Source organism: Actinomadura xylanilytica (genome assembly GCF_030283145.1).
Taxonomy (GTDB): domain Bacteria; phylum Actinomycetota; class Actinomycetes; order Streptosporangiales; family Streptosporangiaceae; genus Spirillospora; species Spirillospora xylanilytica.
Genome location: NZ_JASNWE010000001.1, coordinates 1899178 through 1956001 on the forward strand (window position 1 = coordinate 1899178; position 56824 = coordinate 1956001).

The 56824-nt window shown below is 72.7% G+C and carries 51 protein-coding genes and 1 tRNA gene (2 of these 52 running past the window's edge); 24 read left to right on the plus strand and 28 right to left on the minus strand.

The genetic code is table 11. The features are described from left to right. The 3 genes in view from QP090_RS08840 to QP090_RS08850 are tightly spaced (at most 36 nt apart) and all read right to left on the minus strand, a layout consistent with a single transcriptional unit that may run on beyond the window. Window positions 1-1271 carry the 5' portion of a thioredoxin domain-containing protein gene (locus QP090_RS08840; RefSeq protein WP_285938055.1) on the minus strand. Its footprint begins 715 nt before the window's first position, so only the first 1271 of its 1986 coding nucleotides appear in the window; the start codon lies at window positions 1269-1271; the stop codon falls past the left edge of the window. A gap of 31 nt (window positions 1272-1302) precedes the next feature. Further along, entirely contained in the window at window positions 1303-2667 is a 1365-nt protein-coding gene (locus QP090_RS08845) for a dihydrolipoyl dehydrogenase family protein (protein ID WP_285938056.1), read from the minus strand. A gap of 36 nt (window positions 2668-2703) precedes the next feature. Then, window positions 2704-3636, minus strand: a complete 933-nt coding sequence (locus QP090_RS08850; RefSeq protein ID WP_285938057.1) for a ribonuclease Z — start codon at window positions 3634-3636, stop codon at window positions 2704-2706. Between the two features lie 94 nt (window positions 3637-3730). Between QP090_RS08850 and QP090_RS08855 the strand changes: the two genes are divergently transcribed. Then, window positions 3731-4204 carry a pyridoxamine 5'-phosphate oxidase family protein gene (locus tag QP090_RS08855; protein ID WP_285938058.1) on the plus strand — a complete coding sequence of 158 codons (474 nt, stop codon included), beginning with the start codon at window positions 3731-3733 and terminating at the stop codon, window positions 4202-4204. 139 nt (window positions 4205-4343) lie between these two features. Here the strand turns inward: QP090_RS08855 and QP090_RS08860 are convergent, their stop codons facing one another. Continuing rightward, window positions 4344-5588, minus strand: a complete 1245-nt coding sequence (locus QP090_RS08860) for a tetratricopeptide repeat protein (protein WP_285938059.1) — start codon at window positions 5586-5588, stop codon at window positions 4344-4346. Here QP090_RS08860 and QP090_RS37510 point away from each other — a divergent pair. Continuing rightward, window positions 5511-6056: a DUF397 domain-containing protein gene (locus QP090_RS37510; RefSeq protein WP_329519570.1), complete on the plus strand. Its 546-nt coding sequence runs from the start codon at window positions 5511-5513 to the stop codon at window positions 6054-6056. The two genes, QP090_RS08860 and QP090_RS37510, sit on opposite strands and share 78 nt — an antisense overlap. Before the next feature lie 41 nt (window positions 6057-6097). On the opposite strand, the gene QP090_RS08870 is transcribed toward QP090_RS37510, so the two are convergent. Both QP090_RS08870 and mca read right to left on the minus strand, forming a co-directional pair. After that, a complete protein-coding gene (locus QP090_RS08870) occupies window positions 6098-6373 on the minus strand; it encodes a hypothetical protein (RefSeq protein ID WP_285938061.1) in 276 nt (91 codons plus the stop codon). Further along, entirely contained in the window at window positions 6374-7231 is an 858-nt protein-coding gene (mca, locus tag QP090_RS08875; RefSeq protein WP_285938616.1) for a mycothiol conjugate amidase Mca, read from the minus strand. A gap of 188 nt (window positions 7232-7419) precedes the next feature. On the opposite strand from mca, the gene QP090_RS08880 reads away from it, so the two are divergent. Together QP090_RS08880 and greA are read left to right on the plus strand one after the other, a co-directional pair. Continuing rightward, window positions 7420-7806 carry a DUF4307 domain-containing protein gene (locus QP090_RS08880; RefSeq protein WP_285938062.1) on the plus strand — a complete coding sequence of 129 codons (387 nt, stop codon included), beginning with the start codon at window positions 7420-7422 and terminating at the stop codon, window positions 7804-7806. Window positions 7807-7990: 184 nt separating this feature from the next. Then, window positions 7991-8491, plus strand: a complete 501-nt coding sequence (gene greA, locus QP090_RS08885; RefSeq protein WP_285938063.1) for a transcription elongation factor GreA — start codon at window positions 7991-7993, stop codon at window positions 8489-8491. Window positions 8492-8597: 106 nt separating this feature from the next. Here the strand turns inward: greA and QP090_RS08890 are convergent, their stop codons facing one another. Further along, window positions 8598-9119 (minus strand): Lrp/AsnC family transcriptional regulator, encoded by a 522-nt coding sequence (locus QP090_RS08890; RefSeq protein WP_285938064.1) that lies wholly within the window; start codon window positions 9117-9119, stop codon window positions 8598-8600. A gap of 123 nt (window positions 9120-9242) precedes the next feature. On the opposite strand from QP090_RS08890, the gene hppD reads away from it, so the two are divergent. The 6 genes from hppD (at window position 9243) to QP090_RS08920 (ending at window position 17094) form a co-directional block, all read left to right on the plus strand. After that, the gene (hppD, locus tag QP090_RS08895) at window positions 9243-10334 is read left to right on the plus strand and encodes a 4-hydroxyphenylpyruvate dioxygenase (protein WP_285938065.1); all 1092 of its coding nucleotides are present in this window, start codon (window positions 9243-9245) and stop codon (window positions 10332-10334) included. Window positions 10335-10442: 108 nt separating this feature from the next. Continuing rightward, window positions 10443-11222 (plus strand): RDD family protein, encoded by a 780-nt coding sequence (locus QP090_RS08900; protein ID WP_285938066.1) that lies wholly within the window; start codon window positions 10443-10445, stop codon window positions 11220-11222. A 111-nt stretch (window positions 11223-11333) separates the two neighbouring features. Further along, window positions 11334-12188: an RDD family protein gene (locus tag QP090_RS08905; protein WP_285938067.1), complete on the plus strand. Its 855-nt coding sequence runs from the start codon at window positions 11334-11336 to the stop codon at window positions 12186-12188. Window positions 12189-12250: 62 nt separating this feature from the next. Beyond that, the gene (locus tag QP090_RS08910; protein ID WP_285938068.1) at window positions 12251-13942 is read left to right on the plus strand and encodes a M1 family metallopeptidase; all 1692 of its coding nucleotides are present in this window, start codon (window positions 12251-12253) and stop codon (window positions 13940-13942) included. Window positions 13943-14031: 89 nt separating this feature from the next. Continuing rightward, a complete protein-coding gene (locus QP090_RS08915; protein ID WP_285938069.1) occupies window positions 14032-15519 on the plus strand; it encodes a M1 family metallopeptidase in 1488 nt (495 codons plus the stop codon). A gap of 150 nt (window positions 15520-15669) precedes the next feature. Beyond that, window positions 15670-17094 carry a M1 family metallopeptidase gene (locus tag QP090_RS08920; protein ID WP_285938070.1) on the plus strand — a complete coding sequence of 475 codons (1425 nt, stop codon included), beginning with the start codon at window positions 15670-15672 and terminating at the stop codon, window positions 17092-17094. Between the two features lie 67 nt (window positions 17095-17161). Here the strand turns inward: QP090_RS08920 and ilvA are convergent, their stop codons facing one another. The 3 genes from ilvA to QP090_RS08935 all read right to left on the minus strand — a co-directional run bounded on the left by ilvA (window position 17162) and on the right by QP090_RS08935 (window position 20650). Further along, complete coding sequence (ilvA, locus tag QP090_RS08925) at window positions 17162-18385, minus strand: threonine ammonia-lyase (RefSeq protein WP_285938071.1); 1224 nt, start codon at window positions 18383-18385, stop codon at window positions 17162-17164. A gap of 115 nt (window positions 18386-18500) precedes the next feature. Continuing rightward, on the minus strand, window positions 18501-19481 hold the full coding sequence (locus QP090_RS08930; RefSeq protein WP_285938072.1) for an ROK family protein: 981 nt from the start codon (window positions 19479-19481) through the stop codon (window positions 18501-18503). Then, window positions 19478-20650 (minus strand): FIST signal transduction protein, encoded by a 1173-nt coding sequence (locus tag QP090_RS08935; RefSeq protein WP_285938073.1) that lies wholly within the window; start codon window positions 20648-20650, stop codon window positions 19478-19480. Before QP090_RS08935 ends, QP090_RS08930 begins: the two co-directional genes overlap by 4 nt. A gap of 149 nt (window positions 20651-20799) precedes the next feature. Here QP090_RS08935 and QP090_RS08940 point away from each other — a divergent pair, with 149 nt between their 5' ends. The 3 genes from QP090_RS08940 to QP090_RS08950 all read left to right on the plus strand — a co-directional run bounded on the left by QP090_RS08940 (window position 20800) and on the right by QP090_RS08950 (window position 24977). Next, window positions 20800-22221, plus strand: a complete 1422-nt coding sequence (locus QP090_RS08940) for a sigma 54-interacting transcriptional regulator (protein ID WP_285938074.1) — start codon at window positions 20800-20802, stop codon at window positions 22219-22221. A gap of 123 nt (window positions 22222-22344) precedes the next feature. Further along, window positions 22345-24417, plus strand: coding sequence for a vWA domain-containing protein (locus QP090_RS08945; protein WP_285938075.1), 2073 nt, complete (start codon window positions 22345-22347; stop codon window positions 24415-24417). 38 nt (window positions 24418-24455) lie between these two features. Next, window positions 24456-24977: a hypothetical protein gene (locus QP090_RS08950; protein WP_285938076.1), complete on the plus strand. Its 522-nt coding sequence runs from the start codon at window positions 24456-24458 to the stop codon at window positions 24975-24977. A 34-nt stretch (window positions 24978-25011) separates the two neighbouring features. On the opposite strand, the gene QP090_RS08955 is transcribed toward QP090_RS08950, so the two are convergent. Next, entirely contained in the window at window positions 25012-26121 is a 1110-nt protein-coding gene (locus QP090_RS08955) for an alpha/beta hydrolase (RefSeq protein WP_285938077.1), read from the minus strand. Between the two features lie 179 nt (window positions 26122-26300). Then, window positions 26301-27449 (minus strand): cystathionine gamma-synthase, encoded by a 1149-nt coding sequence (locus QP090_RS08960; protein WP_285938078.1) that lies wholly within the window; start codon window positions 27447-27449, stop codon window positions 26301-26303. A gap of 159 nt (window positions 27450-27608) precedes the next feature. Between QP090_RS08960 and QP090_RS08965 the strand changes: the two genes are divergently transcribed. Next, on the plus strand, window positions 27609-29774 hold the full coding sequence (locus QP090_RS08965; RefSeq protein WP_285938080.1) for an MMPL family transporter: 2166 nt from the start codon (window positions 27609-27611) through the stop codon (window positions 29772-29774). A gap of 196 nt (window positions 29775-29970) precedes the next feature. Here QP090_RS08965 and QP090_RS08970 read toward each other — a convergent pair whose 3' ends face one another. Continuing rightward, window positions 29971-31368, minus strand: coding sequence for a cystathionine beta-synthase (locus tag QP090_RS08970; RefSeq protein WP_285938081.1), 1398 nt, complete (start codon window positions 31366-31368; stop codon window positions 29971-29973). A 176-nt stretch (window positions 31369-31544) separates the two neighbouring features. Between QP090_RS08970 and QP090_RS08975 the strand changes: the two genes are divergently transcribed. The 3 genes from QP090_RS08975 to QP090_RS08985 all read left to right on the plus strand — a co-directional run bounded on the left by QP090_RS08975 (window position 31545) and on the right by QP090_RS08985 (window position 34434). Then, on the plus strand, window positions 31545-32561 hold the full coding sequence (locus tag QP090_RS08975) for an SGNH/GDSL hydrolase family protein (RefSeq protein ID WP_285938082.1): 1017 nt from the start codon (window positions 31545-31547) through the stop codon (window positions 32559-32561). Window positions 32562-32766: 205 nt separating this feature from the next. Next, entirely contained in the window at window positions 32767-33987 is a 1221-nt protein-coding gene (locus tag QP090_RS08980) for an acetyl-CoA C-acetyltransferase (protein ID WP_285938083.1), read from the plus strand. A gap of 219 nt (window positions 33988-34206) precedes the next feature. Then, a complete protein-coding gene (locus QP090_RS08985) occupies window positions 34207-34434 on the plus strand; it encodes a DUF4287 domain-containing protein (RefSeq protein ID WP_285938084.1) in 228 nt (75 codons plus the stop codon). A gap of 190 nt (window positions 34435-34624) precedes the next feature. Here QP090_RS08985 and QP090_RS08990 read toward each other — a convergent pair whose 3' ends face one another. The 4 genes from QP090_RS08990 to QP090_RS09010 form a co-directional block, all read right to left on the minus strand. Further along, the gene (locus tag QP090_RS08990; protein WP_285938086.1) at window positions 34625-35434 is read right to left on the minus strand and encodes a Bax inhibitor-1/YccA family protein; all 810 of its coding nucleotides are present in this window, start codon (window positions 35432-35434) and stop codon (window positions 34625-34627) included. Between the two features lie 97 nt (window positions 35435-35531). Continuing rightward, a tRNA-Leu gene (locus QP090_RS08995) sits at window positions 35532-35607 on the minus strand. A gap of 37 nt (window positions 35608-35644) precedes the next feature. Continuing rightward, window positions 35645-36913, minus strand: a complete 1269-nt coding sequence (locus QP090_RS09000; RefSeq protein ID WP_285938087.1) for a class I SAM-dependent methyltransferase — start codon at window positions 36911-36913, stop codon at window positions 35645-35647. Window positions 36914-37437: 524 nt separating this feature from the next. Continuing rightward, the gene (locus QP090_RS09010) at window positions 37438-38307 is read right to left on the minus strand and encodes a uracil-DNA glycosylase (RefSeq protein ID WP_285938088.1); all 870 of its coding nucleotides are present in this window, start codon (window positions 38305-38307) and stop codon (window positions 37438-37440) included. Window positions 38308-38423: 116 nt separating this feature from the next. Here QP090_RS09010 and QP090_RS09015 point away from each other — a divergent pair, with 116 nt between their 5' ends. Beyond that, window positions 38424-39122, plus strand: coding sequence for a DUF2510 domain-containing protein (locus QP090_RS09015; RefSeq protein WP_285938089.1), 699 nt, complete (start codon window positions 38424-38426; stop codon window positions 39120-39122). A 71-nt stretch (window positions 39123-39193) separates the two neighbouring features. Here QP090_RS09015 and QP090_RS09020 read toward each other — a convergent pair whose 3' ends face one another. The 4 genes from QP090_RS09020 to eno are packed head-to-tail and all read right to left on the minus strand — an operon-like array spanning window position 39194 to window position 42500. Next, window positions 39194-40132 carry a Ppx/GppA phosphatase family protein gene (locus QP090_RS09020; RefSeq protein ID WP_285938090.1) on the minus strand — a complete coding sequence of 313 codons (939 nt, stop codon included), beginning with the start codon at window positions 40130-40132 and terminating at the stop codon, window positions 39194-39196. Next, a complete protein-coding gene (locus QP090_RS09025; protein WP_285938091.1) occupies window positions 40129-40695 on the minus strand; it encodes a DUF501 domain-containing protein in 567 nt (188 codons plus the stop codon). Before QP090_RS09025 ends, QP090_RS09020 begins: the two co-directional genes overlap by 4 nt. Before the next feature lie 51 nt (window positions 40696-40746). After that, complete coding sequence (locus QP090_RS09030) at window positions 40747-41196, minus strand: FtsB family cell division protein (protein ID WP_285938092.1); 450 nt, start codon at window positions 41194-41196, stop codon at window positions 40747-40749. Window positions 41197-41216: 20 nt separating this feature from the next. Continuing rightward, entirely contained in the window at window positions 41217-42500 is a 1284-nt protein-coding gene (gene eno / locus QP090_RS09035; protein WP_285938094.1) for a phosphopyruvate hydratase, read from the minus strand. A 201-nt stretch (window positions 42501-42701) separates the two neighbouring features. Here eno and QP090_RS09040 point away from each other — a divergent pair, with 201 nt between their 5' ends. From QP090_RS09040 to QP090_RS09065, 6 genes are all read left to right on the plus strand, one after another. Continuing rightward, window positions 42702-43748, plus strand: a complete 1047-nt coding sequence (locus QP090_RS09040; RefSeq protein WP_285938095.1) for an ABC transporter substrate-binding protein — start codon at window positions 42702-42704, stop codon at window positions 43746-43748. After that, window positions 43745-44545 carry an ABC transporter ATP-binding protein gene (locus tag QP090_RS09045; RefSeq protein ID WP_285938096.1) on the plus strand — a complete coding sequence of 267 codons (801 nt, stop codon included), beginning with the start codon at window positions 43745-43747 and terminating at the stop codon, window positions 44543-44545. Before QP090_RS09040 ends, QP090_RS09045 begins: the two co-directional genes overlap by 4 nt. Next, window positions 44535-45443: an ABC transporter permease gene (locus QP090_RS09050; RefSeq protein ID WP_285938097.1), complete on the plus strand. Its 909-nt coding sequence runs from the start codon at window positions 44535-44537 to the stop codon at window positions 45441-45443. The genes QP090_RS09045 and QP090_RS09050 overlap by 11 nt, the downstream gene beginning before the upstream one ends. Before the next feature lie 99 nt (window positions 45444-45542). Beyond that, the gene (locus QP090_RS09055; RefSeq protein ID WP_285938098.1) at window positions 45543-46901 is read left to right on the plus strand and encodes a sensor histidine kinase; all 1359 of its coding nucleotides are present in this window, start codon (window positions 45543-45545) and stop codon (window positions 46899-46901) included. A 188-nt stretch (window positions 46902-47089) separates the two neighbouring features. Further along, complete coding sequence (locus tag QP090_RS09060) at window positions 47090-48319, plus strand: saccharopine dehydrogenase family protein (protein ID WP_285938099.1); 1230 nt, start codon at window positions 47090-47092, stop codon at window positions 48317-48319. A 142-nt stretch (window positions 48320-48461) separates the two neighbouring features. After that, window positions 48462-49334, plus strand: coding sequence for a PaaX family transcriptional regulator C-terminal domain-containing protein (locus QP090_RS09065; RefSeq protein ID WP_285938101.1), 873 nt, complete (start codon window positions 48462-48464; stop codon window positions 49332-49334). Window positions 49335-49392: 58 nt separating this feature from the next. Here QP090_RS09065 and QP090_RS09070 read toward each other — a convergent pair whose 3' ends face one another. The 7 genes from QP090_RS09070 to QP090_RS09100 all read right to left on the minus strand — a co-directional run. Continuing rightward, window positions 49393-49716, minus strand: coding sequence for a tetratricopeptide repeat protein (locus tag QP090_RS09070; RefSeq protein WP_285938617.1), 324 nt, complete (start codon window positions 49714-49716; stop codon window positions 49393-49395). A gap of 78 nt (window positions 49717-49794) precedes the next feature. Then, window positions 49795-50010, minus strand: coding sequence for a hypothetical protein (locus QP090_RS09075; protein WP_285938102.1), 216 nt, complete (start codon window positions 50008-50010; stop codon window positions 49795-49797). Beyond that, entirely contained in the window at window positions 50007-51884 is a 1878-nt protein-coding gene (gene nhaA, locus QP090_RS09080; RefSeq protein WP_285938103.1) for a Na+/H+ antiporter NhaA, read from the minus strand. Before nhaA ends, QP090_RS09075 begins: the two co-directional genes overlap by 4 nt. A gap of 15 nt (window positions 51885-51899) precedes the next feature. Then, window positions 51900-52844, minus strand: a complete 945-nt coding sequence (locus tag QP090_RS09085; RefSeq protein ID WP_285938104.1) for an NADP-dependent oxidoreductase — start codon at window positions 52842-52844, stop codon at window positions 51900-51902. 82 nt (window positions 52845-52926) lie between these two features. Next, window positions 52927-55323, minus strand: a complete 2397-nt coding sequence (locus QP090_RS09090) for a transglycosylase domain-containing protein (protein WP_285938105.1) — start codon at window positions 55321-55323, stop codon at window positions 52927-52929. Window positions 55324-55393: 70 nt separating this feature from the next. Beyond that, on the minus strand, window positions 55394-56377 hold the full coding sequence (locus QP090_RS09095) for a nucleoside triphosphate pyrophosphohydrolase (protein WP_285938106.1): 984 nt from the start codon (window positions 56375-56377) through the stop codon (window positions 55394-55396). A gap of 2 nt (window positions 56378-56379) precedes the next feature. Beyond that, on the minus strand, window positions 56380-56824 hold the 3' portion of the coding sequence (locus QP090_RS09100; RefSeq protein ID WP_285938107.1) for a hypothetical protein. It continues 206 nt past the right edge of the window; the window shows 445 of its 651 coding nt (coding positions 207-651); its start codon lies beyond the right edge, outside the window — the gene reads right to left on this strand; its stop codon occupies window positions 56380-56382.

The window sequence follows — 56824 nt, forward strand, 5'->3', positions numbered from 1 at the left end:
TCCGCTGCGGCGACGAGGTCCGGACGGTCGAAAAGGGCTCCGCACTCTGCGAGCGCCGCAACCGCCAACCCGTTCCAGGCGGCCACCACCTTGTCGTCTCGCGCGGGCGGCACCCGCTCAGCACGGGACGCGAGGAGCGCCCCACGGACGCGCTCATAGCGTTCGAGGTCTTCAGGGTCGCGCAGGAGTTGCAGGACGGAACTGCCGTGTTCGAACGTCCCCGCATCGGTCACCTCGAAGAGACTGGCCGCATAGGCGCCGTCCTCCTCGCCGAGTACGTTCCGCAGCTCCTCGGGCGTCCAGACGTAGTACCTGCCCTCCACGCCCTCGCTGTCGGCGTCGAGGGCCGACGCCAGCCCGCCCTGCGGCGTGCGGAGGTCGCGCAGCATCCAGTCGCACGTCTCCAGCGCGATCCGGCGCGCGAACGGGTCGCCGGTCAGCCGCCACCAGTGCGCGTACACCCTGGCCAGCAGCGCGTTGTCGTACAGCATCTTCTCGAAGTGCGGGACGACCCACGACGCGTCCACCGAGTACCGGGCGAAGCCGCCGCCGAGCTGGTCGTACATGCCGCCGCGCGCCATCGCCCCGAGGGTGTGGCCCGCCATCGTGAGCGCCTCGGGATCCTGCGTGCGCGCGTGGTGCCGCAGGAGGAACTCCAGCGCCATCGACGGCGGGAACTTGGGCGCGCCCCCGAACCCGCCGCGCGCGGCGTCGTACGAGCCCGCCAGCGCCTTCACGGCACCGGCCAGGAGGTCCACCCCCGGCGGTTCCGACCCGCCGCTCAACGCGGGCGCGCGTGAGGTGAGCGCCGCGACGATCTGCTGCCCCTGGCCGTCCACCTCGTCGCGCTGGTCGGTCCACGCCTTCCCTACGGCGCGCAGCAGCGTCTGGAACTGCGGCCTGGGGAAATAGGTACCGCAGTAGAACGGGTGGCCGTCCGGCGTCATGAACACCGTCATCGGCCAGCCGCCCTGGCCCGTCATGGCCTGCGTGGCCTCCATGTAGACGGCGTCGATGTCGGGCCGTTCCTCGCGGTCGACCTTGACGCTGACGAACAGCTCGTTCATCAGCCGCGCAGTCTCGTCGTCCTCGAACGACTCGTGCGCCATCACGTGGCACCAGTGGCAGGCCGCGTATCCGACCGACAGCAGGACGGGCACGTCCCTGCGTCTCGCCTCGGCGAAGGCCGCGTCGCTCCACTCCCACCAGTCCACCGGGTTGCCGGCGTGCTGGAGCAGGTACGGGCTCGTCGCGTCCTTGAGGCGGTTCATGCCCCCGATCCTGCCCGATCGGGGGCACCGCTCACCCCTTCGCGGCCAGGTCGGCGAGAGCGGACTCGATGGCGCGGTGGAACGTCGGGTATGCGTAGATCATCTCGCGCAGCCCGGCGATGGGCGCCTCGGCGTGCACGGCGACGGCGAGGGCGCCGAGGACCTCGCCGCCCGCCGGTCCCATCGCGGTGGCGCCGACCAGCACGCCCCACTCGACGTCCTCGACGAGCTTGACGAACCCGTCGTTGCCGGCCTTGTGGATCCAGCCGCGGGCCGTCTCGGGGATCCGCGCGAACCCGGTCCGGACGGGCAGGTTCTGGTCGCGGGCCTGCGCCTCGGTGAGGCCGACCACGCCGACCTCCGGGTCGGTGAACGTCACGCGCGGCACGGCCCGGTAGGCGGCGCGCGGCCCCTCCTCGCCCAGGATGTCGCGGACGGCGACGCGGCTCTGGTACATCGAGACGTGCGTGAACGCGCCCATGCCGGTGATGTCGCCGATCGCCCAGAGGCCCTCGGCCGCACGCAGCCGCCCGTCCACCTCGATCGTCCGCGCGGTGTCGTCCAGCCCGGCGGCGGCCAGGCCCAGGGCCTTGAAGTCGGTGCGGCGGCCCGTCGCGACCAGCAGGCGGTCGCCGGTCAGCTTCTCGTCGCCCACGCGCAGGGCGAACACGCCGTCCTCATGGGCGGCCCCGGTCACCTTCGCGCCCGTCCGGACCGTGATCCCCTCGCGTTCGAAGACCTCCGCGAGGAGCGCGCCCACCTCCGGCTCCTCCCGGGCGAGCAGCCGGTCGCCGGCCTCCACGATCGTGACGCGGCTGCCGAACCGGGCGAAGACCTGCGCCATCTCCACGCCGACCGCGCCGCCGCCGAGCACCAGCAGCGACCCGGGCACCTCGGTCGCCCGGACCGCCTCCCGGTTCGTCCAGTACGGGGTGCCGGCGAGCCCGTCGATCGGGGGCGCGGCGGGGTCGGTCCCGGTGTCGAGCAGCACGCCGCGGGACGCCCGGAACACCCGCTCGCCCACGGTGACCTCGCGGGGCGCGGTGATCCGCCCGCGGCCCCGCACGAGGGTGACGCCGCGGCCGGTGAGCCGGTCGGCGGCGACGGTGTCGTCCCAGTCGCCGGTCGCCTCCTCCCGGATCCGCGCGGCGACCGGCCCCCAGTCGGGTCGCACGTCGGCCCCGCCCGCCATCCCCGGGACGCGGCGGCCATCGGCCAGCAGTCCGGCGGCGCGGACCATCATCTTGGTCGGCACGCACGCGTAGTAGGGGCATTCACCGCCGACCAGGCGCGACTCCACGCCGACGACCGACAGCCCCGCCTCGGCCAGCCGCCCGGCGGCCTCCTCGCCCCCGGGGCCGAGCCCGATCACCACGACATCGACGTCTTCAGCCATGACCTCAGCCTGCCCCGCCTGATCACCCGCGTACCCTCAGCGGCGCCGCCGGGGCAGCGGGACGACGTCCAGGTCGTGCGCGAGGACGGTGTCGCCGTCGAACGCGGCGGCGGCCTGCTCCAGGAAGCGCGGCTCGTCGCCCGCCCGGTACCGCTCGGAGAAGTGGGTCAGGACGAGACGCCGCACGCCGCTCTCCGCCGCGATCCCCGCCGCCTGCCGCACGGTGAGGTGGCCGTACTCCTCGGCCATGCCCGCCTCCTCGTCCAGGAAGGTGGACTCGATGACCAGCAGGTCGACGCCCTCGGCCAGTTCACGGGCACCGTCGCACAGCCGCGTGTCCATGATGAACGCGACCTTCTGGCCCGGCCGGTGGATGCCGCACTCCTCCAGGGTGACCGTCCGCCCGTCCGGGGTGGTCACGCGCCCGTCCTCCAGGAGCCGCCGTACGAGCGGCCCTCTGACACCACGGGCCTCCAGCTCGGCGGGCACCATCGTCACGCCGTCGGGCTCCTCCAACCGGTAGCCGTACGCCTCTACCGGGTGCGACAGCCGCTGAGCGGTCAGGCTGAACGGGGCGCCTCCTGTGGGGAGGACCATCCGTTCGCCCGAGAGGGGCTGATCCCGGATCACATCGGTGCCGCGGGACGCGGTGGCGTGCCGGAGCCGTTCCCAGTAGGCCGCGCCGCTAGCGGGGAACGCGGCGTTCACCTCGTGCTGTACGCCGTCCCGCGCGATCCGCTGCACCACCCCCGGGACGCCTAGGCAGTGGTCCCCATGGAAGTGCGTCACACAGACCCAGTTCACGTCATTCGCAGAGACTCCGGCGTGGGCCATCTGCCGCTGCGTCCCCTCGCCGGGGTCGAACAGCAGGCCGTACCCGTCCCAGCGCAGCAGGTATCCGTTCTGGTTGCGGGCCTTGGTGGGCACCGCGCTGGCGGTGCCGAGGACGACGAGTTCGCGAACCGACATCCCCCCATGGTGCCGTCCCGCCGGTGGGAGCGGCCCTCCCCGCGGACCGAACCGAACGCTATTCTGGCGCGGGCGCGCCGATCAGAGGAGAGCCATGGGCAGCAAGCGGGACAAGATCAAGATGAGCCCGGCGGAGGTCGGCGCGTTCCTCGCCGACAGCTTCAAGGTCCAGGTCGCGACCGTCGGCAAGGAGGGCGAGCCGCACCTGGTCACGATGTTCTACACGCTGCTGGACGGCCGGATCGCCTTCTCCACCTACAAGGCGTCCCAGAAGGTGCTGAACCTGCGCCGCGACCCCACCATGACCTGCCTGGTCGAGGACGGCTCGGAGTACGGCGAGTTGCGCGGCGTCGCGCTGTACGGCAAGGGCCGCGTCATCGAGGACCCGGACGTCCGGCTCAAGGTCGGCGCCGTGGTCGGCTCCCGCCTCGCCGGGCTGCCGGTCCCCGAGCTCGGCGCCCCGCTCGACCCCGCGTTCGCCGCGGGCATCGAGCAGGCGATGGCCAAGCGGGTCCTGATCGTGATGGAGCCCGACCGCACCGTGAGCTGGGACCACCGCAAGGCCTGACCACCGCAAGGTGTCTCGCCCGGGTCGCGGCCGTCCTGCACCCCGGCAGCCGGCACCTGCACGGCCGCCCCTCGGCCGTCCACGACCACCCGCCCCGGGACCTCCCGGCCAAGCTGCTGATCCGGCTGGCCGCCCGGACCTACACCGTCTCCATCCGGGCGGCCACGCCCGCCGCCCTGGGGCTGCCGAGCGACTCGTAGAGCGGGCGGGCCTCGGCCAGCGCGGCCCGCTCGGCGTCCGGGTCGCGGCGGAGCCGGGCCGCGTCGGCGAGGTGGCACCACAGGTCGGCCTGCTGCTCGGCCGCCCGCTCGGCCCGCATGATCTCCAGCGCCTGGCCGAAGAAGTTGACCGCCGCGTCCGGCCGGTCCCGCCGCAGGTACTCCTGCCCGAGGCTGGTCAGGGCCCGGCCCCGGTTGTAGCGATCGGGTTCGGCGAGCGCGACGAACGCGTCGGGCAGTGGCTCCAGCAGCTCCAGCGCCCGGTCCCGGTCGCCCACGCCGCTGAGGGCGCGGCCGAGATGGTGCCGGGCGAGCAGGATCGCGTGCGGGTCGCCGGTCTCCCCCGCCAGCCGCACATTCGTCTCCAGGGCTTCGGCGGCCTCGTCCCAACGCTCCTGTCCCAGCAGCTCCAGCCCGAGCGACTCCACCGCCGTGGCCTCGCCCTGCCGGTGCCCGGCGGCGCGTGCCGCGTCACGCGCGGCGGTGTACTCGCGGACGGCCTCGTCCACCCGGTGCCGGCCGGCCAGCGCGGACCCGAGCTGCGTCCGCATCCGCGCCTCGGCGGCCCCGTCCCCGCAGCGGACGGCCGACTCGACGCCGAGCTCGTGCGTGTCGATCCAGTCGCGGTAGTGCTTGCGCAGGAAGTAGAAGTACCAGAGGGCCTCGCACAGCCACCAGACGTGCTCGTCCCACCCGCGCGCGTGCGCGGCCTCGACGGCGGCACGCAGGTTCTCACGCTCCGCGTCCAGCCACTCCCACGCGTCGGCCTTCCCCGCGAGCGGGCGGACGCCGTCGTACGCGGGCCCGAGCCGCCACCGTCCGGGACCGAGCGTGCGGTCGGCCGCCGCCGCCCCGGCGAGATAGAAGTCCAGGACGCCGCGCAGCGCCGCGTCGCGGCCGTCCTGCGTCTCGTCCCGCTCCGCGCACTCCCGCGCGTACACCCGCAGCAGGTCGTGCAGCCGGAACCGGCCGTCGCCGGTCTCCGCGACGAGATGCCCGTCGACGAGCAGGTCCAGCAGGTCCGCGGTGTCCTCCTCGGTCCGGCCGGCGAGTGCGGCGGCGGCGTCGATGCCCATGCCGCCGCCGGGATGCAGGCCGAGCAGCCGGAAGAGCCGCGCGGCCTCCGGGGACAGCTCACGGTAGGAGTCCTCGAATTTGGCGCGCACGTCGTCGTCCTCCCCGGCCCGGAAGACGTCCAACCCGGCCCGGCGTCCACCGACACCGCCAGCGGTTCGACGGCCGAGTCGAGGTCCAGCGGGTCGAGCGGCACCGTCCGCGCGCCGTCGCGCAGCAGCCCGGCCAGCCTCCGGCGGCTGGTCACCATCACCACACAGCCGCCGGACGCCGCCCGCCCCGGACACCTCGATGAGCGGAGTGGACGCGTACACCCGTCCCGCCAGCTCGTTCCGGCCCACGATCCGCCGGCATCCCTTACGCGGCAGGCGATTCCGGACGTCTGGCGCAAGTCTCTCCGGAGCAGCAGCGAGGGCAACTGCGTGGAGGTCGCGGACGTCCAGACTGCGATCGCCGTGCGCGACTCAAAGGACCCGGACGGCCCGTGCCTTGTGGTCACTCGGGCCCACTGGGGCAGGCTCGTCGGGCGGGCGAAGCGCGGGGTGTACGACGGCGGTTGAGCGGACGGTCGTCGGGGCCGTCCGCAGGGCGTCGGAGTGGGTCAGGCGTCGCCGTCGGCGGGCTTGGGGCTCGCCGACTCAGCCGTGGCCTTGGCAGGTTCGGCGGCGGCCTTGGCCTCCTGGGCGCGTTCCCATGCCTGCTGCTTGAGATCGGCCTCCTTGGGGGCCTGGATCTTCTTCATCTGCTTGTTCATCGACCTGACCAGCAGCACCGTCGCCACGGCCAGGGCCACGAAGACCCCGAAGCCGAGGAAGCCCGGGGACACCGTGTCGTCGTTGAGGGGGATCGCGCTGAGGGGGGCTGCGAGGGACAACATCTACAGAGACACCTTCTCCCGAATACCGGCGAACAGATCGTCCTCCGGCAGTTCGGTGTCGACCAGGGACCTGGCCAAATGGTAGTCCTCGGTCGGCCAGGCCTCGCGCTGGACGTCCATCGGGACGGCGAACCATGATCCGTTAGGGTCGATCTGGGTCGCGTGCGCGAGCAGCGCCCGGTCCCTGACCTCGAAGAACTCGCCGCACGGGACGCGGGTGGTGACCGTCCAGCGGGCGGGCGGGGCGTCCTCGAACCGCTTGAGCCAGTCGGCGTAGGGCGACTCCAGCCCGGCGGTCTCCATCGCGGTGTGCAGCGCGACGATGCGCTCCTGGCTGAAGGTCATGTGGTAGTAGAGCTTGGACGGCTGCCAGGGCTCGCCCGTCCCCGGGTAGCGCTCGGGGTCGCCGGCCGCCTCGAACGCCTCCACCGACACCTCGTGGCACTTCACGTGGTCGGGGTGCGGGTAGCCGCCGATCTCGTCATAGGTGAGGATCACGTGCGGGCGGAACTCGCGGACGGCCCGGACCAGCGGCTCGGTGGCGGACTCGAGCGGCTCCAGCGCGAAGCAGCCCGCGGGCAGCGGCGGCAGCGGGTCGCCCTCGGGGAAGCCGGAGTCGACGAACCCGAGCCAGCGCTGCTCGACACCGAGGATGGCGCGGGCCCGCGCCATCTCCTCCTGGCGGACCTTGGGGATGTCGGCCTTGACCTCGGGCCGGTCCATCGCCGGGTTGAGGATGTCGCCGCGTTCACCACCGGTGCACGTCACCACGAGCACCTCGACGCCTTCGGCGACGTACCTGGCCATGGTCGCCGCGCCCTTGCTGGACTCGTCGTCCGGGTGGGCGTGCACCGCCATCAGCCGCAGCGGCTCGGCGGGGCCGGACCGGTCGAGCGTCCTATCGTCGATGAGCTCGGACACCTGGGGATCTCCCTCTTGGCAATGCCATACGTACGGTGATGAGCGGACCCCGGTTCGGAGCACGCGCCTCGACAGAAGAGAATTGTCCCTGACAACGTCCGCACACCGCACGGAGATTCCCCGCCATGGCCACGAGCGTGTCAGCACAGCCGGTATCGGAGAAGCGCCGCGGAGGCCGGCTCGGCTACATCCTCATCGGCGTGCTCGCGGCCGTCCTCGCCTGCGGCTGGGCCTTCGTGATGGGCCACGTCGGGCAGACGCCCGGCATCGCCTCCCAGACGATCACCTACGAGGTGCTGAGCGACTCGTCGGTCCAGCTCAAGTACTCGGTGGCCAAGCCGAAGGACGACGAGGTGCGGTGCACGGTCGACGCCTACGACACCGCGCTGGCGGTGCTCACCGAGCACGAGATCACGGTGCCGCGCGGGTCGTCCAACCTCACCCGGACCGAGAACCTGACGACCGCCAAGCGGGCCACCGGAGCCCGGGTGAGGGACTGTCACAAGGTGTGACAGCGGGCGAGAAACGCCTGGTGAAGCCGAAACGCGTTTGGCGGGTTGCGGGCGCCCGCTTCAGGGAACCTTTACCGCACACACCGGATAGGCTTGAGGTTTCACCCGGCCGCACTTCATGTCGATGTGGCGCTCTCCCTCCCCTGGGTGAGCGAGGATCGCAACATGTGGATGAGGAGTACCCGTGACCGAGACCCGCGCTGACAACGTCACCTGGCTGACCCAGGAGGCGTACGACCGGCTCAAGGCTGAGCTGGACCACCTGTCGGGGCCCGGCCGCATCGAGATCGCTCAGAAGATCGAGGCGGCGCGGGAGGAGGGTGACCTGAAGGAGAACGGCGGCTACCACGCCGCCAAGGAGGAGCAGGGCAAGATCGAGGGGCGCATCCTCCAGCTCCAGAGCATCCTGGAGAACGCGCGCGTCGGCGAGGCTCCGCGGACCGAGGGCGTCGTCGGCCCCGGCATGACCGTCACAGTCGCCTTCGAGGGCGACGACGAGGAGGTCACGTTCCTGCTCGCCTCCCGCGAGGAGAGCGGAGCCCCCATTGACGTCTACTCCCCCAAGTCCCCCCTGGGTGCGGCGATCAACGGCAAGAAGGTCGGCGTGAAGGCCACCTACTCGCTGCCCAACGGGCGCGGCATGACCGTCGAGATCCTCGACGCGACCCCCTACGTGGGCGGCTGAACCCCGCCGGCCGGGCGAATCTCCGGCCCGCCGTCCCGAACCTGCGCTCCAGGCGACGGGATGGCGGGCCGTTTCGCTGTCACCGGTCCCCCGTCACGAGTCCCCGTCACGAGTCTCCGTCACGGGGCCGGGCCCGGCCCCGGATGCGGGTGTCCTCGCGGGTGCGGGCGGCCGAGCGGACCAGCGGGAGGGTGCGGAACGAGATCTGGTTGGCCAGGGAGATCACCGACGAGGCCCGCTCCACCCCCTGGACGTCCACGATCACGTCGATGACCCGCTGGAGGTCGCGGTTGCTGCGCGCCACCACGCGGCAGAGCATGTCGCCGCCGCCGGTGATGGTGTGCGCCTCGATCACCTCGGGCACCGCGGCGAGCCGTTCGGCGACCGGGTCGTGCCCGCGGGACTGGCGCAGTTGCAGCGTCACGAACGCCGTCACGCCGTAGCCGAGCGCGGCGGGCTCGATCTGCGGGCCGAAGCCCCGGATCACCCCGTGCCGGGCGAGCCGGTCGAGCCGGGCCTGGACGGTGCCGCGCGCCACCCCGAGCCGCCGGGACGCCTCCAGCACGCCGATCCGCGGCTCGGCCGAGAACAGCTCGATCAGCCTGCCGTCCAGCTCGTCGATCGCCACCCGGTCCCCTTCATGGTCATGATGTACAGGACGTCCGGTGGACTCCCGGAATGTCCGTACAGGCTGCACAGTGATCTGAACCACTCTTGCGCACTCTGTCGTCGATTGTCGAGATTAGTGGCCATGGATGATTTCCCGGTCAAGGGCATGGACGCCGTCGTCTTCGCGGTCGGCAACGCCAAGCAGGCTGCGCACTACTACTCGACCGCCTTCGGCATGCGCCGGGTGGCCTACCGCGGCCCCGAGAACGGCAGTCCCGACGAGGCGGTGCACGTGCTGGAGTCCGGGAGCGCCCGGTTCGTGTTCCGCGGACCGGTGAAGGCCGGCACCGAGCTCGGCCGGCACATCGCCGAGCACGGCGACGGCGTGGTCGACCTGGCCATCGAGGTCCCGGACGCGGAGGCGGCCTACAAGCGGGCCGTCGCCCAGGGCGCCACGGGCCTGGAGGAGCCGCACGTCCTGGAGGACGACCACGGCAAGGTCGTGGTCGCCTCGATCGCGACGTACGGGGAGACCCGGCACACCCTGGTCGAGCGCACCAACTACAGCGGCCCGTACCTGCCGGGGTTCGAGGCGGCGGACCCGCTGGTGGAACCGCCGGCCAAGCGCTTCTACCAGGCGATCGACCACTGCGTCGGCAACGTGGAGCGCATGGACGAGTGGGCCGACTACTACCACCGGGTGATGGGCTTCACCGACATGGCCGAGTTCGTCGGCGCCGACATCGCCACCGAGTACTCGGCGCTGATGTCCAAGGTCGTCGCGGACGGCACCCGCAAGGTGAAGTTCCCGCTGAACGAGCCCGCCGAGGGCAAGCGCAAGTCGCAGATCGACGAGTACCTGGAGTTCTACGGCGGTCCCGGCGTGCAGCACATCGCGCTCGCCACCAACGACATCCTGGCGTCGGTGGACCAGATGCGCGCGGCCGGCGTGGAGTTCCTGGACAGCCCCGACTCCTACTACGAGGACCCCGAGCTGCGCGAGCGGATCGGCGTGGTGCGCGCCCCGATCGAGGAGCTGAAGAAGCGCCGCATCCTGGTCGACCGGGACGAGGACGGCTACCTGCTCCAGATCTTCACCAAGCCGGTGCAGGACCGTCCCACGGTGTTCTTCGAGCTGATCGAGCGGCACGGCTCGCTCGGTTTCGGCAAGGGCAACTTCAAGGCGCTGTTCGAGGCGATCGAGGCCGAGCAGGAGCGTCGAGGCAACCTCTGACCCGCCGATCGGCCGTCCCGTCCGCCCCTGGTCGCGCCATCCCGCGGCCAGGGGCGGACGGGGCCGGGTAGTGCGCGCGGCGTCCTCGAGTGAGCACAATGGGGCGGCATGACCCAGCCACCGCAGGATCCCGGCCCCTCATCCCCCGACTGGACCTCCCCGAACGCACCCGCCGACGACGGTCCGCCCCCGTACCAGGGGACGTTCGGCGCCGGACCGTCCGCCCCTGGACGGCCCGCGCCTCCCGTCCCCGGGCAGCCCGGCGCCCCGCATCCCGGCATCCCGCATCCCGGCCTGCCCGGACCGCCGTACCCGAGCCACCACTACGGCCCGCCCGGCCACGTCGACCCGCGCGCCCTGCTGGCGGGGCGCTGGGCCCGGCTGGGCGCCGCGCTCCTGGACGCGATCATCCTCGGGATCGTGTCCGCGCCGTTCCTCTTCCAGGCGTTCCGCTGGGACCGGATGACCGAGCTGTCCCAGCAGGGCCGGACCCCCACCATCGAGGACACCTACGACATCCCGCGGCTGATGGCCGGGTACGCGTTCACCTTCATCCTGGGGTTCGCCTACTACACCGTCCAGCACGCGCGCTGGGGCCAGACGCTCGGCAAGCGGGCGGCGGGGATCCGGGTGGTCAGGGCCGATGACCACCTCGCCGCGAGCTGGGGGCAGATCGCCGCGCGCCAGGGGCTGGTGTCCGTGCTGGCGGCGCTGACCGCCGTCCTCAACCTCGTCGGCGCGGCGGGCCTGCTGATGAGCCTGATCAGCTTGGCCGACGACGCGTGGATCCTGTGGGACGACCGGAAGCAGGCCCTGCACGACAAGGTGGGCAAGACGGTCGTGGTGAAGACGGGGCCGTGGGCCCCCAACCCGTACGCCCGGCGCTGACCGTCCCGGCCGCCGTCCCGCGCGGAAATTCTCGGCATGCCGGGGGCAAATACTCGCCCGACCCGGGCGGGACGGCGTTTGCGGGGGCGTCCCGGAGCCGACTTTGACGGCATGACGCAACCGCCGAACGACCCCGCGCCCGGGGAACAGCCGGAAGAGCAGCCCTGGCACGATCCCGGCGGTCCCGAGCGGCCTCCGGCGGGGCAGCCCGGCGGCCCGCCCCCGCCGCACGCCCAGCCGCCGCACGGCGGCGGCCAGGAAGGGCAGCAGCCGCCCTACGGCGGACAGCAGCAGCCCCCGTACGGCGGGCAGAGCCAACCGCCCTACGGCCAGGAGCAGCCGCCCTACGGCGGGCAAGGGCACCAGCCCCACGGCGGGCAGGGGCAGCAGCCTCCACCGCACCCCGGCCCGTACGGCGGTCACGGGCAGCAGCCCTATGGGGGGCTGCCCGGGTACAGCGGGGGCGCGGGCGACTACGTCGACCCGGCCGCGGGGCTGGCCAGCCGGTGGGCGCGTCTGGGGGCCGCCATCGTGGACGGCATCATCATCGGCATCGTGTGCGGGCTCCTGTCGCTGCCGTTCGTCGACTGGGGCCGGGTCTTCAACCCGCACGAGGGCGACACGTACTACTTCAACCAGGGCCAGTACACCTCCAACCTGATCGGCATCGTCATCGGCTTCCTCTACTACTGGCTGATGACCGCCAAGTGGGGGCAGACGCTCGGGAAGATGCTGCTCAGGATCCGGGTCGTCCGGGAGGAGGACGCCGGGGCGATCAGCGGCGGGCAGGCGGTCGCGCGTGCCGCGTTCTACACCGTCCTCGGCGGCATCTGCGGCTGCATCGGGCTGATCGACGTCGCCTGGATCCTCTGGGACCGGCGCAAGCAGGCGCTGCACGACAAGGTCGCGCACACCGTGGTCGTCAAGGCCGGACCCGAGGTCCCCAACCCTTATGACGGGCGCTGACCACTTTCGGCCCCTACCTTCCGAGTTGCCCAGCCTGCCCCAGCACGGGCAGGCTGGGCGGCGTGCATAAGGCCGGAAACTCGACCCGCCCAGCCCGCTCAGCCTCGCGTACCGCGTTCCGGGGGGCGGCGGGACTGACCGCCGTCGCCCTGGCGGGTTCGCTGACGGCCTGCGAGATCTCGGTGCGGAACCCGGGCTCGGGGTCGCCCGGCTCGACTGCGCCCGCCGGTCCAGCCGGGCCCGCCAGCGTCGGCGACCCCTACGTCCCGGGTGACGGCAACGGCGGCTACGACGTCCAGCACTACAAGCTGAAGCTGGCGATCACGCCGCGCGCCGCCAAGGAGCTGGACGCCACCGCGGAGATCACCGCGACCGCCACCGAGCGGCTCACCCGGTTCAACCTGGACCTGAAGGGCCTGGACGTCTCGGCGGTGACGGTGGACGGAGCGGCGGCGCGGGCCCGGCACGAGGGCTCCGAGCTGGAGGTGACCCCGCCGAAGCCGGTGGGCAAGGGCGCCGAGTTCACCGTCGTCGTGCGCTATTCGGGGACGCCCAAGGCGGTGAACGATCCGGTGCTCGGCAAGTACGGCTGGATCCGCACCTCGGACGGCGTCTTCGTGGCGTGCCAGCCGAGCGGCGCGCACACCTGGTTCCCGAGCAACGACCACCCGAGCGACAAGGCCACCTTCGACTTCGAGGTCACCGTCCCGAGCGGGCTGACGGCGATCGCCAACGGCGAGCCGACCACGCCGCTGAAGGACTCCGACGGCGGGACGCCCGGCGGCCTCCCCGGCCAGCCTCCCGGGCAGAGCCCCGAGCAGCCTCCGGGCGACCTGCCCGGGGTGCCCCCCGGCGGCCCCGGCGGCCCTGGCGGCCCCGGCGGCCCTGGCGGCCCCGGCGGCCCTGGCGGCCCCGGCGGCCCTGGCGGCGGCGGGGAGGACCCGCCGGTCGTCCCGGCCGCGATGCGGCAGGGGGCGGGCGCGGTGGCGACGACGACCACCACGTGGCGGGTCAAGCAGCCGATGGCCACCTACCTCGCCACGGTCGACGTCGGCCGGTTCGGGGTGCGGACGGGCCACACCCGCGACGGCATCCCGATCATCACGGCGGTGGACCCGACGCTCCAGGGCGTCAGCCTGGACGCCTTCCACGCCAAGAACGCCGAGATCACCGACGAGTGGGTGCGGCGGTTCGGCCCGTACCCGTTCTCGTCCACCGGCGGGATCATCGACGACGCCTCGGTCGGCTTCGCGCTGGAGACGCAGACGCGGCCGGTGTACGGGTCGTTCGGCCTCGACGAGACGATCGTCGCGCACGAGCTGGCGCACCAGTGGTTCGGCGACAGCGTCAGCCTGAAGCGCTGGCAGGACATCTGGCTGAACGAGGGGTTCGCCACCTACGCCGAGTGGATGTGGGACGAGAAGTCCGGCGGCCAGACGGTGCAGCAGCACTTCGACGAGCTGTACCGCGACAAGGGCAACCGCGAGCTCTGGGACGCCCCCACCGGCGAGCCCGGCCGCGAGCAGATGTTCGGGCGCCCGGTGTACGACCGGGGCGGCATGACGCTGGTCGCGCTCCGCAAGAAGGTCGGCGAGGCCAAGCTCGGGACCATCCTCAAGACCTGGACCAAGGAGCGCAAGCACTCCACCGGCACCACCCAGCAGTTCATCGCCGTGGCCGAACGGGTGTCGGGGCAGAAGCTCGACGCGTTCTTCAAGGCATGGCTGTACGAGCGCGGCCGGCCCAAGCTCTGACCTAGACACGGCCAAGGCCGGGCAAAGGGCTCGCCAAGGCGCGGCCAGTCGGCGCGACGTCCGGCGGCCCGTTCATCAGCGTTGCTCTGATGAACGGGCCCTATCGACGCGTGACCGCCGTGGCGACGGCCGCGGCCCTCCTGGCATCGGCCAACGGCGTCTCGGCCGCGGCCGACTCTCCCCGACCGGCCGGTCCCCCACAACCGGTCTCTCCCCTACTACCGATCCCTGCCCCCCGTCCGGCCGCCTCCGCACCGCCGGCCCGTCCCGGCTCGGCGGGGATCGGCGACGCCTACTACCCCCGCGCGGGGAACGGCGGGTACGACGTGGCGCACTACGACGTCGCGCTCACCTACGCCGGCCGCAAAACCGGCAAGGTGGACGCCACGGTGACCATCAACGCGAGGGCGACCCGGGCCCTGTCCCGGTTCGACCTGGACTTCCGCGGCCCGAAGATCAAGGCGGTCCGGGTCGGCGGGCGTCCCGCCGCGTACCGGCGCAAGGGCCAGGAGCTGATCATCACCCCGGCGGCGGCGCTGCCCAAGGGCAGGTCGTTCAGCACCACCGTCCGGTACGCGGGCACGCCGCGCCCGGTGCGCAACGAATCGCTCGGCACCTACGGCTGGGTGCCGACCAAGGACGGCGCGGTCGTGGTGGCCGAGCCGGACGGCGCGCCGACCTGGCTGCCGGTGAACGACCACCCCCGCGACAAGGCCACCTACGCGTTCCACCTCACCGTCCCCAAGAACCTGCGCGCGCTGGCCAACGGGCGGCCCGTCCGCACCGTCCGGCGCGGCGCCAGGACCACCTACGAGTGGGCGGAGACGTCGCCGATGGCCAGCTACCTGGCCACGGTGGCGATCGGGAGGTTCCAGGTGCGGCGCAGCCGGGCCGGGAACGTCCCGGTGATCACCGCGGTCGACCCGCGGTTCAAGCGCGCCGCGGCGTCCCTGCACGCCAACACGGTCAAGGCCGTGAGGTGGGGGACGAAGATGTTCGGGCCCTACCCGTTCGCGACCGCGGGCGGCATCGTCGACGACCCCAAGCTCGACTACGCGCTGGAGACGCAGGAGCGGCCGGTGTACGGCGGGTTCGTCCCCGATGACAACATCGTCGTGCACGAGATCGCGCACCAGTGGTTCGGCGACAGCGTCAGCCTGCACGACTGGCGGGACATCTGGCTGAACGAGGGCTTCGCGACCTACGCCGAGTGGCTGTGGCACGAGCAGGGCCGGGGCGGGACGCGCAAGCCCGACCCCGCGAAGGACATCTTCCGGCGGTATGCCCGGCACCCGGCCGCATCGCCGGTGTACACCCCGCCGCCGGGACGGCCGAAGCGCCGCGACCTGTTCGGGTTCTCGGTGTACGTGCGGGGCGCGATGTGCCTCCAGGCGCTGCGCGAGAAGATCGGCGACCGGGCGTTCTTCGAGATCCTCCGGACCTGGGCGCCCGCGCGCAAGGACGGATCCGCGACGACGCCGCAGTTCATCGCGTTCGCCGAGAAGGTGTCGGGCGAGCGGCTCGGTCCGCTGTTCACGACTTGGCTCTACACCAAGGGCAAGCCCAGGACACCATGATCGTCCTGGCGGCGCGGGCCCGTCCCCACCCGGCTGTGACCAGCCGTGACCGGCCGCTACCGGCCGTGTCGAGACCGGATCGCGCTTGCCACCGGGATGATCACCATGAATTCTTGAGCGGAACGCGACAACGGATCAGAGGCGGGGCACATGGGCAGATCTCCGAGAACGCTCGCCGCGGTGACGCTGGGCGTCACCGCGGGGCTGCTGATGACGGCGGCGGCGCCGGTCGGCGCGGCGGTCCGCTTCACCCCGGGGGCGGCGGGCGCGGGCGACCCCTACTTCCCCGACATGGGCAACGGCGGCTACGACGTGGCCCACTACGACATCGGGCTCGCCTACGACCCGGCGACCAAGGGCGTCCGGGGCACCGCGAAGATCACCGCGCGGGCCACCCAGAACCTGTCCCGGTTCGACCTGGACTTCCGCGGCCCGCTGAAGATCTCCGCGCTCCGGGTGGACGGCCGCAAGGCCGCCTACCGGCGCACCGGCGCGCAGGAACTGGTGATCACGCCGCCGCAGGGGCTGCGCAGGAACACCCGGTTCACCGTGACCGTCGACTACGCGGGCGTGCCCCAGAAGATCGACGATCCGGCGCTGGGCGTCTCGGGCTGGATCGCGACGCCCGACGGCGCGGTGATGCTCAACCAGCCGTTCGGGGCCGCCACCGTGTACCCGGTGAACGACCACCCGTCCGACAAGGCCACCTACACCTTCACGCTGACCGCGCCGAAGGGCCTCACCGCGCTCGCGGGCGGCGACTTGGTGGGCCACTGGTCCAAGGGCGGCTCGGCCACCACCCGCTGGGCGGTCCGGCAGCCGATGGCCAGCGAGCTGAGCATGATCGCGATCGGGCGGTACGACGTGGTCAGCGGACGGACCGGCAGCGGGTTCCCCAACATCACCGCGACCGACCGGGCGATGGCGATCTCCCCCGAGAAGGCCGGGGCGTTCCACCGGCAGACGGCGGACGTCCAGGACTTCCTGGCGTCCAGGTTCGGCCGGTACCCGTTCTCCTCGACCGGCGGCATCGTGGTCAAGGCGGGCGTGGGGTACGCGCTGGAGACCCAGGGCCGTCCCGTGCACGACCTCTCGCGGCATCCCGGCACCATCCCGTCCGGCGACCTGCTCGCGCACGAGCTGGCGCACCAGTGGTTCGGCGACAGCGTCTCGCCGGAGCGCTGGGCCGACATCTGGCTGAACGAGGGCTTCGCGACGTACGCCGAATGGCTCTACTTCGAGAAGTACGACGGCAAGCCGGTGCAGGACAGCTTCGACGAGAAGTACGCGACGCCCGCCGGCGACGACCTGTGGAAGCCCAAGACGGCCGACCCGGGCCGCGACGGGATCTTCGACGCCACGGTGTACGACCGGGGCGCGATGACCCTGCACGCGCTGCGCAAGGCCATCGGCGACAAGGCGTTCTTCCGGCTGGTACGGGAGTGGCCGGCGCGGTACCGCCACGGCAACGCGTCCACGGCCGACTTCATCCGCTTCTCCGAGCAGGTCTCCGGCAAGCGGCTCGGCGGGCTGTTCGAGAAGTGGCTCTACACCTCGGGCAAGCCGACCCTCTGAGCCGCCCTCCGCCCTCGCGTAACCCCGCACGGCGACCCCGGCACGGTGGGGCCCACGCGGGGGCGGCTCAGCTCAGGGTGAGGGTGTAGCCCTTGTCGCGGAGGCGGCCGATGGCCTCCTGGCTGTGGTCGCCGCCGCGGGTCTCCAGGTGCATCAGGACCTCGGCCTCCTCCACCGGCAGGCGCGCGGCGACGCGCTCGTGCATGACGTCCAGCACGTTCACGCCGAGGCCGGCGAGCTCGCCGAGCAGCGTCACCAGGGCGCCCGGCCGGTCCTTGAGGCGGCAGCGCACCACGAGGTAGCGGCCGGTGCCCGCCAGACCGTGCCGCAGCACCTTCGACAGCAGCAGCGGGTCGATGTTGCCGCCCGACAGCACCACGACCACCGGGGTGCGGACCGCGTAGGAGTGCTCCAGCAGCGCGGCGACCCCGGCCGCGCCCGCCGGTTCCACCACCTGCTTGGCGCGTTCGAGGCAGAGCAGCAGCGCCTGCGAGATGGACTCCTCGGTGACGGTGACGACCGCGTCGACCAGCTCGGCGACCAGGTTGTAGGTGAGGTCTCCGGGACGTCCCACCGAGATGCCGTCGGCCATCGTGGGCTGCACCTCGACCCGGGTGGGACGGCCGGCCGCCAGCGACGCGGGGAACGCGGCGGCCCGCTTGGCCTGCGCGCCGACGACCTTGATGTCGGCCCCGTCGCCCTTCCCGTCCTCGCCCTTGAGCGCCACCGCGATCCCGGACATCAGCCCGCCGCCGCCGACCGCCCCGACCACCGTGCGGACGCCGGGGCACTGCTCCAGGATCTCCAGCCCGATGGTGCCCTGGCCCGCGACCACGTCGGGATGGTCGAACGGGTGGATCAGGATCGCGCCGCGCTCGTCGGCGTACTCCTGCGCGGCGACCAGGCAGTCGTCCACGGTCGGGCCGGGGAAGACCACGTCGGCGCCGTAGCCGCGGGTGGCGGCCACCTTGGGCAGCGGCGCGCCCTCGGGCATGAACACCGTCGCCTTGCAGCCGAGCATGGACGCGGCGAGCGCGACGCCCTGGGCGTGGTTGCCGGCGCTGGCGGCGACGACGCCCCGGGCGCGCTCGGCGTCGCTCAGCCGGGCGATCCGCACGTACGCGCCGCGGATCTTGAACGAGCCGGTGCGCTGGAGGTGCTCGCACTTGAGGAAGACCGGACCGCCGATCACCTCCGACAGCGCGCGCGAGTGGATCAGCGGGGTGGGCGCGGCCACCCCGCGCAGCAGCTCCCGGGCGGCGCGGATGTCATCGAGGGTGACGAGGGTCATGGCCTGATCTTCCCACGGCCCGCCTCGCACCCCCCGCGTCCGCCCCCGCGTCCGCCGACGAGTCCGCCGCTTCGCGGGGCGGCCCCCGGGCGGGCGCCGTGGCCGATGGGGGCCGTCAGCCGGCGCCCCAGTAGCGGTCGCTCTCGAAGATGAGCGCCGCCGCGCCGATCAGCCCGGACGTCTGCCCGAGCGCGGTGGGCACCACCATCACCTGACGGGCGTACTCCATCCTGGCGTAGGTGCGCAGCGCCTCCTCCAGCGGGTCGAACAGCAGCGCGCCCGCCTGCGACAGGCCGCCGCCGATCGCCACCACTTGAAGGTCGCACAGGTGCGTGGCGGACGCGATCGCGATGCCGAGAGCGCGTCCGGCCCGCCGCAGGGCCGCGACCGCGACCGGGTGGCCGCGGCGGGCGTCGGCGGCGAGATCGACACCGGTGACGTCGTCGCGGCCCGTCCGCCAGCCCTCCTCCTGCGCCCAGGCGACCAGGCCGGGGCCGCGCGCGACGGCCTCCAGGCAGCCGCGCCCGCCGCACTTGCACGGCGGCCCCTCCGGGTCGACGATCACATGGCCGATGTGCCCGGCGTTGCCCCTGGCCCCGTCGATCAGCACCCCGTCCAGGATCAGGCCGCCTCCGACGCCGGTGGACACCACCATGCCGAGCACGTTCTCCATGCCCTGCCCGGCGCCGAGCCAGTGCTCGCCCACCGCGACGCAGACGGCGTCGTTGTGGACCCGCACGGGCAGCCCGGGATGCCGCTCGCGCAGCCGCTCGCGCAGCGGGAAGCCGCGCCAGGCCGGGATGTTGAGCGGCGACACCTCGCCGGCGGGCCAGGTCATCGGGCCGCCGCAGCCCACCCCGACGCCCGCGAACCGCGGCCGTCCCGCGGCGGCGCCGACCTTGTCGAGCAGCGCCTCCAGCGTCCGCCAGAGGCCCTCGGCGTCGAGCGCCGGGTCGGCGGGCGTGGCGATGCGGTCGTACTCGGCGATGCGCCCACCGGGCTCCACGACGGCGGCGGCCATCTTGGTGCCGCCGATGTCGACGGCCAGGACGGGGGCCCCGGAGGCCCGGGGCGCTCGGGGGGCGGGGTCGCTCATGTCGGGTCTCCCTGTGCGGCGCGGCCGAAGGCCAGGATGGAGGCGGTGAATCCGTGCACGTGGTTGCGGCCGGCCACCGGCCCGATCTCACCCGCGGCGAAGCACCCGCCCACGCCCGCCGGGCCAAACGCGCGGTCGAGCACCCGCGCGTCATGGTCGGAGTCGGCGAACATCGCCTGCCCCCGCCCGTTGCAGGTGAACACCAGGACGCCCTCGACGGGCGCCAGGTCGAACCGCTCGAGCAGCTCGGCCAGGTCGTCGTCGGCGACTCCCGCGTCGCGGACCTGGAACCGCACCGTGCGGCCCACCTCGACCACGTCGCCGATCGCGATGGCCCCGGTGTCGGTGTCGGCGCCGACCACCCCGCGGACCAGGAAGTCGCCGTGCTCGTGCTCGTCGGCGTACTCGTCCATGGCCAGGCCGATCAGCAGGCCGCGCCCGGCGAGCTCCTGCTCGTCCTCGGGCAGTTCGAGCACGACCTCTTCGAGCTTCTCCAGCGCCGGCGTGCCCGCCAGCTCGTACACGACGTTCTCCTCGGCCCTGGTCACCACCATGTCGGGCCCGATCGGACGGGCCCCCTGGCTGACCAGCGTGGCGGCGGTGACCGAGCCGCCGAGCACCACCCCGACCGCGCCGTCGTCGTACATCTCGCCGCCGACGAACAGCCGCGCCATGCCGCTGGCGGCGCCCTCGGCCAGCCCGCCGACCAGCGGCAGGCCGGGAAGCGCCTCGCCGGACCGCTCGACGAACGCGTCCACCGGGAACGAGAACGGATCGGCCAGCAGCACCCCCACCACGTCGTCGTCGCGCCCTTCGGGCATCCCGACCACGATCAGCCGGTCCTCGGCCTTGAGCGTCTCCAGCCTGAACGGCTCCAGCCGCGCGCCGGGCAGCACCGCCGCCCACGCGCTGACCGCGCCGGTCTCCTCCACCCCCCGGCCCGCGCCGATCACGCCGGACACCGTGCAGCCGAGCACCACGGCCGTGCCGCCCACCACCTCGGTGGCGCGCCGCGCCGCGGCCTCGGCCAGCTCGGGATCCTCGCCCGACACGAACACGCAGACCAGGTCGGCCGGCGCGCTCAGCGGCGCGAGCGCCTGCTCGACCGCGGACTCGGCCGCGCTGGACAGATCAGGCCCGAGGGCCAGGCCGTCACCGAATCGCGCCATCGGCGTCGCCTCCCTCGTAAGGTTCCCCAGTGGACCCCTCCTTCCTAGTCTCCCCCGCTCCGGCGCCGGGACCCAAACGCGGCGGGACGGGCTGAGGAATCGCGCTTCCAGGGTGCGATTCGGGGGATCGGCGACGTAATGTCGATCGCGTGCGTGCAACCACACCCCGCGAGACCACACTGGGCGAGCTGCGCACCAGCGGCCACGTCCAGCGGACGGTGAAGGCCGAGATCCGCCACCACCTGCTCGAACGGCTGAGATCGGGGGAACCGCGCTTCCCGGGCATCGTCGGGTTCGACGACACCGTCGCGCCGCATCTGGAGCGGGCCCTGATCGCCGGGCACGACCTGGTGCTGCTGGGCGAGCGCGGGCAGGGCAAGACGCGGCTGATCCGCACCCTGGCCGGGCTGCTGGACGAGTGGACCCCGGTGGTGGCCGGTTGCGAGATCAACGACCATCCGTACGCGCCGGTGTGCGTGCGCTGCCGGCGGCTGGCCGCCGAGGCCGGCGACGACCTGCCGGTGGCGTGGAAGCACCGCGACGAGCGGTACGGCGAGAAGCTCGCCACCCCCGACACCAGCGTCGGCGACCTGATCGGCGACGTCGACCCGGTCAAGGTGGCCGAGGGCCGCACCCTCGGCGACCCCGAGACGGTGCACTTCGGGCTGGTGCCGCGCACCAACCGCGGCATCTTCTCCATCAACGAGCTGCCCGACCTGGCCGAGCGCATCCAGGTGGCGCTGCTCAACGTGCTGGAGGAGCGCGACGTCCAGGTCCGCGGCTACGCGCTGCGGCTGCCGCTCGACGTGCTGCTGGTCGCCAGCGCCAACCCCGAGGACTACACCAACCGGGGCCGCATCATCACCCCGCTCAAGGACCGGTTCGGCGCCGAGATCCGCACCCACTACCCGCTGGAGCTGGACGCCGAGCTGGCGCTGATCCGGCAGGAGGCCGAGTTCGCCGACCTGTCCGGGCCGCCCGCCGAGGTGCCCGCCCACCTGATCGAGATCATCGGCCGGTTCACCCGGCTGGTCCGCGAGTCGACCGCGGTCGACACCCGGTCCGGGGTGTCGGCGCGGTTCGCGCTCGCGGGCGCCGAGACCGTCGCCGCCGGGGCGGTGCGCCGCGCCGCGCTCACCGGCGAGGAGCGCGCGGTGGCGCGGGTGTGCGACCTGCCCGCGGTGGTGCCGTCGCTGATGGGCAAGGTCGAGTTCGAGGTCAGCGAGGAGGGCCGCGAGCAGGAGGTCCTCGAGCACCTGCTGCGCCGCGCGGTCGCCGAGACCTACCGGCGGACGCTGGGCCCGGCCGACCTGTCCGGGCTGCTCGACAAGTTCGACGCGGGCGAGAGCGTCGAGTCCGGCGAGCTGGTGCCCGCCGGCGAGCTGCTGCGCCGGGTCGGCCCGATCCCCGGCCTCGCCAAGATCATGGAACGGCTGGAGCTGAGCGGTGAGTCGCCCGGCCAGGCCGCCGCGGCGCTGGAGTTCGCCCTCGAGGGACTGTTCCTCACCCGGCGGCTGTCCAAGGACGGCCCGGCCGGGCAGGGCGACGGCACCGCCACCTACCGCACGTAGAGCCGGGCACTGAGCGCTCAGCGCCGAGCACTCAGCCGCACCGAACCTGAACGAACGGCACGAAGGACGCCGCGGATCCGTCCCGGACCCCGCGGTGGCGCGTCCCGAGATGGGGAGGCCGACATGAGTCGTTACCGGTACGGGGCGTACCGCGACGGGCCCGACCCGCTGTCCCCGCCCTACGACGTCCGGGACGCCCTGGACGCCATGGGCGACGCGGTGCTGGAGGGCACCCGTCCCGACGAGGCGCTGCGCGACCTGCTGCGCCGCGGGCTGCCCGGCGAGGGCGGCCGGCGCGGGCTCGACGACCTGCTCCGCCAGGTCCGCGAGCGGCGCCGCGCGCTGCGCGACCGCGGCCGGCTGGACGGCACGCTGGAGCAGGCGCGGGCGCTGCTCGACACCGCGATCGGGCAGGAGCGGGCCGAGCTGTTCCCCGACCCGGGCGACGACGCGCGGCTGCGCGAGGCCGAGCTCGACACGCTGCCCGAGGACACCTCGCAGGCGATCCGGCGGCTGTCGGACTACCAGTGGCGGTCCCCCGCGGCCCGCGAGACGTTCGACCGGCTCAGGGACCTGCTGCGCAGCGAGGTCCTCGACGCGCAGTTCCAGGGCATGAAGCAGGCGCTGCAAGGCCAGGACCCGCGGTCCATGGAGCGGGTCAAGGACATGATGGCCGCGCTCAACCGGATGCTCGACCGGGACGCGCGCGGTGAGCACACCCAGGAGGACTTCGAGCGGTTCATGGCCGAGTACGGCGACATGTTCGGCGCCGAGGACGACCCGGACCGGCCGCGCGACCTGGAGGAGCTGGTCGACTCGCTGGCCCGCCGGGCCGCCGCGACGGACCGGCTGCTGGCCTCACTGAGCCCCGAGCAGCGCGCCGAGCTGGCCGGGCTGATGGACCAGGTCATGCAGGACGCGGGCCTGGCCCTGGAGATGTCCCGGCTCGGCGACTCGCTGCGCGCCCGCCGTCCCGACCTCGGCTGGGGCACGCCCGAGCAGATGACCGGCGACGCCCCGCTCGGGGTGGGCGACGCCACCACCGCGCTGGCCGAGCTCGCCGACCTGGCCGAGCTGGAGTCGGCGCTCGGGCAGGACTACCCGGGGGCCCGGCTCGACGACGTCGACGAGGAGGCCGTGCGGCGGGCGCTCGGCCGGCAGGCCGTCGACGACCTCGGCGCGCTGCGCCGCATCGAGGCCGAGCTGGAACGGCAGGGCTACCTCCAGCGCCGCCGCGGCACGCTGGAGCTGACCCCCAAGGCGGTGCGGCGGCTCGGCGAGACGGCGCTGCGCCGGGTGTTCTCCCGGCTCACCGCGGGCCGGCAGGGCGACCACGACCAGCGCGACGCCGGGCAGGCCGGCGAGCTCACCGGGTCGAGCCGCGCATGGCGGTTCGGCGACGAGCAGCCCCTCGACGTGGTCCGGACGGTCGGCAACGCGATCCGCCGCAGCGTGATGGAGCCCGGCGCGCCGGCCGCGGTCGGCACGCCCGGGTCCGGCGCGCCCGGGTCCGGTACGTCCGGGTCCGGTACGTCCGGGGCCGGTACGTCCGGCCCGCCGCGGTCCGGTGCGGTCCGGCTGAGCGTGGACGACTTCGAGGTGCACGAGACCGAACGCCGCACCGGCGCCGCGGTGTGCCTGCTGGTCGACCTGTCGTACTCGATGGTGCTGCGCGGCACCTGGGCGGCGGCCAAGCAGACCACGCTGGCCCTGCACACGCTGGTGACCAGCAAGTTCCCGCAGGACGCCATCCAGATCATCGGGTTCTCCAACTACGCCCGGACGCTGCACCCGACCGAGATGGCCGGGCTCGACTGGGACATGGTGCAGGGCACCAATCTGCACCACGCGCTGATGATCGCTGGCCGGCACCTGGACCGGCATCCCGACTTCGAGCCGATCGTGCTGGTGGTCACCGACGGCGAGCCGACCGCGCACCTGCGGCCGGACGGCCGGTCGCTGTTCGACTACCCGCCGTCCACCGAGACGCTGGTGCTGACACTGGCCGAGGTCGACAAGATGACCCGGCGCTCGGCCACGATGAACTTCTTCATGCTCGCCGAGGACCGGCGGCTGGTCTCGTTCGTCGAGGAGGTCGCGCGGCGCAACGGCGGCCGGGTCTTCGCGCCCGACGCCGACCGGCTCGGCGAGTACGTGGTCAGCGACTATCTGCGGGTGCGGCGCGGGCGCCGGTAACCGTACAGGCGCCGCACCGGAGGACTAGGGTCGGCGTCATGTCGAGTTCTGATCGTCTCCTGCTGATCCTGCACATCGGCTTCGCGATCTTCACCTTGGGACCACTGACCGCCGCGACCATGGCCACCCCGCGCTTCATCCGCAACCAGAACCTGGTGGTGGTCCGGTACCTCAACCGCACCACCCGGATCTACGGGATCGGCACGCTGGGCATCTTCCTGTTCGGGCTGTTCCTCGCGAGCGGCGACTTCGCCAAGCCGTGGCTGTCGGCGTCGATGACGCTGTTCATCGTGGCGCTGGTGCTGCTGCTGATCGTGGAGCGGGACCAGCGCAAGGCCGCGCACCTGCTGGAGACCGCCGCAGCCAAGGCCGCCCCCGCCGCGTCCAGCACGAAGACGGGCGGCGAGGGCGCGGAAGAAGGCGAGAAGGCCAAGGCGGCCAAGCCCGCCGCACCGGGCGCCGACATCGCGCAGGTCGAACGCGGCCGGATCGCGGCCATGTCCGGCGTCGTCGCGCTGCTGTGGCTGGTCGTCCTCGTGCTGATGGTCTGGAACGGCTGACCCGGCGGACGCGCCCGCCGGGCCGGCCGGTCCGCTACCTCGGCTTCGTCCGGGCCTTGAGCCAGGCCAGGATCTCGGGGTAGACGTGCTCGTCGTTCATCAGCGCGGGCCCGTGCATCTTGCCCGGCACGGTCTTCACCGTGGCGGGCACGCCAGCGCCGCGCAGCGCCGCCGCCAGCCCGGTGCTCTGGGTGACCGGGACGAAGTCGCCGGTGCTGTGCATGAGCAGCATCGGGGCGTCGCCGGCGGACGCGTGCGAGGCCGAGTTGGCGTCGTCCACCCGCTTCCAGCAGGTCGGGTCGGCCTCGATGGGCGTGCACCTGATGAGCTGCGTGACGGCCCGGCGCAGCTTGCGCTGCCCGCCCGTCGCGCTGGCCTTCAGGCCCTCCTGGAAGGCCAGGTACGGGGTGTTGACCGGTGACAGCGCGACCACGCCGCGGACCCGCTGCCCGGCGGTGCCGTACGTGCCGAGCTGGGTGGCCAGGTGGCCGCCCGCCGACGAGCCGACCACCACGATGTTGTCGGGGTCGATGTTCCAGTGCCCGGCGTGCTTCTTGATGAACGACAGCGCCGCCTCGGCGTCGTTGCGCTGCGCGGGCCACTGCGCCATGGTCGCCAGCCGGTAGTTGGCGGCGAAGACGGTGAAGCCCTGCGCGCTCAGCCGGCGCGCGAAGTACTTCCAGCCGCCCTTGTCGCCCTCAAGCCAGTAGCCGCCGTGCAGGACCAGCACGGCGGGACCCGGCTTGACGGCGGCCTTGGCCTTGCCCGCGGCCGTGGCGGCGCCCTTGGTCTTGGCGCCCTTCGCCTTGGCCGCGGCCGGACGCCAGTAGGCGTCGATGCGCTGGCGGGCGGCGGGGCCGTAGGCGTAGCTGGCCTGCTTGGGCGGCCGGGGCGTCACCATGACGGCCCGTCCCGACACGACCCCGCCGGTCGCCGAGCCGGTCGCCGGAGGCGGGGCGGACGTGGAGGGGGACGGCGTCTCGGGGCCGCTGGGACCGGGGCTCCCGGATCCGGGCGGGCCGGTCGAGGGACCCGGCTCGGCGGGCTCCTCGGTGGGGACCGGCGGCGGGGTCACGGGCGCCGAGCCGGAGAGGCTCGGCGTCGGCTGGGGCGTGGTGGCCTGGGAGGCCGTGGGCAGGGCCACGGCGGAGACACAGGTGGCGGCGAACGCCGCACCACAAACCAGTACTTTGCGCACTCCGGGCCCTTTCTTCATGGAACCTGGCGCGCACATCATAGATGTTTGATCAAGGTTGGTGCGGGCAAGGTCCCGCGTTTACCCGGCGGCGGGCCGGGCCCGTCCCGCCCGCCGCGGGCGAATCCTCAGGCCAGGGCCTGTTCGAGGTCTCCGAGAAGATCATCGATGTCCTCGATGCCGACCGACAGGCGGACCAGGTCGGACGGGACCTCCAGCGGCGACCCGGCGGCCGACGCGTGCGTCATCCGCCCCGGGTGCTCGATCAGCGACTCGACCCCGCCGAGCGACTCGCCGAGGGTGAACAGCCTGGCGCGCTCGCAGACCCGGACGGCCGCCTCCTCGGTGCCCATCCGGAACGACACCATGCCCCCGAAGGCCCTCATCTGCTTGGCGGCGACCTCATGGCCGGGGTGGCCGGGCAGGCCCGGGTACAGCACCTCGCGGACGGCCTCGTGCCGGGTGAGGAGCTGCACGACCCGCTCGGCGTTGGCGCAGTGCCGGTCCATCCGGACACCGAGCGTCTTGATGCCGCGCAGGGTCAGCCAGGCGTCGAACGGACCGGCGACGGCGCCCATCGCGTTCTGGTGGAAGGCCAGCCGCTCGCCCAGCCCGGCGTCGGCCGCGACCAGCGCGCCGCCGACCACGTCGGAGTGCCCGCCGATGTACTTGGTGGTCGAGTGCACCACCACGTCGGCGCCGAGCGCCAGCGGGCGCTGGAGATAGGGCGAGGCGAAGGTGTTGTCGACGACCAGCAGCGCGCCCGCGTCGTGGGCGACGCCGGCCAGGCCCGCGATGTCGGCGATGCCGAGCAGCGGGTTGGTCGGCGTCTCCACCCAGATCATCCGGGTGGCGGGCGTCACCGCCGCGCGGACGGCCTCGATGTCGGTCAGCCGCACCGGGTCGAAGACCACCCCCCACGGCTCGGCCACCTTGGCGAACAGCCGGTAGGTGCCGCCGTAGGCGTCGTCGGGGATGACGACGTGGTCGCCCGGACGGCAGACGGTACGCAGCAGCGTGTCCTCGGCCGCGAGCCCGGACGCGAACGCGAGCCCGCGCACGCCCCCCTCGACCTCGGCCAGGCATACCTCCAGCGCGGTACGCGTCGGATTGGCCGATCGGGAGTACTCGTAGCCCCCGCGGAGGCCGCCGATGCCGTCCTGCTTATATGTGGATACCTGGTAGATCGGCGGGACGACCGCCCCCGTGACGGGGTCGGGCTCCTGTCCCGCGTGGATCGCCAGGGTCTCGAATCCCTGTTGAACCTCGTTGTCCATGGGAACGAGGCTATCCACCCGTCCGCCCTCCTGGAGGAGGAGACGCTCCCCCGCAGGTATCACCCGGTATTTCAGCTGCTCGGGTGACTCGAACGGCCCGTACGATCTCTACCGTTTTAGGGGTATCCCCAGTCGAACCCCTGAAACGAAGGAAGGCGCATGTTCGCACGCCTTGGGCGCGGCGTCGTGAGACACCCGTGGTGGACGATCCTCGCGTGGATCGTCGTGGCCGCGGGACTGATCGCTTTCGCACCGGAACTGAAATCCTCGTCCGACCAGGAAGACTTCCTGCCCAGCAAGTACGAGTCCATCCAGGCGGGCAAGCTGGCCGCGACGGCGTTCCCGAGCGCCGATCAGAAGACCAGCCCGGCCATGATCGTGGTCAAGCGCAAGGACGGCGGCAAGCTGACCCCGGCCGACCAGAAGAAGGTCGCCGGAGTCGCGGCGGCGCTCCAGGCCAAGAAGATCCCCGGCGTCACCAAGGTGGCGGCCACGCCCGCCGCCAAGGACGGCTCGATCCAGCTGATCGCGGCCCCGCTGCCGAACGACTACACCGACACCAAGGCGATGGACACCGCCAAGGACGCGATCAAGAAGCTGCGCACCGAGAGTACCGCGCAACTGCGCGGCAGCCCGCTGACCTTCGGCGTGACCGGTGACATGGCGTCCACGGTCGACAACGAGAAGTCCGACCAGCAGACGATGGCCTTGATCGGCATCGCCACCATCGCGCTGATCATCGTGCTGCTCGGCATCATCTTCCGGAGCCCGCTCGCCTCGATCCTGCCCATCATCGTGGTCCTCGCTGTGTCGATGGTCTCCAACGCGGTCACCGCGATGGTCGGCAACGCCTTCGGCCTGAACTTCGACAAGGGCTTCGACATGATCGTCATGATCGTGTTGTACGGGATCGGGACCGACTACATCCTCTTCCTGCTGTTCCGCTACCGAGAGCGGCTGCGGCTCGGCGAGGACAAGAAGACCGCGATGATCAACAGCGTGGAGCGGGTGGGCGAGGCGATCGCCTCCGCCGCCGGCGCTGTCATCGTCGCCTTCCTGGTGCTGCTGCTCGCCTCGTTCAAGGCGTTCGGCGGGCTCGGCCCGCAGCTCGCCATCGCGGTCGGCGTGATGCTGGTCACCTCGCTGACCCTGGTCCCGGCGGTCGTCTCGCTGCTCGGCCAGGTGGTGTTCTGGCCGTCCAAGGCGTGGAAGAAGGAGCCCAAGCCCGGCCTCTGGGTCAAGCTCGGCAACGCCGTGGGCCGGCGCCCCCTCGTGGCCGCGGTCTCCTCGGGGCTGGTGCTCATCGCGCTCGCCACCGCGACGCTCGGCTTCAAGGCCGACTACGACTTCAGCGCCAGCGCGCCGCAGAACACCGAGTCGGCCAAGGCGATGAACGACCTGAAGAACAGCTTCCCGGCCGGGACGCTGACGCCGACCGAGGTCTACGTCAAGGCCGACCGGCCGCTGACCGCGGCCGAGCTGGCCCCCTACGGGCAGCGGCTCACCAAGGCCCCGGGCGTCGGCGACGTCCAGCCCCCGCTGTTCAGCCAGGACAAGACCGTCGCCAAGTACAACGTGGTCCTCAAGGACAACCCGAACTCCAGCACGTCGATCAGCCTGGTCAAGGGCCCGCTGCGCGACTTCGTGCACCAGGGCGCGCCCGCCGGGGCCAAGGTCCTGGTCGGCGGCCAGACCGCGGTGTTCGCCGACATCAACACCATCAACAATCGCGACCTGTCGGTCATCCTGCCGGTGGCGGTGCTGCTGATCGGCGTCATCCTGGCGCTGCTGCTGCGGGCGGTGGTCGCGCCCATCTACCTGGTGGGCGCGGTGCTGCTCGGGTTCGCCGCGACGCTCGGCGCCACGGTGACCGTGTTCCAGGGCATCGAGGGCAAGCCGGGACTGATGTTCCAGTTGCCGATCATCTTGTACCTGTTCGTGCTGGCGATCGGGACCGACTACAACATCCTGATGATCGCCCGGCTGCGCGAGGAGGCCCGCGAGGGCCACGATCCGCGGCGCGGCACGGCGCTCGGCATCCAGCACGCGGGTCCGACCGTGGCCGCGGCAGGCGTGATCCTGGCCGGCACGTTCGGGGTGCTGATGATCTCGCCGCAGTCGATGCTGGCGCAGATCGGCTTCGGCGTGGCGATCGGGATCCTGCTGTCGGCGTTCGTGATGTCGGCGTTCTTCGTGCCGGCGATCACCGCGCTGCTCGGCCACAAGGCCTGGTGGCCGGGGCACGGCGACGCGCCCAAGGCGCAGCCGCCGAAGCCCGAGGCACTGGAGGACGACCGGTTCGCCACGTCGGGCCGGCCCTCCTGAGAACGTCGGGTCGCGGGGCACCGGCCGGTAACGCCGCCCATACGGCCGGGACCCCGCGGCCCGACCCCCGGTAGAAAGGCGAAGCGCCGGAGATCGAACCGATCTCCGGCGCTTCGTCGCGTCCAGGGGAACGAGACGGCACCAGGGGACGGAGGTCCCGGGCGCCCGGCGGATCACCGGGCGCCCGGCCCCGAAACTACTGGGCGGGGAGCTGGGTGGCCGTCGTCCCAGCCGCGAGGTAGGCGAGCAGGTCCTGTCGAGTGATCAGGCCCTTGGGCTTGCCGTCCACCAGGACGACGGCGGCACCGGAGTTCTCCAGGACGAGCACGGCCTTGCTGACCGGCTCGCCGGAGCCGATGGTCGGCAGCGGCGCGGACATGTGCGCCTCGAGCGGCTCGCTGAGGCGGGCCCGGTCCTTCAGCAGCACGTCGAGCAGGGCGGTCTCCATGATCGAGCCGACCACCTCGGCCGCCATCACCGGCGGCTCCTCCTTCATCACCGGGAGCTGCGAGACCTCGTACTCGCGCATGATCGCGATCGCGGTCTCCACGCTCTCGTGCGGGTGGACGTGCACGAACTCGGGCAGCCCGGCGCCCTTGCGGGTGAGCACCTCGCCGACCCTGGCCTCCTCGGTGGAGGGGGTGAGGAAGCCGTAGTCGGCCATCCACTCGTCGCTGAAGATCTTGGAGAGGTAGCCGCGTCCGCCGTCCGGCAGCAGCACCACGATCACCGCGTCCGGTCCGGCCTCGGCCGCGACCCGCAGCGCCGCGACGACCGCCATCCCGCAGGATCCGCCGACCAGCAGCGCCTCCTCGCGGGCCAGCCGCCGGGTCATCACGAACGAGTCGCGGTCGGACACGGCGATCACCTGGTCGCAGATGTCGCGGTCGTAGGTCTCGGGCCAGATGTCCTCGCCGACGCCCTCGGTGAGGTAGGGCCGGCCGCTGCCGCCGGAGTAGACCGAGCCCTCCGGGTCGGCGCCGATGATCTGTACCCGGCCGCCGGAGACCTCCTTGAGGTACTTCCCGGTGCCGCTGATGGTGCCGCCGGTGCCGATGCCCGCCACGAAGTGCGTGATGCGGCCCTCGGTCTGCTCCCACAGCTCGGGACCGGTGGTCTCGTAGTGCGAGCGCGGGTTGTTCTGGTTGGTGTACTGGTTGGGCTTCCAGGCCCCGGGGATCTCGGCGGCGAGCCGGTCCGAGACCGAGTAGTAGGAGTCGGGGTGCTCGGGCGACACCGCGGTCGGGCAGATCACGACCTCGGCGCCGTAGGCCCGCAACACGTCGACCTTGTCCTTGGCGACCTTGTCCGGGCAGACGAACACGCAGTGGTAGCCGCGCTCCTGCGCGACGATGGCGAGCCCGACCCCGGTGTTGCCGGAGGTCGGCTCGACGATCGTGCCGCCCGGCGGCAGGGCCCCCGAGCGTTCGGCGGCGTCGATCATGCGGACCGCGATGCGGTCCTTCACCGAGCCCCCGGGATTGAAGTACTCGACCTTGGCCAGCACCTGCCCAGGCCGGTCGGCGGTCACCTTGCGCAACCGGACCAGCGGGGTGTTCCCCATCAGCTCGACGAGCGAATCGTGTACGTGCACCGCGTCGTCCTTGTCGGTTTCGGCGTGTTTGCATCCCTGTTCAACCCGCGTGTACCACGGGAGGGCGGGATGTGGATTCGGATAGATTCCAGTTTCCGACGGTAGCCCAGATCGGCCGCCGCGGGCATCACCACGGGAGCGGGGTGCGCCCGGTGGTCACGGAGGGTGGACGGACGATGCTGAGAGCGTTGACGGCACGGCGCATCGCGACGGCGGCGGCCTACGGGGGCGGCGGCATCACCGCGCTCGGGGCGGTGACCTTCGGGCTGGTGGTGGTCGAGGCCAAGCTCGCCCGGAAGATCATCCAGGCCGCCCCGAACGGTGAGCCGCCACGGTCCGACGGGGTCTACGGCGAGGGCAAGGCGGGCGAGCCGCTGTCGTTCGTGGTGCTGGGCGACTCCACGGCGGCCGGGCTCGGCGTCCGCACGCCGGACGAGACCCCGGCCGCGCTGCTGGCGCACGGCCTGTCGGCGATCTCCGACCGTCCGGTCCGGCTGACGAACGTGGCGCGGTCGGGGTCGCGGTCGGAGGTGCTCGCCGAGCAGATCGGCCCGGCCCTGGAGGCCCGGCCCGACATCGCGGTCATCATGATCGGCGCCAACGACGTCACCGCCCGGGTCCCGGCGGCCGAGTCGGTGCGGCATCTCGACGGCACGGTCGAGCGGCTGCTCGCGGCGGGCTGCGAGGTGGTGGTCGGCACCTGTCCCGACCTCGGCTCGGTCAAGCCGGTGATGCAGCCGCTGCGGTGGATCGCGCAGCGCGCCAGCCGGCAGCTCGCCGCGGCGCAGACCATCGCGGTGGTCGAGCGCGGCGGCCGGTCGGTGTCGCTCGGCGACCTGCTCGGCCGGGAGTTCGCCGCCGACCCGCGCGAGATGTTCAGCGAGGACCGCTACCACCCGTCCGCGCGCGGGTACGCGGCGGCGGCGCTGGCGGTGCTGCCGTCGATGGCCGCGGCGCTGAGGCTGGACGCCGACGCCGAGGAGGAGCTGCTCGCGGTGGCCGGACGGGGCACCGGGGTCCTGCCCGTCTACCTCGCGGCGGCCGAGGCCGCCGAGGAGGCCGGCACCGAGGTGGCCGGCACCCGGGTCGGGGGCAGCGAGCGCGGGCCCCGGGGCCGCTGGGCCACGCTGCTGCGGCGCCGCGGGGTGACCGAGGACGCCGGCACCAAGGCGATCACCCCGGGGAGCGGCTGAGCGCCCCGCGGAGCGCCGGGGCGGCCCGCGGGGCGGCCGGCCGGGTCGTCGACGATGCCCGCACCCCGGTCTGTCCCCCGCCCCGGGGCAGCGGCTAGATTGCATGTGACCGGCGGGTAACACCGTCCGCCCCGACGACTCCGGCCGGTCACCGGTCGCTGCGACCGGCAGGCCGCCAGACGTCGCTAGACAGGGAGATCCGCACATGCCCGAGGCAGTCATCGTCGCCACCGCGCGCTCGCCGATCGGCCGCGCCTTCAAGGGATCGCTGAAGGACCTGCGGTCCGACGACCTCACCGCTCAGATGATCACCGCCGCGATGGCCAAGGTCCCGCAGCTGGACCCGGCGCAGATCGACGACCTGCTGCTCGGCTGCGGCCTGCCCGGCGGCGAGCAGGGCTACAACATGGCCCGGGTCGTGTCGGTCCTGCTCGGCTGGGACACCGTGCCCGGCGCGACGATCACCCGCTACTGCTCCTCCTCGCTCCAGACCACCCGGATGGCGCTGCACGCGATCAAGGCGGGCGAGGCCGACGTCATCGTCTCGGCCGGCGTCGAGATGGTCAGCCGCTTCGCCAAGGGCAGCAGCGACGGCCTGCCCGACACCCAGAACCCCCTGTTCGGCGGCGCCGAGGTCCGCACCGCCCAGGCCGCCGAGGGCGGCGGGCCGGTCTGGCACGACCCGCGCGAGGACGGCGAGCTGCCCGACGTCTACATCGCGATGGGCCAGACCGCCGAGAACGTGGCGGCGCAGCGCGGCGTGAGCCGGCAGGCGCAGGACGAGTTCGGCGTCCGCTCGCAGAACCTGGCCGAGAAGGCCATCGCCAACGGGTTCTTCGCGAAGGACATCACCCCGGTCACGCTGCCCGACGGCACCGTGGTCGCCACCGACGACGGCCCCCGGGCCGGCACCACCTACGACAAGGTCTCGCAGCTCAAGCCGGTGTTCCGGCCGGACGGCACGGTCACCGCCGGCAACTGCTGCCCGCTCAACGACGGCGCCGCCGCGGTGATCATCATGAGCGACACCAAGGCCGCCGAGCTCGGCATCACCCCGCTGGCCCGGATCGTGTCGACCGGCGTCACCGGGCTGTCCCCCGAGATCATGGGCCTCGGCCCGGTGGGCGCCTCCCGCAGCGCGCTGGCCAAGGCCGGCATGACCATCGCCGACATCGACCTGGTCGAGATCAACGAGGCGTTCGCCGCGCAGGTGCTGCCGTCGGCGGACGAGCTCGGCATCGACCTCGACAAGCTGAACGTCAACGGCGGCGCGATCGCGATCGGCCACCCGTTCGGCATGACCGGCGCGCGGATCACCTCGACGCTGATCAACGGGCTGAAGTTCAACGACAAGCAGTTCGGCTTGGAGACCATGTGCGTCGGCGGCGGCCAGGGCATGGCGATGGTGCTGGAGCGGCTGAGCTGACCACGGGTAGCTCAGCACAGGTAGCTCAGCACGGGGTGCTCAGCACGGCCCGGTCGGCCGCCTCCGAGCGGCCGGCCGGGCCACCTGCGCGTTCCGGGAGCACGTCACCGTTACCAACGATCTACGTATCGTGGCGGATAGGTCGGCGTTGGGGGGTTGTCACATCCAGATCCCTGTTGCAGAGTCGGCAGAAAGAGCCCCGCGACCTGGAGGTGCCAGTTGTCACTGAACCACTCGCCGGAGACGCACAACAAACTGATCGCCCGCATTCCGCAGGTCACAGGACGTGACATCCCCGAGTGGTTCACCGCCATCGAGAACGGACCCTCCTTCGTGCGCTGCGAGGAACGCTGCAGTTGGCTCGCCGACGAGCACAACCTCTCGCACGGGTACGCCGCCGCGCTGGTGCTCGAGCACGAGCGCACCCGGCGCGCCCGCCACTACTGAAGGGCCCGGTCCGGGCGGTCCCACCCGTCCCGCCCCCGTCCGTGTTGCCGCGGCCAGGCCGGCCAACGGATGGCTCCCGCCGTCGCGCCGCCGCGCGTCGCGACTCCCGGCGCAGAGCCGGCCCGGCAACGCATCAGCCCCTCACCAGCTGAGCCGGTGAGGGGCTGCTCATGTCCGGTGGGACGGCGCGTCAGTCGCGTCCGCCGTAGAAGTACGACAGCAGGCGCAGCATCTCCAGGTAGATCCACACCAGGCTGAGCACCAGCCCGAACGCGCAGTACCAGGCGAACTTCTCAGGCGCCCCGGAGCGCACGCCCTGCTCGATGGAGTCGAAGTCGAGCAGCAGGAAGAAGCAGCCGATCAGGATCGCCGCGACGCTGAACACGTAGGCGAGCGGGTTGCTCGGGTCGCGGATGCCGATCCCGCTGTCCGGACCGACGAACTGCACCAGCAGGTTGAGCACCATCAGCCCGACCAGCCCGAGCCCGGCCGCGATCACGAACCGGGTGAACTTCGGCGTGACCCTGACGATCCGCAGCGCGTACACCGCGAGCGTGGCGCCGAAGGCGAGCGCGGTGCCGACCACCGCCTGGAGGACGACCCCGTGGTAGAGGTCGTTGTAGGTGTGGCTGACGACCCCGATCAGGACCCCGTACACGGCGGCGAAGGCGAGCACCAGCGGCGCGTTCGCCTTGCGGCCGAAGGTGATGAACGCCCAGATGCCGAGCTGCGCGACGACCGCGACGGCCAGCACCGGGAGGGCCTTGTCGGCCGGGACCAGCTTCCACGACAGCGCGGCGGTGACCAGCAGCGTCGCCAGGGTGAGGAAACTGCGGACGACGACGTCGTCCATCGTCATCGGGCGGGTGGACGGCGGCGCCGGTGGAGCGTAGGAGGGGGCGTTGTACATGTCGTGCGACTGCTGCGGTCGCGGGATGCCGTGGCCGCCCGCCTGGCGGCCGAAGGCATTGCCCCTGAACGCCGGATTCCTGCTCTCCATTCGAGCCTCCACTGTGGCCGAGCTTTCGATCAGTCTAAACGCGCACGCACGGCCGGTGGTTTCCGGCGGACGCCCGCGGCGACGGCGGCCCGGGCGCTGGTGCCCCTGGTCGGATTCGAACCGACACTCTGGCTCTTTTAGGGAGCCTGCCTCTGCCATTGGGCTACAGGGGCGGCCCCAATCATACCGGGGCGCCCCTCGACGTTCCGGTCACGAACCGGCGGCCCCCTGCACCGCGGGCTCGCCGACCAGGGTGACCCCGGCCCGCCCGTCCCGGTCGCGGCGGACGGCGCAGATCTCGTGCACCCCGATGCGTCCGCTCTCGCAGGCGAGCGCCGAGGCCGCCAGGTAGAGCAGCCACACCCGGGCCCGGCCCGGACCGGCCAGCTCGGCGCACTCGGTCCAGCGCCGTTGCAGGTTGGCCGCCCACGCCCGCAGCGTGCGGGCGTGCTGCTCGCGGAGCGCGCCCACGCCCCGCACCTCCAGCCCGGCGTCCTCCAGCTCGCCGACGATCTCGCCGAGCGGGCGCAGCTCGCCGTCCTCGGGGAACATATAGCTGGTGGTGAACGTGCGCCTGACCCGGTGCGGCCCGGGACGGCGCACCGGCTGCTGGAGCAGCAGCCGCCCGCCGGGGGCAAGCAGCTCGTACAGCCGCTCGGTGGACCGTTCGAGCGCCTCCACCCCCGACAGCCCGACGATCGCGTCGTAGGGTCCGTCACCGGCGGTGGCGAGGTCCCAGGAGCGCGGCTCGACCCGGTCGGCGAGACCGGCCGCCTCGGCCCGCGCGCGGATGTGGTCGCCCTGCTCGCCGGTGCGGACCAGCCCGATCACCCGGACGCCGTGCTGCTCGGCCGCGTGCAGGGCGAACGCCCCCCAGCCCGCGTTCAGGTCGAGCACCCGGGCGCCGCGGAACAGGTCGAGCCGCAGGGTGACCGACTCGACCGCGGCGCGCTGGGCGTCCTCCAGGTCGACGGCCTGGTCCCACCGCCCGGTGCCGTGCGCCATCTCGGGGCCGAGCATCCGGGCGAAGAACTCGGCGGGGCCGCCGAGCGGGCCGGCCGCGTCGCCGTGCCGGCCGGACGGGAACTCCTCCGGCGGCGGCTTCGGCTCGGGGCCGACCGCGCCGAGGGTGACCGCGGTCTTGACGATGTCGCGCTTGTCGTCGCTGCTCAGCACGATCGGACGGTCGCCGCTGCGCATCACCCGCTGGACGGCGCCGAGCGCGGCGAACACGTCGCCCTCGATGTCGAGCTCGCCCGCCACGTACGCGCGGACCAGGCCCATCTCGCCGGGCTTCCACAGCAGCCGGCGCAGCGCCCGGCGGTGCCGGACGACGAACGTGGGGGCACCGGCCGGGCCGACCGAGCTGCCGTCCCAGGCGCGGACCCGGATCGGCAGCTCGACCACGGCGTCCCGGTCCTCACCGAGCATGATCTTGGTGAGCAGGGGGGCGAGCCGGGAGGCGACTCCATCGGGCATGGTCGGGTGCGCCTCCTCGTTCTCCGGTGCCTACTCGTCGGCGGAACAACAGCGCGAGCGTCCAGTCCGCGGTGATCCGCATTTTGCGGTTGACGGTCGGCATCCGAGACAGATGGTACGTGCGGTGCATGAACCAGGCGAGAAGGCCCCTCACCTTCAGCCCGCGGACGTTCGCCGCGCCCTCCCGTTCGGCGCGGTGAAGTCGCCGGCCCGGCGCCGCTGATCACGATGTGCCGGGCGGACTTCATGGTGCGTTTCAAGGGCATGTGGGGAGCGATGCCCACAGACAGGTAGTAGTCACATAAAAACCCCCTGATCGCGGCGAACCTCCCAGCTCACTCGGACATCTCACATGATGTGCGTACGAACACCGCCAACACGGTGCATGTGCGCAAGGCGGTCGGGACAGGGCCGGACGGGGGCACCGAGCGACTGGGGCGGCGGACCGGCGGGGGCCGGTCCGACCGGGCCCCATCCGCTCGGGCAAGGCCCTGCCCCGGCCGCCACCACACCGCCGGGCGGTGTCAGCTCCGCCAGTCGCGGGCGCGCGTGAAGACGTCGTCGAGCATCTGCTCGGTCACGCGTCCGGTGAAGGTGTTCTGCTGGCTCGGGTGATAGCAGCCGAGCATCAGCACCGGCTCGATGCCCGGCGCGCCGCCCGAGCCGGCGCCCGGGGCGGACGGCGCCAGCTCGGCTTCGGCGCCGTGCCCGAACTTCGGCCGCGGGCGGGGCACCTGGTAGCCCGCCTCCTTGAGCACCGGCCAGACGCTCTGCCAGGCGAACCCGCCGAGGCAGACGATGCACCGGACGCTCGGGGCGACCTCCACCATCTCGCGCGCCAGCCACGGCAGGCACGCGTCGCGCTCGGCGGGGGTGGGCTTGTTGTCGGGCGGGGCGCAGCGCACCGTCGCGGCCACGCGCGTGCCGATGAGCCGCTGCCCGTCGTCCGCCCGGACGCTGGTCGGGAGCGCCGCCAGCCCCACCCGGTGCAGCGACGCGAACAGCCAGTCGCCGGAGCGGTCGCCGGTGAAGATCCGGCCGGTGCGGTTGCCGCCGTGCGCGGCCGGCGCCAGCCCGACGATGAGGATGCGCGGCTCCGGATCGCCCCAGCCGGGGACGGGCCGTCCCCAGTACTCCTCGCCGGCGAACGACCGGCGCCGCTCGACCGCGACCTTCTCGCGCCACCCGACCAGCCGGTCGCAGGCCCGGCACACCGACTGGCGGGCGCACAGCTCGGCGAGGCCGGGGGCCCCGGCCGCCAGCTCGGCGACCTCGGCCGGCCCGTGCGCGACGGGCGTGCCGGGCCCCGCCGGGTCGCCCGGCCAGCCCGTCCCGGGCGGGACGAAGGGCGCCCGGCCGGAGCCGTCGTCGCGCGAGGTGGGAGCGGTCGTCATGGCCCCGATCCTCGCACGGCCCGCCCCCGCCGGAGGGCTCCGCTCGCTACGATCTGACACGCCGGTCGGGGAGGCGGGTGCCCGGCAGACGCGCCACGCGAAGCGGAGGCAACCTCTTGTCGCAACCCGGCTGGTATCCCGACCCCCATGGCACCGGCGGCCTGCGCTGGTGGGACGGCCGGGGATGGACCGACCACCTCACCCCCGAGCCGCACCCCCAGCCGCGGGCGCCCGCCGTCCAGCCGGTCGACGCGGCTGTGCGCGGGCTGCGCCTGCACGCCGACCAGCAGGCCATGACGTACGGGAACGCCTCGCTGCCGTGGCAGCACGTGGAGTGGGTGGCCTACTGGGCGGCGAGCCTCCCGGACGGATACGGCCGCGGCCCCGGCGTCCAGTGGATCTTCCAGGTGGGCCGGCATCCGTTCCACGGCGGTCCCCGGGTGGAGGTCGTCATCGAGCCCGCCGCGCTCACCGGCCGGGATCCGGCGGCGGACTCCGAGCGGTTGTGGCTGCGGCTGGTGGAGCTGTGCCGGGCGCAGGCCGAGCGGCGGCTGGTCGCCGAGATGGCCGGACGGGTCCAGGCGGGCGAGTCGATCGACGTGGCGCACGGCCTGACCGTCCACCCGGGCGGCGTGCGCGGCCACCGGGTGTCGCTGAGCTGGTCGGCGGTCGCCGGCGCCACGGTGGAGAGCGGCCGGATCTGGATCAAGCAGTCGAGCGGCTCGACGCCGGTGCTGTACATCCCGCAGCAGAACCCGAACGCCGTGCTCGTCCCCGCCCTGCTCTCCGCGCTGAAACGGATGCGGGCGGGCTGAGCGGGCGGGCTGAGCGGGCCGGCTGAGCGGGCCGGCTGAGCGGGCGGGGCGCGGCCGGGCGGCCCGCCGGGTCAGGCGAGGGACCAGGCGATCCCGTCGAGGATGTCGTGCTCGCTGACGACCACGGCGCCGAAGCCGTACTCGCGCATGATGCGGTCGAGGATGAGCGCGCCGGCCCCGATCACGTCGACGCGGCCGGGGTGCATGACGCCGGCCCGCGCCCGTTCGGCCCGGGTGGCGTGCAGCAGGCCGCGGGTGACGTCGTGCACCTGGAGCGCGGTGATCCGCGACAGGTGGATGCGCTCGGGGTCGTACTCGGGGAGGTCGAGCGCGATGCCCGACACGGTGGTGACCGAGCCCGCCAGCCCGACCAGCGTGCGGGCCTCGTCGACCGGCACGGTCTCGCGGACGGCGGCGAGCGCGGTGTCGATGTCGGCGACGGCGTCGGCGATCTGCTCGGGGGACGGCGGGTCGCCGTCCTTGAGGTGCCGTTCGGTCATCCGCACGCAGCCGATGTCGACCGAGCGGGCGGCCTGCACCGAGGAGCTGCCGAGCACGAACTCGGTGGACCCGCCGCCGATGTCGACCACCAGGTAGGGCCGGGCCGGACGCAGCTCGGCCAGCTCCCGGGTGGCGCCGAGGAAGGACAGCTCGGCCTCCTCGTCCCCGGTGAACACCTCGGGCACCACGCCGAAGATCTCCACCACGCCGGCCACGAAGTCGGCGCGGTTCCCGGCATCGCGGGTGGCGCTGGTGGCGACCACCCGCACCTTCTCGGCGCCGTGCCGCTCGATGAGCGCCGCGTAGGCGCGCATCGCGGTGAACGTCCGGTCGAGCGCCGCGGCCGACAGCAGGCCGGTGCGGTCGACGCCCTCACCGAGCCGGACGATCTCCATCCGGCGCTCGACGTCGGTCAGCGTCCCGTCCTCGCCCTCGCCGCCGGCGGCGACGTCGGCGATCAGGAGGCGGACCGAGTTGGTCCCGCAGTCGATCGCGGCGACGCGCGTCATCGGGCCTCCCCAGTCTCAGCGGTCTCGGTCTCGGCAGTCCCGGGCCCGGCGGTCCCGGGCTCGGGGGTGACGCAGACGCAGGGGCCCGATCGCCACCATTCGGGCAGCGCGTCGAGCGCCTCCCGGCCGAACGGGTTGACGCCGGGGACCGCGAGCTCGTGCGCGACCAGGGCGTGCAGGCACTTGACCCGCTCGGGCATGCCGCCCGCGCTCTGGGTGCCCGCCGGGAGCGGCTCGACGCCGTCCTCGCGGGCGGCCTCGTCGCGGCGGGCCAGGTAGTCGTCGTGGGCGGCGTCGTAACCGGCCTTCAGCCCGGGGTCGTCGCCGAGCCGTTCCTGCATGCCGCGCATCGTCCCCTCGCCCTCCAGCGAGCCGATGGCCGAGGCGGCCTTGGGGCAGGTCAGGTAGAACAGCGTCGGGAACGGCGTGCCGTCCGGCAGCCGCGGCGCCGTCTCGATGACGGCGGGCAGCCCGCACGGGCAGCGGTACGCCACCCGGCGGAGGCCGCGCGGTTCGCGTCCGAGCTGCGCCGCCACGGCGGCGGTGTCGCGTTCGTCGATCATCTTCGTCCCCACCCGCGGATCACCGGATCCGTCTCGTGCCTGGGCCCGGGGTCAGCGGGGCCGGTCCGCGGCCTCCACCGACCGCCAGAGCGTCTCGTACCACGGCGGCTTGCTGGTCTTGCCGCCCTTCTTGGCCTGCTGCCCGTTCCCACCACTGCCGTCAAGGACGATGTAGCACTTCACCCCTGGCCGACAGTAATGGAGCCTTCGCGTCGCCTCACGCTCAATGTACGACTTATCGCCCAGCCGTTGCTTGCGGAGGCTGAGTTCCTCCACCTGCTTGCGGGCGACCGCCTCCTTGTGCTGGAGATCGGAGATCTCCTGCCGCTGGGCGATGTACTCGCGGACCGGGTAGGCCAGGCTCAGGGCGATCGCGCACATCACGACCGCCAGGATCGCGGCACGGCTGGTCAGCGCCGGATTGGCCCGGCGCGCGCCGTCCCCCGGGGAGTCGCCGTGGCGCTCTCCCCGGGGACCGGCGCGGTCGTCGCCCTTGGCCATGACGGGCTCCCGGCCGCCGGTCAGCCCCGCGCCTCGAAGCGCGGGAACGCGGCGGCGCCGGCGTAGCGGGCGGTGTCGCCGAGCAGCTCCTCGATGCGCAGGAGCTGGTTGTACTTGGCGACCCGGTCGCTGCGCGCGGGGGCGCCGGTCTTGATCTGGCCGCAATTGGTCGCCACGGCGAGGTCGGCGATGGTGGTGTCCTCGGTCTCGCCGGACCGGTGGCTCATCATGCAGCGGTAGCCGCTGGTCTGCGCGAGCGTGACGGCGTCGAGCGTCTCGGTGAGGGTGCCGATCTGGTTGACCTTGACCAGCAGCGCGTTGGCGGTGTCGGACTCGATGCCGCGCCGGAGCCGCTGCGGGTTGGTGACGAACAGGTCGTCGCCGACGAGCTGCACCCGGTCGCCGAGCTCGGTGGTGAGGGCCTGCCAGCCGGCCCAGTCCTCCTCGTCGAGCGGGTCCTCGATGGAGACCAGCGGGTAGGAGTCGAGCAGCTCGCCGTAGTAGGCGGCCATCTCGGCGGCCGTCCGCTTCTCGCCCTCGAAGGCGTAGCGGCCGTCGGCGTGGAACTCGGTGGCGGCCACGTCGAGCGCGAGCGCGATGTCGCGGCCGGGAGTGAAGCCGGCCTTGCCGATCGCCTCGAGGATGAGGTCGAGCGCCGCGCGGTTGCTGGGCAGCTCGGGGGCGAAGCCGCCCTCGTCGCCGAGCCCGGTGTTCAGGCCCTTGGCCTTCAGCACCGACTTCAGCGCGTGGTAGGTCTCGGCACCCCACCGCACCGCCTCGGAGAACGTGCTCGCGCCGATCGGCGCGATCATGAACTCCTGGACGTCGACGTTGGTGTCGGCGTGCGCGCCGCCGTTGAGGATGTTCATCATCGGTACCGGCAGCAGGTGCGCGTTGGCGCCGCCCACGTAGCGGTACAGCGGCTGCCCGGCGAAGTTGGCGGCGGCCCGTGCGACGGCGAGGCTCACGCCGAGGATCGCGTTGGCGCCGAGCTCGGACTTGTCGGGGGTGCCGTCGAGGTCGATCAGGACCTGGTCGATCAGCCGCTGCTCGTCGGCCGGAAAGCCGACGATCTTCTCGTCGATCAGCTCGTTGACGGCCTTGACCGCCTTGGCCACGCCCTTGCCGCCGTAGCGCTCGCCCCCGTCGCGCAGCTCGACGGCCTCGAACCGGCCGGTGGAGGCGCCGCTCGGGACGGCGGCGCGGGCCTCGGTCCCGTCGGCGAGCAGCACTTCGACCTCAACGGTCGGGTTGCCTCGGGAGTCCAGGATCTCCCGGGCAAGGACGGCGTCGATCGACGACACGGGCAACTCCCTGTTCAGACGTGTTCAGTGGTGTTCGGGTCTCGAGCCTATCCGCGCGCCCACCGCCGCGCCCACCGGGCACGCCGTACCCAAATCGGACGCCCGCCACGAAATCGTGCCAGGCAAGCGACTTGACGCCTTGATTACCTACATTGTCTACTGTGCACGTCAAACAGACTTGATAAGTAGGGAAACCCGACAATGCATCGCAGGTTCCGCGGCCGGATCGCCGTCACAGCCCTGACCGTCCTGGCCGGCGCGGGGACGCTCAGCGCCTGTGGGGACGACGGCGACGGCGGCTCCGGCGCGCCCGGCCAGCTCCGCCTGGGCTACTTCCCCAACATCACCCACGCGACCGCCCTGGTCGGAATCGACCAGGGCATCTTCGCCAAGCACCTCGGCACCGCGCCCAAGACCGCCTCGTTCAACGCGGGGCCGGCCGCCGTCGAGGCGCTGTTCTCCGGCGCGGTGGACGCCACGTTCGTCGGGCCCAACCCGTCCATCAACGCCTGGTCGAAGTCGCACGGCAAGGCCATCAAGATCATCTCCGGGGCGGCCTCCGGCGGCGTCTCGCTGATCGTCAAGCCGGGCATCAACGGCGTCCGGGACCTCAGGGGCAAGAAGATCGCCACCCCGCAGCTCGGCAACACCCAGGACGTCGCGATCCGCTACTGGCTCAAGCAGAACGGCCTGACCGCCAACAAGGACGGCAGCGGCGACGTCAAGGTCATGCCGCAGGAGAACGCGACGACGCTCCAGGCGTTCGCCCAGGGCGCGATCGACGGCGCCTGGGTGCCCGAGCCGTTCGCGTCCCGGCTGATCCAGGAGAGCAAGGGCAAGAAGCTGCTCGACGAGAAGACGCTCTGGCCCGGCGGCAAGTTCGTCATCACCAACCTGATCGTCAAGCAGGAGTACCTGAAGAAGCACCCCGACCAGGTGAGGAAGCTCCTGGAAGCCGTCGTCGAGGCGACCGACTCCATCAACTCCGACCGGGCCGGCGCGGAGAAGTCCGTCAACGACCAGCTCACCAAGCTCAGCGGCAAGCCTCTCGAGCAGGGCGTGCTCGACGCGGCGTTCAAGCAGATCGAGTTCACCACCGACCCCGTCGCGTCCTCGCTCATCCAGGGCGCCCGGCACGCCGAGGAGATCGGCCTGCTGGAGAAGACCGAACTGGACGGGATCTACGAGCTCGGGCCCCTCAACGGCGTGCTGAAGGCAGGCGGAAAGGCACAGGTCAGCGACAGATGACCGAGGCCGTTCAGGCCGTCCCGAGCCGGACCGCGGCGGTCCGGCTCGCGGGCGTGTCCAAGATGTTCGGGACCGGGGGCGCGGCGCTGCTCGCGCTCGACAAGGTGTCCCTCGACGTCGCCCCGGGCGAGTTCGTCTGCCTGCTGGGCGCGTCCGGGTGCGGCAAGAGCACCCTGCTCAACCTGGTCGCCGACCTGGAGGCGCCGAGCGCCGGGACGATCGATCTCGGCGGCGCGCGGGTGGCGCTGATGTTCCAGGAGCCCGCGCTGTTCCCCTGGCTGAACGTCACCGCCAACTTGGAGCTGGCGCTGAAGATGCGCGGCGTCCCGAGAGGGCGGCGCCGTGCCCGCGCCGCCGAACTGCTCGACTCGGTGCACCTGGGCGACTTCGCCGGGAAGCGCCCGCACCAGCTCTCCGGCGGCATGCGGCAGCGCGTCGCGCTCGCCCGCGCGCTCGCCCTCACGGTGGACGAGACCGGCGGCGGCCGGCCCACCGTCCTGCTGATGGACGAGCCGTTCGGCGCGCTCGACGCGATGACCCGCGACCTGCTGCACGACGAGATCGAGCGGATCTGGCGGGAGCGCGGGCTGACCGTGCTGTTCGTCACGCACAACGTGCGCGAGGCCGTCCGGCTCGGCGACCGGGTGGTCCTGCTGAGCAGCCGTCCCGGACGGGTCGTCCAGGAGTTCCCCGTGCCGATGGAACGTCCCCGGCGCATCGACTCGCCGGAGGTGGCGACGCTCGCGGCGTCCATCACCGACCGGCTCCGCGAGGAGGTCGGCCGCCATGGCGCATGACACCCGGACCGAGCCCGACCCCGGCGCCGCGCCCGAACCGTCCGGACGGGACGCGCGGCTCGACCGCGAGCTCGCCGGGCTGGACGCGCTGGAGCTGGCCGCCGGGACGCGCCGCAACCCGCTCGCCCGGGTCTGGTCGGTGGTCTGGCCGATGCTGACCGCCGTGCTGATCGCGGTGGCGGCCTGGCAGGTGGTGGTCTGGAGCGGCTGGAAGGAGAGCTGGGTCCTGCCCGGACCGGCCGAGACGCTGCCGGTGCTGTGGGACCAGATCACCCGTCCCCGGTTCTGGGAGTCGCTCGCGCTCACCATGCGGCGCGCGGTGATCGGGTTCGCGGTGGCGACCGTGGTCGGTGTGCTGATCGGCGCGGTGGTCTCGCAGTCGCGGGTGCTGCGGCGCGCGTTCGGCTCGCTGATCACCGGGCTCCAGACGATGCCGTCGATCGCCTGGTTCCCGCTGGCCATCCTGCTGTTCCAGCTCAGCGAGAGCGCGATCCTGTTCGTGGTGGTGCTGGGTGCGGCGCCCTCGATCGCCAACGGGCTGATCGCCGGCGTCGACTACACCCCGCCGATCCTGCTGCGCGCGGGCAAGGTGATGGGGCTGCGCGGGGTGAACCTGTACCGGCATCTGATCATGCCTGCGTCGCTGCCGTCGTTCGTGGCCGGGCTCAAGCAGGGCTGGGCGTTCGCCTGGCGCAGCCTGATGGCCGGCGAGCTGCTGGTCATCATCGGCGACACCACCTCGCTCGGCGTGCTGCTCTCGCAGGCCCGGGAGCTGAGCAACACCGCCGACATGATCTCCTACATGATCGTCATCCTGATCATCGGGATCGTGATCGACCAGCTCTTCGGCCTGGTGGACCGCGCCATCCGGGTCCGCTGGGGACTGGACGCGCGGTGATCCGATCCGCCCCGTCCCGGAGTGTCCGCCCCTGGACGGGGACCCCGGCGGCATAGGCTCTGCCGCGTCCCCCGACGCGTCTCTGCACCGGGGGGAACCGTGGGCCGCTTCACCTGGCCGCTGCGCAACCCGACGATCCGGATCCGGGTCACCGTGACCGCGGCCCTGGTCGCCGGGCTGCTCGCCATCGCCTTTTACATCGTCCTCATGGTGCTGGTGCGGCGGGAGGCGGCGGACAACAACAGGCTGTACATGGGCAGGGTGGGACGGCAGGTCACCACGCTCGTCCAGGAGGGCCGGCTCGCCCCCCGCGTCCTCAACGGCACCCAGGACCGGGTCCAGGTCGTCGACGCGCAAGGGCACATCCTGGCCGCCAGCCCGCGGATGGCCGGCTTCCCCCCGGTGAACTTCCCCTTGGCCGAAGACAGAACCTTCCGCCAAGGCCAGAGCTGCGACGTCCAGGCTCCGAACGGCGACTGCTTCCTCATCATGGCGTTCGGGGTCGGTGAGGGCCGGAACCGCCGGGTCGTCTACTCCCTCGACAACGACCCCGGGCTGCTGCCCCGCCCGCTGATCGCCACCGGGCTGGCGCTGCTCGTCCCGCTGATCAGCGGGATGGTCGGGTACGGCGCGTGGCACGCGGCGGGCCGCACGCTGCGCCCGGTCGAGGCCATCCGCGCCGAACTGGACGAGATCACCGCCACCGACCTGGAGCGCCGGGTGCCGGTGCCGCCCCGCCAGGACGAGGTCGCCCGCCTCGCCACCAGCATCAACGCCACGCTCGACCGGCTGGAGCGGGCGGTCGCCCGGCTGCGCGCGTTCGTCTCCGACGTGTCGCACGAGCTCCGCAGCCCGCTGACCGCCCTGCGGATGGAGCTGGAGATCGCGCTGTCCGAGCCCGACAACGGTGATCTCCGCGACCCCATGCGGTCCGCGCTCCAGGACGCCGAGCGGTTGCACGCCGTCCTGGACGACCTGCTCGCGCTGGCCCGGCTCGAGGCCCAGCGCGAGCTCGAGATCGAACCCGTCGACCTGCTGGAGCTCGCCGACCAGGAGGTGCTGAGCCGTCCCCGCCGCACCCGCGTCACCGTCATCGCCGACGAGCCGGTGATCGTCCGCGGCGGCCGGTCCGAGCTCGGCCGGCTGCTCACCAACCTGATCGACAACGCCGACCGGCACGCCGAGTCCGCGGTCACCATCGTGCTGCGCACCGACGGCCCGGACACCGCCGTGGTGGAGGTCTCCGACGACGGCCCCGGCATCGCCCCCGAGGACCGCGAACGCGTCTTCGAGCGCTTCACCCGCCTGTCCAACGGCCTCCACCGCGACGCCGGCGGCACCGGCCTCGGCCTCGCCATCTCCCGCGACATCGCGGACGCCCACCACGGCACCCTCACCATCACCGACCGCGCCGACGCCACCCCCGGCATCCGCTTCATCCTCCGCCTCCCCCGCTGACCCTTTCCGGCCGTTCCCGCCGGCTCCCACAGACCACCCATCGGTGTACGGCTTGCGCCCGCTGATCGACTGCGGGTCCGTGGTGTGCGGGTCGGTCATGTTCCTTCTCCTTTTCGGCACCAAACGTTCATATCAGATACGATCGTTCTATCTACGATCGAAGTGTATGAGATATGCGGGGTGGACGGATGAGGATTCTGGCTCTCGGCGGCTCAGGAGCGATGGGCGCCGTGGCGGTACGGGTGGCGGCCGGGCTTCCCGGCGTCACCGAGATCGTGGTGGCCGACCGGAACCTGAAGGCGGCCCAAGCGCTGGTGCGCAGGCTCGCCGAGGACGGCACCGGTGGCGCCCCGGTGCGGGCGCTCATGGTGGAGGTCACCGACAGCGCCGCCCTGCACGCCGCTCTGGAGGGCTCGGACGTCGTGCTCAACACGGTCGGCCCGTACTACCGCTTCGGCCTGACCGTGCTGCGGGCCGCGATCGCGACCCGTACCCACTACCTGGACATCTGCGACGACTGGGAGCCGACCCTGCAGATGCTCGACCTGGACGGGGAGGCCCGGAACGCCGGGATCCGCGCCGTGGTCGGCATAGGCGCGAGCCCGGGTGTCAGCAACCTGCTGGCCGCACGCGCGGTCCGAGAGCTGGACCACGTCCAGGACCTGTACACCGCATGGCCCGTCGACGTCTCCGGCAGCGGCGGGGACGACGAGCAGCTGACCGACACCGGCGGGCGCCCCAGCGCGGCCGCCGTGCACTGGATGGAGCAGATCAGCGGGAAGGTGACGGTGATCAGTGGTGGGCAACTCGTCCACCGGCGTCCACTCCTGCCGGTCGCCCTCTCCGTCTCCGCCGGACGCTCCGGCACGGCCTACACCGTCGGACACCCCGAGCCGGTCACCCTGCACCGCAGCTTCCATCCGGCCGGCGAAGCCGCCAACCTCATGGTCGTCACCCGGGGCACGCTCGCCTACCTCGACGTCCTGCGCCGCGACATCGACGCGGGAAAACTCACCAACGAGACCGCGGCGACCGATCTGGCCAAGCCCTCGGCGGCCCGCGCACTGCGGGCCACGATGGGTGCGATGACCCTCAAGGGGCCCGGGTCGCTGCCCCCGTTCTTCGCCGCCGCCACGGGCACCCGCGACGGCCGCCGGGTCACCGCTCTCGCCCGGCTCGCCGACACGCCCGGCGCCTCGGCGCTGATCAACGACATGGCGGAGGCGACCGGTCTGCCCCTGGCACTCGGGCTCGCGCAACTACTGGACGGCACCAGCGACCGCCTCGGCGTGCACCCCCCGGAGATCGCCCTCGACGCCGAGCGCTTCTTCCTCGACCTGGCCCGCCACATACCCGACCTGGCCGGCAACGACGGCCTCCGCGACGGCGTGGCCATCGAGGTGACCCCGGACCGGTGAAGCGAAAGCAGGAGAGACGACGCGCTCCTCGCGCGGTCACCTCCGGCGTGCACGTGGTGGGCGGTGTGAGGCGCGTATGCTCCGCAACGTCAACGACGGACGAAGGGCCCACTACTCCATGGCCGGAACGGCTTCATCCCGCGTGCCGGAACCGGCCGTCCAGGTCCCCACCCGGACGCTCGTCGAGGCGCTGATCCGCATCGACCACACCGTCGACACCGCCGAGCTCTACGCCATCGCGCCGCTGCTCGGCATGACCGACCAGCAGGTGCGGCTGTGCGTCAAGCGGCTGGTCACCGAGGGACGCTTCACCCAGGAGGGCCGGGGGCGCAAGGCAGTCCTTCGGGCCACCAGCATCACCGAGCAGACCCTCGGGCCCGACATCGAGTTCGTCGCCCACGCCTTCCAGCAGGACGCGGGCCTCGCCCCCTGGGACGGCGTCTGGCATCTGGTCGCCTTCGCCGTCCCCGAGACCGCCCGTCCCGCCCGCGACGCACTGCGGGCCGCGCTCACCCGGCTCGGCGGCGCCCCCGTGCAGGGCGGCCTCTACATCAGCCCCAACGCCTGGGAGCCGCACGTCGAGGCCCAAGCCCGCCACCTCGGCGTCCTCGACCACCTCACGCTGCTCACCACGGACAGCCTGCGCCAGGGCGACGAGCGCGACCCCGCCGCGCTCGCCCGTGCCCTCTGGCCACAGGACGAGATCGCCGACCGCTACCAACGACTCGCCTCCGTCGCCCGGCCGCGCTTGCGGCGCCTCCACGAGGGCACCGAACTCCCCAGCACCCAGTGGCTCACCATCGCGATCGAACTGGCCGCCGAGTTCACCCGCGCGATGGAGCCCGACCCCCTCCTGCCGCCGCAGCTGCTGTGCCAGCCCTGGCCGGGCACGCAGGCCCGCGAACTCGTCGCGCAGTGCTGGTCACTCTTGGAGGAGCATGCGGAGGTGAGCGAGCACTTCAGCCTCTTCCAGCTCTACCGCGACGTGACCCGTCCGTCGGTCGCCGGCACGTGAGGCCGAGGCGCCGAGCGCGCGTGCCGCCCCTATCCAGGGCGGCACGCCGCCGTTCGCGTCAGGCGAGATCCGCGGCGGTGACCGAGACCTCGATCTCGCCGGACGTCTCGGCGCCCATGGCGGTCGCGAGCCGGCGGAAGCGGCGGGCCTCGGCGGGACGGCTGCGCCGCTCCAGCGTGCGGGCGAGCGCCTCGTACGCCCAGGCGTTGCCCGGGTCCAGGTCGATCAGGCGACGGAGCGTCTCCTCGGCCCGGCCGAGCTGCGCGCTGTGGAAGTAGGCCCGGCCGAGCAGCTCGACCACCGCCCGGTTCCCGGGGTCCCCGGCCTCGACCCGGGCCAGGACTCGCGCGGCCTCGGAGTAGTCTCGGGCGTCGAAGAACATCGTCGCCCGCTGGAACTCCTCGTAAGCGGTCACGTCGCCTCCCTGCTGGTTGCGTCACGCAACTGAACCGGGAGGACGTCAGGTTTGTTCCCGGCCGTCCAGCGCGTCGGCCAGGCGCTGCCGCTCGGCCTCGAGGCCCTCGATCTGGCCGGCCAGCTCCTCGCGCTCGTGGAGGTTCTGGCCCTCGTCGCCGGAGTCGCCCGCGCCCTCCATCGGCGCGACCTGTTCGGCGCGCAACGCGCGCAGGTCGGTGTCGATCTCGCGGAGCCTGGCCCGCCGGTCGTGGTCGTTCATGTCTCTCCCCCGATGTGGCACGCCCCGGACGGGTCCCGGCCGGCCAGCGCGGCGTCGATCGCCGCGCCGAGCGAGGCCAGGTCGTGCGGGCCCTCGTGCAGGTTCCCGTTGATGAAGAAGGTGGGCGTCCCGGCGGCTCCGGCGCGCTCGCCCGACTCCCGGTCGGCGTTGACGCGGTCGCGGTGGCGGTCGAGGTCCTCCCAGGGATCGAACCCGAACCTCTCGCCGTAGGCGGTGAGGTCGGCGTCGGTGAGGGCGAGCTGGTGGCCGAAGAGCACCTCGTGCATCTCCCAGAACACCCCGTGGTCGGCGGCGGCCTCCGAGCAGAGGGCCGCGGAGAAGGCGTGCGGGTGGACCTCGCGCAGCGGGAAGTGCCGGAACACGAACCGGAGCCGGTCGCCGTACTGGTCCTGGAGGTCTTCCAGTACTCCGAACGCCTGGCCGCAGTACGGGCACTCGTAGTCGCCGTACTCGACGAGGGTGACCGGCGCGTCCGCGCGGCCGAGAACGTGGTCCCGCCGCGTGACCGGCGCGAGCGGCTCGCGTTCGGCCTCGGTCACGGGGACGGCGCCGGGCGGGGCGCAGGCCGCGCCCCGGTTCCAGGCCAGCCGGAAGATCACGAAGCCGAGCCCGGCGGCCAGCAGCGACCCGGCGATGATGCCGATCTTGGCCTCGCTCTGGAGCGCCGGGTCGTCGGCGAAGGCGAGGCCGGTGATGAACAGCGACACGGTGAACCCGATGCCCGACACGGCCGCGCCGCCGAGGAGCTGGCCCCACACCAGCCCGCCGCCGAGGTCGCCCCAGTTGAAGCGCAGCGGGATCCAGGTGCCGAGCGCGACGCCGACGAACTTGCCCGCCAGCAGGCCCGCGACGATGCCGAGGGTGACCCGCGAGGTCGCGGCCTGCCGCAGCGTGTCGCCGTTCAGCACCACGCCGGCGTTGGCGAGCGCGAAGATCGGCACGATCACGTAGCCGGTCCACGGATGCAGCCGGAGCTGGAGCCGCTCGTTGATCGACACGGTCCGCTGGACGCTGCGGGTCGCCTGCCGGGCCAGCTCCGGGCTCGGCTCGCGCGAGAGCGCCTGCACCAGCTCGCCGGCGCGCAGGATCTGGTGGTCCTTCGGCGCGTACACCACCACGGTCGCGCCGAGCAGGATCCCGGCCAGGGTGGGGTGCACGCCGCTCTCCAGCATCGCCGCCCACACCCCGAGGCCGAGCAGGACGTAGGCGGGCCCGCGCCAGACGCGCAGCCAGCGCAGCGCGACGATCAGGCCGAACAGCGCCACCGCGACCAGCAGCGCGACGACCGACAGGTCCTCGGTGTAGAACACCGCGACCACCAGGATCGCGCCGACGTCGTCGACCACCGCGAGGGTCAGCAGGAACACCCGCAGCGGCTCGGGGCAGCGGGTGCCGATCACCGCGAGCAGCCCCAGCACGAACGCGGTGTCGCTGGCCATCGGAACGCCCCAGCCGCCCGCTCCCGGCCCGTCCATGTTGACCAGCGCGTACAGCAGCGCGGGGACGGCCATCCCGCCGAGCGCCGCCACGAACGGCACCGCGAACACCCGCCGGTCGCGGAGCTGCCCGACGGTGATCTCGCGGGAGATCTCCAGGCCGATGACGAAGAAGAACAGCGCCATCAGCCCGTCGTCGACCCACTCCCTCAGGTCCAGCGAGAAGGCGTCCGCGCCGAGGGTCACCGACAGGCGGGTGTGCCAGAACGCCTCGTAGGAGTCGCCGAACGGCAGGTTCGCCCACAGCAGCCCGGCCCCCGTGGCGGCCAGCAGCACGCTGGTGCTGCCGGTCTCGGTGGCCAGGAAGCTGCGCAGCCCCTCCGGCACCGCGCGGGACGCGACGGAACGCTCGGTCATGGGGCCGCGACGGCGTCAGACACGGATCACGGTCTTGCCACGGGAGCTCCCGGCGCGGTTGCGGGCGAGCGCCGCGGGCGCCTCCTCCAGCGACACCTCCCGGTGGATCCGCACCTTCAGCTTGCCCGCCTCGATCAGGTCGCCGACCTCCTCCAGCAGCCCGGTGCTGGAGGAGTTCTGGAGGTTGACGCCGCGGATCTCCTGCGCGGCCAACGCGTCCGGGTTCAGCGACCAGATGGTGCTCAGGTAGGTGCCGCCGGGCCGCAGCAGCGTAGTGAGCCGCTCGACGCCGGCCTTGTCGCTGACCATGTCGATGACGGTGTCGATGCCGTCGGAGTGCGCGGCCAGCACCTGCCCGTTCAGGTCGCCGCGGGCGTGGTCGACGATCTCGGCCGCGCCGAGCCCGCGCATCTCCTCGGCCATGTCCTCGCGGGCGGTGGCGATGACCTTCGCGCCCTGGTTCGCGGCGAGCTGCACCACGGCCTGGCCGACGCCGCCGGTCGCGCCGACCACCAGGACGGTCTGGTCCTCGTCCAGCTGGGCCTCACGGACCAGGTTGAACGCGGTGGTGCTCGCGGTCGGCACCGCGGCGGCCTGGGTGTAGATCAGGCCCTCGGGCATCTGCGCGATCGGGGCGTCCTCCCGTCCGATCGCGTACTCGGCGTAGGTGCCGGTGCCGCGGGCCAGGTCCTGGAAGCCGCCGAAGACCTGCTCGCCGGGACGGAACCGGGTCACGTCCGGCCCGACCTCCTCGACGACCCCCGCGCCGTCGGTGCCGAGCACGATCGGGAAGGACGCCTCGACGGTGTCCTTGAGGATGCCGTCGACGACCTTCCAGTCGAAGGGGTTGAGGCCGGCGGCCACCACCTTGACCAGAATTTCGCCGGGCCCCGGCTCGGGGCGCGGCACGTTCATCAGCGACGGGGTGGCCCCGTATTCGGACACGGCGATGGCGCGCATGGATGTGATCCCCCGGTAGACGTGCGAAAGGTCGTCCGCGGACGATCTACCCGATGGGCGGCCCCGCCACACGGAGCCGGGGTCAGTTGGGTTCCGCGACGCCGGCCGGGCTGTCCGGGCCGATCCTGGCCCCGGGGGCCTCCGGGGCCCCTGGGGCGCCCGGGACGCCCGGGACGCCGGGCGTGCCCGGTCCGCCCGCGTCCGGGCTCCGTCCGTCCCTTTTCGGGCCGCCCTTGCGGGGCTTCCCCTTCCTGCCCTTCGCGTCCTTGGGCCTTTTGGGCGGTTCCTCCCCCGACCCCTTGCTGAAGAAGCGCACGGGCGGACGGTGGAACCGCGCCGCGGGGTCGCCCGCGAGCGCCGCGCGCATGGTGTCCTGCCAGATCGGCGCCGGGATGGTCGCGCCGAACACCGCCCCGTAGCAGCGGCCGTCCATGCACAGGCTGGTCATCGGGTGCCGGTAGCCGCCGCGCGGGTCGCCGACCCAGACCGCCGAGGCCAGGTCGGGGGTGTAGCCGGCGAACCAGGCGGCGGAGAAGTCGTCGACCGTGCCGGTCTTGCCGGCGGCGGGCCGCCCGATCCCCATCCCGCTGGCGGTGCCCTTGGTGAGGACGCCGCGCAGCACGTGGTTGACGGCGTCGGCGACGCCCTTGTCGACCACCTGCCGGCAGCCGGCGCCGGGCACCTTGAGCGGACGCCCCGCGGCGTCGGTGACGCGGGTGATCGCGACCGGCCCGCAGTAGCGGCCCCGGGCGCCGAACGCGGCGTACGCGGCGGCCAGCCGCAGCGGCGACACCGGGTTGGACCCGAGCGTGAACGACGGGAACTGCTGGAGCGGCTTGCCGTTGGCCTGCCGCATCCCGAGGCGTTCGGCCATCTTGACGGTGTCGCAGAGCCCGACCCGGCGCTCCAGGTTGAGGAAGAACGTGTTGACCGAGTGCTGGGTGCCGGTGACCAGGCTGAACGGCCGTCCGCCCTCGCCGTCGGCGGAGTTGCGCAGCGACGCGCCCGGATCGCCGACCCGGCGCCCGTCGCAGTCGCGGTAGCCGACCGGGGTGAACCCGCGCGGAGCCATCAGCCTGGTGCCGAACGGCATGCCCTGTTCGAGGGCGGCGGCCAGCGTGAACACCTTGAAGGTCGAGCCGGACTGCATCCCGATGCTGGAGCCGTGCGAGGCGTCGGCGGCGAAGTTGATCCAGGTCCTGCCGCGTTCCCTGTCGGGACCGAGCCCGCGGTCGACGGCCATGCCGAGGACCCGGCCCGTGCCCGGCTGCACCAGCGCCTGCGCGGCGGCCTTCCGCGCCGAGTTCTTGCGCGGGACGTGCCGGTCGACCGCACGCTGCGCCGCCTTCTGCGTCCGCCAGTCGAGGGTGGTACGGATCGTCAGCCCGCCCTGCTTGAGCAGCTTCTCCCGATCCTTGCGCCCCTTGCCGAACACCGGGTTGGTGAGGATCTCGCGCTGCACGTAGTCGCAGAAGAACGGGGCCTTGCTGGTGACGCAGCCGCTGTGGGTCTCCTGGACGCGCAGCCCGAGCGGCGTGCGCAGGGTCGCCTCCGCCTGCGCGCGGTCGAGCCAGCCGAGGCCCGCCATCCGCCTCAGCACGGTGTCGCGGCGCGCCTTGGCCGCGCCGGCGTGCCGGGTCGGGTCGTAGGCGTAGGGGTAGCGGACGATCCCGGCGAGCAGCGCCGCCTGGTTCAGGTCGAGCCGGGACGCGGGCTTGGAGAAGTAGTGCCGGGACGCCGCCTCGATGCCGTACGCGCCGTCGCCGTAGTAGGCGATGTTGAGGTAGCGGCGGAGGATCTCGTCCTTGGAGAACCGCTTCTCCAGCGCCGCCGCGTACTTCAGCTCGCGGACCTTGCGGGCCGTGGAGATCTCCTTGGCCGCGCTCCGCTCGGCGGCGGTGTCGGCCTGGGTGAGCAGCAGGTTCTTCACGTACTGCTGGGTGATGCCCGAGCCGCCCTGGGTGACCTCGCCGGAACCGAGGTTGCTGACCAGCGCCCGGAGCGTGCCCCGGGAGTCGAGCGCGCCGTGCTCGTAGAAGCGGCTGTCCTCGATGGCGAGCACGGCCCGGCGGGCGATCGGGGCGATCTGCCCGAGCGGGACGTCCACCCGGTTCTCGTAGAAGAAGGTGGCCAGGGTCGAGCCGTCGGCCGCGAGGATCGTGGACCGCTGCGGGACGCCGGAGGTGCTGAGCCCGTCCGGCTCCCGCTCGAACCAGTCGGCGGCGTCGCGGGCACCGACCCCGGTGGTGAACACGGCGGGCAGCAGCATCAGGGCGACGATCAAACCGGCCAGGACGCCGAGCCCGCCGAGGCCGCGCAGCGCACGCACCTTGTCGGCGCGGGACGAGGACCGGGACCCGAACGAGCGTCCCCGCCTCGCGCCGGGCCGTCCCGCGTCCGGCCGCCTCGCGCCGGGCGTTCTCGCGCCGGAGGCAGGGTCGGCAGGCCGACCGTCGCCGTCTCCCGCCCCACCCAGCACGGGCCCAGCGTAAAGGGGTGTGCTCTTCCGGACCACCCCACGGGCGATCTTCCGAACGCGGGCGAGCGCTTTACCCGTCCTTTTCGCGCTCCCAAGCCCTGACACGATCATGGAATACCCGCGCGACGGCCCGCAACTCGGCTTCGGGATCACGTCCTTGCTCGCGGGCCAGCCAGACCAGCTCGAACAGCCGGGCACCGATCCCCGAACCGTCGGTGGCCTCGGCGTTCTCGGCCAGGACGGCCAGCTCGGCGGGGGCCTCGATCCGGGCGGCGCGGCGCTGGAGCTGGGCGGCGAGCGACAGCGCGGGCTGCCCCATCGGGACGCCGTCGAAGACCGACGCCTCAGCGCCGCTCTTGGCCTCCCGCTCGGCCGCCTTGATCTGCTCCCAGTTGGCAGTGACCTCGTCGGCGCCCGTGACGGCGACGTCGGCGAACACGTGCGGGTGCCGGCGGACCAGCTTGTCGACGATGCCGGCGGCCACGTCGTCGATGGTGAAGGCCGTCTCGTCGGTGCGCTCGGCGGCCACCACGGCGTGGAAGGCGACCTGCATCAGCACGTCGCCGAGCTCCTCGCGCAGCCCGCCGAGATCGCCCGACTCGACGGTGTCGACGACCTCGTAGGACTCCTCCAGCAGGTACGGGACGAGCGAGGCGTGCGTCTGCTCGGCGTCCCACGGGCACTCGCGGCGCAGCGTGTCCATCACGGTGACCAGGTCGAGCAGCCGCGCGCCGGGCAGGTCGTAGGACCCGTGCAGCACCTCGACGTCGAGCGGGGCCGCCACCACCAGCGCGCCGATGTCGCGCATCAGCCGCTCGTCGCCCTCGGGCGCCGCCACCCACACCACGTCGCCGCGCCGGGCCGCGGCCACGAGCCCGGCCGGATCGGGGTCGGTGACCTCCTCCGGGTGGACGCCGGCGTCCCGCAGGTAGGGCAGCAGGGGGTGGTCGTGGCGGATCAGCACCCGGGCGGCCGAGCGCAGCGTCTCCCACGCCTTCCAGGTGAGCAGGCCGGGCGCGACGCGGTGCGTGGTGGCCAGCAGGATCAGGCGCATGATCAGCGGATACCGGGGTCGGCGGCGGACAGCCGGGCGGTGACCGGGCGGATCGTGACCTGGTTCGGGTCGAACGAGCCGAACCGCGGGTTGACCTTGATCTTCATCCCGTTCGCGGTGTCCATGAACAGCCGCGCGGTCTGCTGCTGCGCCTGCATGGTCTGCGGGCTCTGCGGGTTCCCGTCGGCGCCGGCCTTCGCCGCGACCTGGTCGCGGGTGGCCAGGAAGCGCGCCAGTTCGCGGGTGTAGGAGCGGGGCAGCCCGTTGGCCAGCGTGGTGGACCCGGCGCCGCCCTGCCGGTCGAGCGAGGCGATGACCTGGTCGACCTGCGTCTCGCTGATGTGGACGCCGCTGCTCGCGGCCACCTTCTTGCCGATCCGGAAGTTGACCAGGACGGCCAGCGCGCCGCGCAGGTCGGACTCCGACAGCGTGTCACTGGCGACCTGC

What these genes read in the sequence shown, in the direction of transcription:
- QP090_RS09085 (WP_285938104.1), bottom strand. Translation starts at nt 52,844, where the DNA reads ATGCGCGCCATCGCCGTGTCCGAATACGGGGCCACCCCGTCGCTGATG.
- ilvA (WP_285938071.1), bottom strand. Translation starts at nt 18,385, where the DNA reads ATGACCCTCGTCACCCTCGATGACATCCGCGCCGCCCGGGAGCTGCTG.
- QP090_RS09020 (WP_285938090.1), bottom strand. Translation starts at nt 40,132, where the DNA reads ATGACGCGCGTCGCCGCGATCGACTGCGGGACCAACTCGGTCCGCCTC.
- QP090_RS08915 (WP_285938069.1), top strand. Translation starts at nt 14,032, where the DNA reads ATGAACGGGCCCTATCGACGCGTGACCGCCGTGGCGACGGCCGCGGCC.
- QP090_RS08975 (WP_285938082.1), top strand. Translation starts at nt 31,545, where the DNA reads ATGCTGAGAGCGTTGACGGCACGGCGCATCGCGACGGCGGCGGCCTAC.
- QP090_RS08990 (WP_285938086.1), bottom strand. Translation starts at nt 35,434, where the DNA reads ATGGAGAGCAGGAATCCGGCGTTCAGGGGCAATGCCTTCGGCCGCCAG.
- QP090_RS09010 (WP_285938088.1), bottom strand. Translation starts at nt 38,307, where the DNA reads ATGACGACCGCTCCCACCTCGCGCGACGACGGCTCCGGCCGGGCGCCC.
- QP090_RS08900 (WP_285938066.1), top strand. Translation starts at nt 10,443, where the DNA reads ATGACCCAGCCACCGCAGGATCCCGGCCCCTCATCCCCCGACTGGACC.
- QP090_RS09070 (WP_285938617.1), bottom strand. Translation starts at nt 49,716, where the DNA reads ATGTTCTTCGACGCCCGAGACTACTCCGAGGCCGCGCGAGTCCTGGCC.
- QP090_RS08845 (WP_285938056.1), bottom strand. Translation starts at nt 2,667, where the DNA reads ATGGCTGAAGACGTCGATGTCGTGGTGATCGGGCTCGGCCCCGGGGGC.
- QP090_RS09095 (WP_285938106.1), bottom strand. Translation starts at nt 56,377, where the DNA reads ATGCGCCTGATCCTGCTGGCCACCACGCACCGCGTCGCGCCCGGCCTG.
- QP090_RS09050 (WP_285938097.1), top strand. Translation starts at nt 44,535, where the DNA reads ATGGCGCATGACACCCGGACCGAGCCCGACCCCGGCGCCGCGCCCGAA.
- QP090_RS08920 (WP_285938070.1), top strand. Translation starts at nt 15,670, where the DNA reads ATGGGCAGATCTCCGAGAACGCTCGCCGCGGTGACGCTGGGCGTCACC.
- QP090_RS09000 (WP_285938087.1), bottom strand. Translation starts at nt 36,913, where the DNA reads ATGCCCGATGGAGTCGCCTCCCGGCTCGCCCCCCTGCTCACCAAGATC.
- QP090_RS08855 (WP_285938058.1), top strand. Translation starts at nt 3,731, where the DNA reads ATGGGCAGCAAGCGGGACAAGATCAAGATGAGCCCGGCGGAGGTCGGC.
- QP090_RS08870 (WP_285938061.1), bottom strand. Translation starts at nt 6,373, where the DNA reads ATGTTGTCCCTCGCAGCCCCCCTCAGCGCGATCCCCCTCAACGACGAC.
- QP090_RS08935 (WP_285938073.1), bottom strand. Translation starts at nt 20,650, where the DNA reads ATGGCGCGATTCGGTGACGGCCTGGCCCTCGGGCCTGATCTGTCCAGC.
- QP090_RS09045 (WP_285938096.1), top strand. Translation starts at nt 43,745, where the DNA reads ATGACCGAGGCCGTTCAGGCCGTCCCGAGCCGGACCGCGGCGGTCCGG.
- QP090_RS08930 (WP_285938072.1), bottom strand. Translation starts at nt 19,481, where the DNA reads ATGAGCGACCCCGCCCCCCGAGCGCCCCGGGCCTCCGGGGCCCCCGTC.
- hppD (WP_285938065.1), top strand. Translation starts at nt 9,243, where the DNA reads ATGGATGATTTCCCGGTCAAGGGCATGGACGCCGTCGTCTTCGCGGTC.
- QP090_RS09025 (WP_285938091.1), bottom strand. Translation starts at nt 40,695, where the DNA reads ATGATCGACGAACGCGACACCGCCGCCGTGGCGGCGCAGCTCGGACGC.
- QP090_RS08905 (WP_285938067.1), top strand. Translation starts at nt 11,334, where the DNA reads ATGACGCAACCGCCGAACGACCCCGCGCCCGGGGAACAGCCGGAAGAG.
- QP090_RS37510 (WP_329519570.1), top strand. Translation starts at nt 5,511, where the DNA reads ATGCAGGCCGAGCAGCCGGAAGAGCCGCGCGGCCTCCGGGGACAGCTC.
- QP090_RS09075 (WP_285938102.1), bottom strand. Translation starts at nt 50,010, where the DNA reads ATGAACGACCACGACCGGCGGGCCAGGCTCCGCGAGATCGACACCGAC.
- QP090_RS09040 (WP_285938095.1), top strand. Translation starts at nt 42,702, where the DNA reads ATGCATCGCAGGTTCCGCGGCCGGATCGCCGTCACAGCCCTGACCGTC.
- QP090_RS08980 (WP_285938083.1), top strand. Translation starts at nt 32,767, where the DNA reads ATGCCCGAGGCAGTCATCGTCGCCACCGCGCGCTCGCCGATCGGCCGC.
- QP090_RS08950 (WP_285938076.1), top strand. Translation starts at nt 24,456, where the DNA reads ATGTCGAGTTCTGATCGTCTCCTGCTGATCCTGCACATCGGCTTCGCG.
- QP090_RS08850 (WP_285938057.1), bottom strand. Translation starts at nt 3,636, where the DNA reads ATGTCGGTTCGCGAACTCGTCGTCCTCGGCACCGCCAGCGCGGTGCCC.
- QP090_RS09060 (WP_285938099.1), top strand. Translation starts at nt 47,090, where the DNA reads ATGAGGATTCTGGCTCTCGGCGGCTCAGGAGCGATGGGCGCCGTGGCG.
- mca (WP_285938616.1), bottom strand. Translation starts at nt 7,231, where the DNA reads ATGGCGGTGCACGCCCACCCGGACGACGAGTCCAGCAAGGGCGCGGCG.
- QP090_RS08945 (WP_285938075.1), top strand. Translation starts at nt 22,345, where the DNA reads ATGAGTCGTTACCGGTACGGGGCGTACCGCGACGGGCCCGACCCGCTG.
- nhaA (WP_285938103.1), bottom strand. Translation starts at nt 51,884, where the DNA reads ATGACCGAGCGTTCCGTCGCGTCCCGCGCGGTGCCGGAGGGGCTGCGC.
- QP090_RS08960 (WP_285938078.1), bottom strand. Translation starts at nt 27,449, where the DNA reads ATGGACAACGAGGTTCAACAGGGATTCGAGACCCTGGCGATCCACGCG.
- QP090_RS09030 (WP_285938092.1), bottom strand. Translation starts at nt 41,196, where the DNA reads ATGGCCAAGGGCGACGACCGCGCCGGTCCCCGGGGAGAGCGCCACGGC.
- QP090_RS08965 (WP_285938080.1), top strand. Translation starts at nt 27,609, where the DNA reads ATGTTCGCACGCCTTGGGCGCGGCGTCGTGAGACACCCGTGGTGGACG.
- QP090_RS08880 (WP_285938062.1), top strand. Translation starts at nt 7,420, where the DNA reads ATGGCCACGAGCGTGTCAGCACAGCCGGTATCGGAGAAGCGCCGCGGA.